This is a genomic window from Micromonospora sp. NPDC049060 (assembly GCF_040649055.1).
GTDB lineage: Bacteria > Actinomycetota > Actinomycetes > Mycobacteriales > Micromonosporaceae > Micromonospora > Micromonospora reichwaldensis.
In genome coordinates this window covers 1-57165 of the sequence record NZ_JBEZEV010000003.1, presented here as the reverse complement: position 1 = coordinate 57165, position 57165 = coordinate 1, and the positions used below count along the sequence as shown (strand labels likewise).

General features: G+C 73.0%; 49 protein-coding genes, 1 tRNA gene and 3 pseudogenes (1 of these 53 only partly in view). 27 read left to right on the top strand and 26 right to left on the bottom strand.

Features of this window, described 5'->3' with window-relative positions:
- The 7 genes from AB0B83_RS02145 to AB0B83_RS02115 form a co-directional block, all read left to right on the top strand.
- On the top strand, positions 1–35 hold the end of the coding sequence (locus tag AB0B83_RS02145) for a hypothetical protein (RefSeq protein WP_007455302.1). It extends 124 nt beyond the left edge of the window; the window shows 35 of its 159 coding nt (coding positions 125–159); its start codon lies off the left edge, out of view; its stop codon occupies positions 33–35.
- Positions 36–41: 6 nt separating this feature from the next.
- Positions 42–917 (top strand): PH domain-containing protein, encoded by an 876-nt coding sequence (locus tag AB0B83_RS02140; RefSeq protein WP_132231592.1) that lies wholly within the window; start codon positions 42–44, stop codon positions 915–917.
- A 105-nt stretch (positions 918–1022) separates the two neighbouring features.
- Entirely contained in the window at positions 1023–2132 is a 1110-nt protein-coding gene (locus tag AB0B83_RS02135; RefSeq protein WP_357576588.1) for a SigE family RNA polymerase sigma factor, read from the top strand.
- 56 nt (positions 2133–2188) lie between these two features.
- On the top strand, positions 2189–3406 hold the full coding sequence (locus AB0B83_RS02130; RefSeq protein WP_357576587.1) for a hypothetical protein: 1218 nt from the start codon (positions 2189–2191) through the stop codon (positions 3404–3406).
- Positions 3407–3454: 48 nt separating this feature from the next.
- Positions 3455–4321, top strand: coding sequence for a PHP domain-containing protein (locus tag AB0B83_RS02125; RefSeq protein ID WP_357576586.1), 867 nt, complete (start codon positions 3455–3457; stop codon positions 4319–4321).
- Between the two features lie 40 nt (positions 4322–4361).
- A complete protein-coding gene (locus AB0B83_RS02120) occupies positions 4362–4976 on the top strand; it encodes a MarC family protein (protein ID WP_357576585.1) in 615 nt (204 codons plus the stop codon).
- 42 nt (positions 4977–5018) lie between these two features.
- Positions 5019–5981 carry a PD-(D/E)XK nuclease family protein gene (locus AB0B83_RS02115; RefSeq protein ID WP_357576584.1) on the top strand — a complete coding sequence of 321 codons (963 nt, stop codon included), beginning with the start codon at positions 5019–5021 and terminating at the stop codon, positions 5979–5981.
- A 151-nt stretch (positions 5982–6132) separates the two neighbouring features.
- Here the strand turns inward: AB0B83_RS02115 and AB0B83_RS02110 are convergent, their stop codons facing one another.
- Positions 6133–6990 carry an oxygenase MpaB family protein gene (locus tag AB0B83_RS02110; protein WP_311410669.1) on the bottom strand — a complete coding sequence of 286 codons (858 nt, stop codon included), beginning with the start codon at positions 6988–6990 and terminating at the stop codon, positions 6133–6135.
- A 54-nt stretch (positions 6991–7044) separates the two neighbouring features.
- On the bottom strand, positions 7045–7473 hold the full coding sequence (locus AB0B83_RS02105) for a Fur family transcriptional regulator (RefSeq protein ID WP_311410670.1): 429 nt from the start codon (positions 7471–7473) through the stop codon (positions 7045–7047).
- Between the two features lie 226 nt (positions 7474–7699).
- Here AB0B83_RS02105 and AB0B83_RS02100 point away from each other — a divergent pair, with 226 nt between their 5' ends.
- Complete coding sequence (locus AB0B83_RS02100) at positions 7700–8182, top strand: DUF2231 domain-containing protein (protein ID WP_357576583.1); 483 nt, start codon at positions 7700–7702, stop codon at positions 8180–8182.
- A 55-nt stretch (positions 8183–8237) separates the two neighbouring features.
- Here the strand turns inward: AB0B83_RS02100 and AB0B83_RS02095 are convergent, their stop codons facing one another.
- Entirely contained in the window at positions 8238–8576 is a 339-nt protein-coding gene (locus AB0B83_RS02095) for a hypothetical protein (RefSeq protein WP_357576582.1), read from the bottom strand.
- 104 nt (positions 8577–8680) lie between these two features.
- Here AB0B83_RS02095 and AB0B83_RS02090 point away from each other — a divergent pair, with 104 nt between their 5' ends.
- On the top strand, positions 8681–8866 hold the full coding sequence (locus AB0B83_RS02090; RefSeq protein WP_357576699.1) for a hypothetical protein: 186 nt from the start codon (positions 8681–8683) through the stop codon (positions 8864–8866).
- Positions 8867–9014: 148 nt separating this feature from the next.
- Positions 9015–9260 carry a hypothetical protein gene (locus tag AB0B83_RS02085; protein WP_357576698.1) on the top strand — a complete coding sequence of 82 codons (246 nt, stop codon included), beginning with the start codon at positions 9015–9017 and terminating at the stop codon, positions 9258–9260.
- Positions 9261–9274: 14 nt separating this feature from the next.
- On the opposite strand, the pseudogene AB0B83_RS02080 reads toward AB0B83_RS02085, so the two are convergent.
- Both AB0B83_RS02080 and AB0B83_RS02075 read right to left on the bottom strand, forming a co-directional pair.
- Positions 9275–9481, bottom strand: a pseudogene (locus AB0B83_RS02080) (FmdB family zinc ribbon protein); the annotation flags it as partial.
- The gene (locus AB0B83_RS02075; protein ID WP_357576581.1) at positions 9478–10146 is read right to left on the bottom strand and encodes a 5-formyltetrahydrofolate cyclo-ligase; all 669 of its coding nucleotides are present in this window, start codon (positions 10144–10146) and stop codon (positions 9478–9480) included. The pseudogene AB0B83_RS02080 and the gene AB0B83_RS02075, both read right to left, overlap by 4 nt.
- A gap of 85 nt (positions 10147–10231) precedes the next feature.
- Here AB0B83_RS02075 and AB0B83_RS02070 point away from each other — a divergent pair, with 85 nt between their 5' ends.
- From AB0B83_RS02070 to AB0B83_RS02050, 5 genes are all read left to right on the top strand, one after another.
- Complete coding sequence (locus tag AB0B83_RS02070) at positions 10232–12499, top strand: diguanylate cyclase (protein ID WP_357576580.1); 2268 nt, start codon at positions 10232–10234, stop codon at positions 12497–12499.
- Positions 12500–12508: 9 nt separating this feature from the next.
- On the top strand, positions 12509–13471 hold the full coding sequence (locus AB0B83_RS02065) for a UTP--glucose-1-phosphate uridylyltransferase (protein ID WP_327030423.1): 963 nt from the start codon (positions 12509–12511) through the stop codon (positions 13469–13471).
- Entirely contained in the window at positions 13468–14781 is a 1314-nt protein-coding gene (gene glp / locus AB0B83_RS02060; RefSeq protein ID WP_121396714.1) for a gephyrin-like molybdotransferase Glp, read from the top strand. Before AB0B83_RS02065 ends, glp begins: the two co-directional genes overlap by 4 nt.
- Positions 14782–14941: 160 nt before the next feature.
- A complete protein-coding gene (locus AB0B83_RS02055; RefSeq protein WP_357576579.1) occupies positions 14942–15592 on the top strand; it encodes a GNAT family protein in 651 nt (216 codons plus the stop codon).
- Positions 15593–15770: 178 nt separating this feature from the next.
- The gene (locus tag AB0B83_RS02050) at positions 15771–16562 is read left to right on the top strand and encodes a hypothetical protein (RefSeq protein ID WP_357576578.1); all 792 of its coding nucleotides are present in this window, start codon (positions 15771–15773) and stop codon (positions 16560–16562) included.
- A 66-nt stretch (positions 16563–16628) separates the two neighbouring features.
- Here AB0B83_RS02050 and AB0B83_RS02045 read toward each other — a convergent pair whose 3' ends face one another.
- Positions 16629–17372 (bottom strand): class I SAM-dependent methyltransferase, encoded by a 744-nt coding sequence (locus tag AB0B83_RS02045; RefSeq protein ID WP_357576577.1) that lies wholly within the window; start codon positions 17370–17372, stop codon positions 16629–16631.
- Between the two features lie 244 nt (positions 17373–17616).
- Here AB0B83_RS02045 and AB0B83_RS02040 point away from each other — a divergent pair.
- Positions 17617–17690, top strand: a tRNA-Ala gene (locus tag AB0B83_RS02040).
- 70 nt (positions 17691–17760) lie between these two features.
- Here AB0B83_RS02040 and AB0B83_RS02035 read toward each other — a convergent pair.
- The 3 genes from AB0B83_RS02035 to AB0B83_RS02025 all read right to left on the bottom strand — a co-directional run bounded on the left by AB0B83_RS02035 (position 17761) and on the right by AB0B83_RS02025 (position 19918).
- Positions 17761–18726 carry an aminoglycoside phosphotransferase family protein gene (locus tag AB0B83_RS02035; protein ID WP_357576576.1) on the bottom strand — a complete coding sequence of 322 codons (966 nt, stop codon included), beginning with the start codon at positions 18724–18726 and terminating at the stop codon, positions 17761–17763.
- Positions 18727–18847: 121 nt separating this feature from the next.
- A complete protein-coding gene (locus AB0B83_RS02030; protein ID WP_357576575.1) occupies positions 18848–19627 on the bottom strand; it encodes a methyltransferase domain-containing protein in 780 nt (259 codons plus the stop codon).
- 66 nt (positions 19628–19693) lie between these two features.
- On the bottom strand, positions 19694–19918 hold the full coding sequence (locus AB0B83_RS02025; RefSeq protein ID WP_357576574.1) for a hypothetical protein: 225 nt from the start codon (positions 19916–19918) through the stop codon (positions 19694–19696).
- A 246-nt stretch (positions 19919–20164) separates the two neighbouring features.
- On the opposite strand from AB0B83_RS02025, the gene AB0B83_RS02020 reads away from it, so the two are divergent.
- Positions 20165–20965, top strand: a complete 801-nt coding sequence (locus AB0B83_RS02020) for an aminoglycoside phosphotransferase family protein (RefSeq protein WP_357576691.1) — start codon at positions 20165–20167, stop codon at positions 20963–20965.
- A 144-nt stretch (positions 20966–21109) separates the two neighbouring features.
- Here the strand turns inward: AB0B83_RS02020 and AB0B83_RS02015 are convergent, their stop codons facing one another.
- Positions 21110–23587 carry a M14 family metallopeptidase gene (locus tag AB0B83_RS02015; RefSeq protein WP_357576573.1) on the bottom strand — a complete coding sequence of 826 codons (2478 nt, stop codon included), beginning with the start codon at positions 23585–23587 and terminating at the stop codon, positions 21110–21112.
- 451 nt (positions 23588–24038) lie between these two features.
- Positions 24039–25070 (bottom strand): saccharopine dehydrogenase NADP-binding domain-containing protein, encoded by a 1032-nt coding sequence (locus AB0B83_RS02010; RefSeq protein WP_357576572.1) that lies wholly within the window; start codon positions 25068–25070, stop codon positions 24039–24041.
- A gap of 105 nt (positions 25071–25175) precedes the next feature.
- Between AB0B83_RS02010 and AB0B83_RS02005 the strand changes: the two genes are divergently transcribed.
- Both AB0B83_RS02005 and AB0B83_RS02000 read left to right on the top strand, forming a co-directional pair.
- Positions 25176–26129 carry a helix-turn-helix domain-containing protein gene (locus tag AB0B83_RS02005; protein WP_357576571.1) on the top strand — a complete coding sequence of 318 codons (954 nt, stop codon included), beginning with the start codon at positions 25176–25178 and terminating at the stop codon, positions 26127–26129.
- Positions 26130–26254: 125 nt separating this feature from the next.
- Positions 26255–26719 carry a hypothetical protein gene (locus AB0B83_RS02000; protein ID WP_357576570.1) on the top strand — a complete coding sequence of 155 codons (465 nt, stop codon included), beginning with the start codon at positions 26255–26257 and terminating at the stop codon, positions 26717–26719.
- A 45-nt stretch (positions 26720–26764) separates the two neighbouring features.
- On the opposite strand, the gene AB0B83_RS01995 is transcribed toward AB0B83_RS02000, so the two are convergent.
- Positions 26765–28123 carry a glycosyltransferase gene (locus tag AB0B83_RS01995; RefSeq protein ID WP_357576569.1) on the bottom strand — a complete coding sequence of 453 codons (1359 nt, stop codon included), beginning with the start codon at positions 28121–28123 and terminating at the stop codon, positions 26765–26767.
- Between the two features lie 333 nt (positions 28124–28456).
- Here AB0B83_RS01995 and AB0B83_RS01990 point away from each other — a divergent pair, with 333 nt between their 5' ends.
- Positions 28457–29146 (top strand): hypothetical protein, encoded by a 690-nt coding sequence (locus AB0B83_RS01990; protein ID WP_357576568.1) that lies wholly within the window; start codon positions 28457–28459, stop codon positions 29144–29146.
- Positions 29147–29235: 89 nt separating this feature from the next.
- Here the strand turns inward: AB0B83_RS01990 and AB0B83_RS01985 are convergent, their stop codons facing one another.
- Both AB0B83_RS01985 and AB0B83_RS01980 read right to left on the bottom strand, forming a co-directional pair.
- Positions 29236–30285, bottom strand: a complete 1050-nt coding sequence (locus AB0B83_RS01985; RefSeq protein WP_357576567.1) for a hypothetical protein — start codon at positions 30283–30285, stop codon at positions 29236–29238.
- Positions 30286–30493: 208 nt separating this feature from the next.
- Positions 30494–31150 carry a 4'-phosphopantetheinyl transferase superfamily protein gene (locus AB0B83_RS01980; protein WP_357576566.1) on the bottom strand — a complete coding sequence of 219 codons (657 nt, stop codon included), beginning with the start codon at positions 31148–31150 and terminating at the stop codon, positions 30494–30496.
- A 235-nt stretch (positions 31151–31385) separates the two neighbouring features.
- On the opposite strand from AB0B83_RS01980, the gene AB0B83_RS01975 reads away from it, so the two are divergent.
- Positions 31386–31655, top strand: coding sequence for a hypothetical protein (locus tag AB0B83_RS01975; RefSeq protein ID WP_357576565.1), 270 nt, complete (start codon positions 31386–31388; stop codon positions 31653–31655).
- A 17-nt stretch (positions 31656–31672) separates the two neighbouring features.
- Here the strand turns inward: AB0B83_RS01975 and AB0B83_RS01970 are convergent, their stop codons facing one another.
- The 7 genes from AB0B83_RS01970 to AB0B83_RS01940 all read right to left on the bottom strand — a co-directional run bounded on the left by AB0B83_RS01970 (position 31673) and on the right by AB0B83_RS01940 (position 43107).
- On the bottom strand, positions 31673–32488 hold the full coding sequence (locus tag AB0B83_RS01970) for a BPL-N domain-containing protein (RefSeq protein ID WP_357576564.1): 816 nt from the start codon (positions 32486–32488) through the stop codon (positions 31673–31675).
- Between the two features lie 16 nt (positions 32489–32504).
- Entirely contained in the window at positions 32505–33848 is a 1344-nt protein-coding gene (locus AB0B83_RS01965) for a heparan-alpha-glucosaminide N-acetyltransferase domain-containing protein (protein WP_357576563.1), read from the bottom strand.
- Positions 33845–34534: a BPL-N domain-containing protein gene (locus AB0B83_RS01960; protein WP_357576562.1), complete on the bottom strand. Its 690-nt coding sequence runs from the start codon at positions 34532–34534 to the stop codon at positions 33845–33847. Before AB0B83_RS01960 ends, AB0B83_RS01965 begins: the two co-directional genes overlap by 4 nt.
- A complete protein-coding gene (locus AB0B83_RS01955) occupies positions 34534–35343 on the bottom strand; it encodes an arginine deiminase-related protein (RefSeq protein ID WP_357576561.1) in 810 nt (269 codons plus the stop codon). The genes AB0B83_RS01960 and AB0B83_RS01955 overlap by 1 nt, the downstream gene beginning before the upstream one ends.
- An 81-nt stretch (positions 35344–35424) precedes the next feature.
- Positions 35425–39447 carry a Pls/PosA family non-ribosomal peptide synthetase gene (locus AB0B83_RS01950; RefSeq protein ID WP_357576560.1) on the bottom strand — a complete coding sequence of 1341 codons (4023 nt, stop codon included), beginning with the start codon at positions 39445–39447 and terminating at the stop codon, positions 35425–35427.
- An 835-nt stretch (positions 39448–40282) separates the two neighbouring features.
- Entirely contained in the window at positions 40283–40936 is a 654-nt protein-coding gene (locus tag AB0B83_RS01945; RefSeq protein WP_357576559.1) for an HNH endonuclease family protein, read from the bottom strand.
- A gap of 455 nt (positions 40937–41391) precedes the next feature.
- Positions 41392–43107, bottom strand: coding sequence for a phospholipid carrier-dependent glycosyltransferase (locus tag AB0B83_RS01940; RefSeq protein WP_357576558.1), 1716 nt, complete (start codon positions 43105–43107; stop codon positions 41392–41394).
- Positions 43108–43191: 84 nt separating this feature from the next.
- Here AB0B83_RS01940 and rsmI point away from each other — a divergent pair, with 84 nt between their 5' ends.
- A complete protein-coding gene (gene rsmI, locus AB0B83_RS01935) occupies positions 43192–44040 on the top strand; it encodes a 16S rRNA (cytidine(1402)-2'-O)-methyltransferase (protein ID WP_151453474.1) in 849 nt (282 codons plus the stop codon).
- A 250-nt stretch (positions 44041–44290) separates the two neighbouring features.
- On the opposite strand, the gene AB0B83_RS01930 is transcribed toward rsmI, so the two are convergent.
- Positions 44291–45328 carry a hypothetical protein gene (locus AB0B83_RS01930; RefSeq protein WP_357576557.1) on the bottom strand — a complete coding sequence of 346 codons (1038 nt, stop codon included), beginning with the start codon at positions 45326–45328 and terminating at the stop codon, positions 44291–44293.
- Between the two features lie 149 nt (positions 45329–45477).
- Between AB0B83_RS01930 and metG the strand changes: the two are divergent.
- Positions 45478–47274 (top strand): annotated as a pseudogene (gene metG / locus AB0B83_RS01925) (methionine--tRNA ligase); the annotation flags it as partial.
- 184 nt (positions 47275–47458) lie between these two features.
- On the opposite strand, the pseudogene AB0B83_RS01920 reads toward metG, so the two are convergent.
- The 4 genes and pseudogenes from AB0B83_RS01920 to AB0B83_RS01905 form a co-directional block, all read right to left on the bottom strand.
- Positions 47459–48610, bottom strand: a pseudogene (locus tag AB0B83_RS01920) (AMP-binding protein); the annotation flags it as partial.
- A 9-nt stretch (positions 48611–48619) separates the two neighbouring features.
- Positions 48620–50920, bottom strand: a complete 2301-nt coding sequence (locus tag AB0B83_RS01915; protein WP_357576556.1) for a pyridoxal-phosphate dependent enzyme — start codon at positions 50918–50920, stop codon at positions 48620–48622.
- Positions 50921–51012: 92 nt separating this feature from the next.
- Positions 51013–52437 (bottom strand): lyase family protein, encoded by a 1425-nt coding sequence (locus AB0B83_RS01910; RefSeq protein WP_357576555.1) that lies wholly within the window; start codon positions 52435–52437, stop codon positions 51013–51015.
- A 1002-nt stretch (positions 52438–53439) separates the two neighbouring features.
- Positions 53440–54045 carry a YdeI/OmpD-associated family protein gene (locus tag AB0B83_RS01905; protein ID WP_357576554.1) on the bottom strand — a complete coding sequence of 202 codons (606 nt, stop codon included), beginning with the start codon at positions 54043–54045 and terminating at the stop codon, positions 53440–53442.
- A gap of 1067 nt (positions 54046–55112) precedes the next feature.
- Between AB0B83_RS01905 and AB0B83_RS01900 the strand changes: the two genes are divergently transcribed.
- The 4 genes from AB0B83_RS01900 (at position 55113) to AB0B83_RS01885 (ending at position 57112) form a co-directional block, all read left to right on the top strand.
- On the top strand, positions 55113–55577 hold the full coding sequence (locus AB0B83_RS01900; RefSeq protein WP_357576553.1) for a DUF1801 domain-containing protein: 465 nt from the start codon (positions 55113–55115) through the stop codon (positions 55575–55577).
- A gap of 177 nt (positions 55578–55754) precedes the next feature.
- Positions 55755–56432 carry a hypothetical protein gene (locus AB0B83_RS01895; RefSeq protein ID WP_357576552.1) on the top strand — a complete coding sequence of 226 codons (678 nt, stop codon included), beginning with the start codon at positions 55755–55757 and terminating at the stop codon, positions 56430–56432.
- A 2-nt stretch (positions 56433–56434) separates the two neighbouring features.
- Complete coding sequence (locus tag AB0B83_RS01890) at positions 56435–56929, top strand: hypothetical protein (RefSeq protein ID WP_357576551.1); 495 nt, start codon at positions 56435–56437, stop codon at positions 56927–56929.
- Between the two features lie 12 nt (positions 56930–56941).
- Positions 56942–57112 (top strand): hypothetical protein, encoded by a 171-nt coding sequence (locus AB0B83_RS01885; protein WP_357576550.1) that lies wholly within the window; start codon positions 56942–56944, stop codon positions 57110–57112.
- The last annotated feature ends 53 nt before the right edge of the window (positions 57113–57165 follow it).

Here is a 57165-nt window from a genome sequence, read left to right as displayed (position 1 = left end):
GGTTCGGCGACTTCTTCACCAGCCTCGTCGCCTAGCCGCCGATGGGAAACCCCTCCGGTCCACCCTTCGATCCCGACGATCCCGATCGGGAGCGCCGGGAGCGGGACACGGAGCCGATCCCCCGGATCGGCCCCGACGACGGGCCGGGCTACGGCACCGGTCCGGGCCTCTCCGACGGTCCCTCCCTCTCGGACGACGCCGGCTTCGGCGACGGCCCGGCGTACGCCGGGGAGGGGCGGTCCGGTCGGGCCTGGGTCCGTGACCCGGAGGCCGGCTACCAGCCACCGCAGATCTCCGAGGACGAGCTGGCCGGTCTGCGGGCCGACGCCGCCGGCATGGCGCCCCGCCGGGTGCTGCCGTTGGAGGACGAGCCCAGCTCGCTGGTGGCGCGCTACCTCTTCCCGACCGAGCGCTACCGGGGCGAGTGGAAGCGGCACTGGATCCACCTCTCCACCCCGCTGCTGGTCGGCATCGCCGCCACCTTCGTGCTGGGCTACCTCTCCGGCTTCCTCGCCGGGCAGGACGTGGGCGCGCTCACCACGATCGCGGTGCTGCTCTGGTTCGCCGTGATGGGGTGGGTGGCCTGGAAGGTCGCCGACTGGTGGTACGACCGCTTCATCCTGACCAACAAGCGGGTGATGGTGGTCAACGGCATCATCACCCGGCGGGTCGCGATGATGCCCCTGGTCCGGGTCACCGACATGAAGTACGAGCAGAGCCCGACCGGCAGGGCGCTCAACTACGGCACCTTCGTGCTGGAGTCCGCCGGTCAGGAGCAGGCGCTGCGTGAGATCAAGAACCTGCCCAACCCGAACGAGCTCTACCTGCGTGTCGTCGAGGAGATGTACGAGCCGCAGGCGGTCGAGGCACGGCTGGGCAAGGAGGCCGACGAGGCCAAGGCCGACGACGGGGCGTGAAACTTTTCGTCCGAACATCGGAGGAACTGCGCACCGTTCGCCGTCGACCCGACCACCCCGGGCATGGCAACCTGCCAGGACAACGGGGCGCGGAGGTGGCCGGTGGTGAGCAGGGATCCCCTGGAGGAGGAGTTCCGCGACTTCGTCGCGGCCCGCTCCGGCGCCCTGCTGCGCACCGCCTACCTGCTCAGCGGCGACTGGGCCACCGCCGAGGACCTGTTGCAGACCGCGTTGACCAAGACGTACCTGGCCTGGAAGCGGCTCGGCGGGATCGAGGCGATCGAGCCGTACGCCCGCCGTGTCATGATCAATACTTCGACCAGTTGGTGGCGGCGTCGCTGGCACGGTGAACGCCCCACCGAGGTGCTGCCGGAGCGGGCCGGGATCGACGAGATCGAGCAGCAGCTCGACCGGGACCTGCTCTGGCGTCACCTGAGCGCGCTGCCCAGCCGGCAGCGGGCGGTGCTCGTGCTGCGCTTCTACGAGGACATGTCCGAGGCGCAGACCGCCGCGCTGCTCGGCATCTCGCCGGGCACGGTCAAGAGCCAGACGTCGCGCGCCCTGGGCACCCTGCGCCGCCGGATGGGCGCCGAGGCCGTCCTCGACCTGCCGGCGGCCGGGGCCGACCCGACCCCGGCCCTGCCACGGGCCGACGGCACCGACCGCCTCACCCCCGCCCGCGACGGCGCCGACCGTCCCGCTCCCGCGCAGGGCGGCAACGACCGTCCCGCTCCGGTCCGCGGCGGCGCGCTGGCCCGCCCGTCGACGGCCTACGGGGCGCCGACGATGGTGGTGGGCGAGGACGCGGCGGCCGTGGTCGCGGCGACGAACGCCCCGTCGCCGCTCGTCGCGCCGGCCACGGCGGGGAGGCCGGACGGCACCACCACCGCCGCCCCGAGTCGGTCGGGAGGCGTCACCGCCGCGGGCCGGCCGGGAGGCGTCACCGCCCCGGGCCGGTCGGGAGGCGTCACCGCCGCCCCGGGCGGCGCCGCGACCGGACTTCCGGCGCAGCCGGCCGCCGTTGCTCCGGCGTCGGACGCCGGGCGTGCCACGTCGGCCGCCGAGCTGACCGACGAGTCGGTGGGCGATCCGGTGCCGGTCGCCTCGGGGGCGCGGGCCGGGGCCGGGGCGGTGTCGCGTACCGCCCGTGACGAGCAGCGCGGCCGGCAGGCCGCCCTCCCGGTCGTACCGGCCGGCTCCGGAGAGCACCGGTGAGCCGTCCCGTCGGTCGTGGTGACAACCGGACCGAAGGCCCGACGCGTCCATTCGCCGTGACCGAGGACGAGCTGGCGCAGGCGCTACGGGAGACGTTCGCCCGCCGGGTGTCCGTCGCGCGTCCGCTCGTCGCCGATCCGGCGGGACTGGCGATCCGGCGGGCCGACCGGTCCCGGCGCCGGCGGACGTTGACCGGGATCGCCCTCGCGGCGGTGGCCACCGTGACGGTCAGCGCCGGAATGGCCCAGCTCGGGCAGCAGCCCGGGCGACCCACCCATCCGACCGTGGTGCTCGGTGACCCGTACGCCTCGCCGTTGCCGGACCCGACCCCGCGGCTGTCGGCCGCCCCGCGGACCGACCTGGGGCGGGGCGAGGTGGACCTCATCCTCAACGACGTGCTGGTCACCGCCGGTGGGCAGCGGCTCGCCCTGCCCGACGTCGGCACGGCCGCCGAGCGTGCCCAGCGGCTCCCCGACCGGGCCGGCTGGGCGGTGGTGGGCGCGACGACGGCGGCCGGCCGGTCGCTGTGGATCGTGCTGTCGGACGGCAAGGCACACCTGCTCCTGGCCGGGGCGCGGGACATCGTCCTCAGCCCCGACGGGCGGCAGGTCGCCTGGCGGGAGGGGACGGATCTGGTCGTCGCGGGGATCGTCGGCACCCAGGTCGTGGCCGCCGCCCGCACCCCGGCGTCGCCCGACGCGGTGCCGGTCGCCTTCGCCGGGGACACGGTCCTGGTCCGCCTCGCCCCCGACCGGCCCGGTCACGCCCTGTGGCGCCCGGCGGCGGGTCCGCCGCGCGGCGCGGGAGACGCGGGCCTGCACGTCTACGGCACCCGCCCCGACGGGCTGGCGGTCGCGCTGGTGTCCGCCGGCACCCCCCGCCGGCCCTGTGTCGCACTGCTCGACCCGGCCCGGAACCTCGCACCGGTACGGACCGGATGCGGGCCGACGCTGACCGGCGACGCGGCCGGCGGGGTGTCCGCCGACGGGCGGTGGCTTCTGGTCAACGGGAAGGCGGGCCGGCAGGACCGCGCGCTGCTGGTCGACCTGGACCAGCTCGCCGCCGCACCGGCGACCCGCCCGGCCGGTCCGCCCGTGGCCGGGCCGGTGGCGTGGACGCCGCAGGGGACGGCCCACTATCCGGCCGCCGACGGCGCCCTGGTGCGCGTCGAGGTGAGCCGCGTGCTCGACGGCGAGATGGCCGTGTCCGTGCCCGTGACCGGCCTGGCCGCCGGAGAACGCGCGGTGCCGGTGGGCGGCGACCGCCGTCCCTGACCGCGCCCGCGCGCCCGGGGCGGGCCGCCGGCCGGTAGCGTCGGGCCGATGAGCGCGGCACCGCGGATCGACCTGCACACCCACTCCACCGCCAGCGACGGCACGCTCAGCCCGGCCGAGCTGGTGCGGGCGGCGGCGGAGTCGGGGCTGGACGTCGTGGCGATCACCGACCACGACACCACGGCCGGCTGGGCGCCGGCCCTGGCGGCGCTGCCGGCCGGGCTCAGCCTGGTCCGGGGCGCGGAGCTCTCCTGCCGGTGGTACGGCGAGGAGCCGGCGCTGCCGCTGCACCTGCTGGCGTACCTCTTCGATCCGGACGCCCCGGAACTCGTCGCGGAGCTGGCCCGGGTGCGGGCCGCCCGCGAGGAGCGGGGCGAGCGGATCGTGGCGCTGCTGCGTGCCGACGGGATCGACGTGAGCTGGCCGGAGATCCTGACCGGCGCGGGCGGCGGGACCGTGGGCCGGCCGCACATCGCGCAGGCGCTGATCCGGGCCGGCCTGGTGGCCACCACCACGGAGGCGTTCGGGCCGGACTGGCTGGGCGAGCGCTACCGGCTGCCCAAGGAGGACATCGACGTCTTCCGCGCGGTCCGGCTCGTGCGCGCGGCGGGCGGCGTGCCGGTCTTCGCCCACCCCCGGGCCACCCGGCGGGGGCGGATCGCGCCGGACGAGCTGATCGCCGACCTGGCCGCGATCGGGCTGGCGGGGCTGGAGGTCGACCACGAGGACCACTCCCCGGCCGAGCGGGCGCACGTGCGGGCCCTGGCCGGCGAGCTGGGCCTGCTGGTGACCGGCTCGTCGGACTTCCACGGCACCCACAAGACCGTCCGGCTCGGGGCGTTCACCACCGACCCCGGGGCGTACGAGCGGATCGTCGCCGAGGCGGGCGGAGTGACCGAGGTCGCTTCCGGCTGATCCGCGTTTCCGCCTCCGGCGGCGCGGCTACGTTGATCACGTGGATGCCAAGCTGTTCGGCGAGGTCTTCGTGACCCTGCTGGTGATCGTCGACCCGCCGGGCATGATGCCCATCTTCCTGGCGCTGACCGGCCCCCTGACGGCGCGGGACCGTAACCGCGCCGCCTGGCAGGCCGTCGCCCTGGCGCTGGGCGTGATCGTGATCTTCGCGGTGGCGGGGCAGACGCTCCTCGACTACCTGCACGTGGACCTGCCGGCGTTGCAGGCCGCCGGTGGCCTGCTGCTCATCCTGGTGGCGCTGGAGCTGCTCACCGGCAAGGCCGACGACCCGAGCCAGCAGGTCACCTCGAACATCGCCCTGGTGCCGCTGGGTACGCCGCTGCTGGCCGGCCCCGGTGCCATCGTGGCCACCATGCTCTTCGTCCAGCAGGCCGACGGCGGGGCGGACGTCACGGCCATCGCCGCCGCGATCGTGGCCGTGATGGCCACCGTCTGGGTCGTGCTGCGGTTCTCCGGCGGGATCGTCAAGATCCTGCGACCCGGCGGGATCGAGGTGCTGACCCGGATCGCCGGCCTGCTGCTGGCCGCGATCGCGGTGCAGCTCATCGCGGACGCGGTGGCCGCGTTCGTGACCCAGTACGCCAACATGACCTGACCGGCGGCCGGTTCTGTCGGGGGTGGATGGCAGGATCGCGGTGTGCGACGAGCCTCTTCAGCCGGACGGTCCTCCACCAGCGGCGGCCGGGCGCCCCGGCCGCGCGACGACCAGCCCGAGCAGCTCGGCTTCGAGGGCATGCCGGAGCGGCTCTTCGTCTGCACCCCGAGCAAGCTCGGCGCCTATGCCGACTGCCCCCGCCGCTACCGCTACTCCTACGTCGACCGTCCGGCCCCGCAGAAGGGCCCGCCGTGGGCGCACAACTCCCTCGGCGCGAGCGTGCACAACGCCCTCAAGAACTGGTATGCCCTGAGCCCCGAGCGGCGTCGGCCGGAGGCACTCGCCTCGTTGCTCAAGGGCACCTGGGTGCGTGAGGGCTACCGTGACGACGAGCAGGAGCGGGCCGCCTACCGGCGGGCCCTGGGCTGGCTGGAGTCCTACGTCGAGACCCTGGAGCCCGGTGCCGACCCGCTCGGCGTGGAGCGGGTGGTGGCGGTCAAGACCGCGGTGCTCGCCTTCAACGGCCGGGCCGACCGGATCGACTCCCGCCCCGGGCCCGACGGCCCGGAGCTGGTGATCGTCGACTACAAGACGGGTCGCACCGGGCTGGACGCCGACGACGCGCGCGGCTCGCAGGCGCTGGCGCTCTACGCGTACGCCGCCGAGCGGGTGTTCCGCCGGCCGTGCCGCCGGGTGGAGCTGCACCACCTGCCGACCGGCACGGTGGCCGCGCACGAGCACACCGTGGAGTCGCTGGCCCGGCAGCTCACCCGGGCGGAGGAGACCGCCCGCGACATCATGGCCGCCGAGCGGGCGGTCGCCGACGGCGAGGACCCCGACGAGGCGTTCCCGACCACGCCGGGCCCGCGCTGCGGCTGGTGCGACTACCGGCGCACCTGCCCGGTGGGGGCGCAGGCGCCGGGCAAGGAGCCGTGGGCGGCCGTCGAGCGCGCCGCCGACCCGGTGGTCGCGCCCGCGGCCGACCCGGCGCCCGGCAAGGACTGACCACCCCGCAGGCCCCGGGCCAGGACCGACCGCCCCGCAGGCCTTCGGGCCAGGACTGCCACCCCCGCAGGCACGGTCACCCTGCTGCCGGCGACACGGTGCCGGCCCGGGTCGCACAGGGCGCTTACCGGGCAGCCGGTCCGGCCGTGGGTCAGGCCGGCGTGCCGGCGAGCCGGGCGGCGCGTTCCTTGGCGGCCTGCTGCAACGGCCCCTCCCGCCACCGGCGGGGCAACGTGGCGAGGGTCAGCCGCAGCGCCCGGACGCTCAGGTCGGCGGAGAGCGCGGTCGTGGGCAGGCCCAGCCCGCCGTACATCCGCCGGGCCCAGGCCGGCAGCAGCGCGAGCGCCGTGCCGGCGATGCCGAAGTACGCCCAGCGGGGCGGCCCGAGGTTGAGCCCGATCCGGGCGGGCAGGCTGAGCTTCCACGGGATCGGCGGCGCGGTGAGGAAGAGCGCCGTCTCCGCCGCCTCGCGGGTCATCCGCAGCTCTGGGCGGATCCGCCGGTAGTAGTCGGCCACCTCGGCGGCGGTGCCCGGCACCGTTGCCGGGTCCAGGCCGACCAGGGCGGCGGAGCGCCGCTGCTCGGTGTAGTAGCCGTCGATCTCGTCGGCGGTCAGCGGCAGCCCGGCCCGGCGGGCCGTGTCGAGGAACGATTCGACCTCGGTGACGTGCACCCAGCGCAGCAGCTCGGGATCGTCGACCCGGAACTCCTCCCCGGTGAACAGGTCGGTGGCCCGCAGGCGGGCGTGCCGGCGGCGTACCCGGAGCCCGGCGGCCTCCGCCTCGGCGGTGGTGCCGTAGATGGTGGTGCCCACGTAGGTGGCGGTACGCACCAGGCGGCCCCAGGCGTCGGAGCGGTAGTTGCTGTTCTGGGCGACCCCGGCCATGGCCCGGGGATGCAACGACTGAAGGTAGAGCGAACGCAGGCCGGCGACGATCAGGATCGGCTCCTCGTGCACCTTCCACGTGACCGAACCCGGACCGAAGAGGCCGAGGTCATCGGAGTCCACCGACCAAGGGTGCCACGCGGTGCCGCCGCGCGCCGCGTGGAGAGCGGTCGGCCGTCAGTCGTCGGCGGAGCGGCGGGCCTGGCAGGTGGGGCAGAGGCCCCAGAACGTCACTTCCGCCTCGTCGACCTCGAACCCGTGGGCGATGTCCGGGTCGAGGCAGGGCGCGCTGCCGACCGCGCAGTCGATGTCGGCGATCTCGCCGCAGCCCCGGCAGACGACGTGGTGGTGGTTGTCGCCGGCACGGGCCTCGTAGCGGGCGGGGCTGCCGGCCGGCTCGATGCGGCGGGACAGCCCGGCGCGCGACAGCGCGCCCAGCACGTCGTAGACCGCCTGGGTGGAGACCGAGTCGATGCGCTGGCGCACCTGGCGGGTGATCTCGTCGACCTCGAGGTGGCCGCCGGCGGCCAGCACGTCGAGCACGGCGAGACGCGGCCGGGTGACCCGCAGGCCCCTCGACCGGAGCAGTTCCTCGCCACCGGGCATGTGCCAATGACAGCACGCGGGTCGGGGACCGACAACCGGCCTCCGGCGCAGGGTGGCGCCGGCCACAACCCGGGTCGCCCCGAGCCGGCCGCCACGTCGGCGGGCTCCTCGCCGGGAACGGTGAACCGGACCGGCTCCGGGCGCGTGTTCCCGGTCGAGATCGACTGGGCGGGTCGACCGGCGCACCGTACGCTGGCCCCGCGACCGCGTACCGCCGGAGGTGTGGATGTTCAAGGAGATCCTGGGTCTGCCGGCCCACGTGCTGGTGGTGCACGCGGTCGTCGTGCTCGTGCCGCTGCTGGCCCTGCTCTCCGCCGCGTACGTGGCGTTGCCCCGGTTCCGGGCGCGGCTGGACTGGGCGGTGGCGATCCTCGCCGTGGTGGCGCCCGTGTCGGCCTTCGTCGCGGTCGAGTCGGGGGAGGAGTTGACCGACGCGTTCCTCGCCCGGGGCATGCAGGGCCCGATCGTGGAGCAGATCTTCGCCCACTCCCGCTACGGCGACATCCTGTTCCGCTGGGTGCTGCCGCTGGCCGTGGCGTCGCTGCTGCTGCTGTTAGTGACGAGCGGGCACCGGCGGGTGCCGAAGCTGCCGTCCTGGGTGACCCCGGTGCTCTCGGTCGTGGTGGTGGCGCTCGGCGTCGTCAGCCTCGTCTACGTCTACCTGACCGGGCACTCCGGGGCCGAGACCGTCTGGGGCAACACCCTCTGACGTCCCGCCGGCCGCGTCGGGCCGCCGGGCGGCGCGGGCCGCGACCGGGCCGAGGTCAGAACACGAGCCGGGTGCAGAGCACGCAGACGAGGACCACCAGCACCACGGCGGCCACCGTGCCCACGCCGTACGTGAGTCGTTGCGCCCGCTGCTCCGCCGCGTCGAGTTCCGCCATGTCCTGCGCCGGCAGTCGCCGGGGCGGTGGCGGTCGCAGGTGCACCGGTGGGCGCCACCCGGCCGGTGGCGGGGTGGTCGCGGGCGGGCCCGCGTAGCCGCTCCCACGCGCCGGGGGCGGCGTGGCCGGCCCCGGCGGCGTGCCCGTGGGCCGCTCGGGCGAGCCGTCGGGCCGTCGCCAGTAGTCGTCCGGGGCGCCGCCGGAGGTGGGGGTCGTCACGCCGTCCGACGCTACCAACGCCCCGGCCCGGTGGCCGGCCGGACGCGGCGGCCCGGCGTTCGTCGGCGCTCCCGCCGGTGGTGGCTGCGCTAGTCTTGCCGCTCGTGAGCATCACCGACGATCCGGGCATGCCGGCGGTACGCGGCGACGACGACCGCGCCGTCGACCTCAGCGACGACTTCGTGGTGCTGCCCGAGCAGACCGCCGACGACACCGACCGGGGCTGGGGCGAGCGCTCGGGCGGCAACGACGACTGGCTGCTCGCGGAGCGCCCCCCGCACTGGGACTGAGCGGGTCACCGCCGGGCTGTGGACGACCGCGCCGGGCTGTGGACAACCCCCGTCGGGCTGTGGACAACCTCCGCCGGGCTGTGGACGAGCGCAGCCGGCCCGGGAACCGGGCCCCCGGTTCGAGGGCCGGCTCCCGGGCCGGTGCGGCGTGGGTCAGGAGGAGCTGGCGCTGCTGGCGGCCGGGGCCTTGCCCCCGCCGCCGGTGGAGCCGCCCGAGCCCGACGACGGGGACGAGCCCGACGACGAGGACGAGGAACCGGCGGACGAGCCCGACGACGAGGACCCGCCGGACGAGCCGGAGTCACCGCCGGAGGACGAGTCGGACTTCGCCGGCTTGGCGGCGGCGCCGCTCTTCGCGCTGTCCGAGCCGGACGAGCGCGAGTCCGTGCGGTAGAAGCCCGATCCCTTGAACACGATGCCGACGGAGTTGAAGACCTTCCGCAGCCGCCCCTCACACGCCGGGCACTCGGTCAGCGGTGCGTCGGAGAAGGACTGCACCGCCTCGAGCTGGTGACCGCACGCGGTGCAGGCGTACTGGTACGTGGGCACGTTCTCCTCCGGATCTGGCCACGGCCGGTTGGCACTCGACGTATTCGAGTGCCAATGGTGCGTCATCGCCCCCGGATTCGTCCAGCGGAAGTGTGGGGCGCGACACCCGCCACGCCCCCCGGGGCGGCGTCCAGCGTACGCAGGCCGTCGGCGGGCGTGACGACCGCGCGTACCGGGCGGTCGTGCGGCTCGGCGGGAAGCGCCTCCACCAGCTCGCCGTCGTGCAGCGGGACCACGGTCAGGGCGGTCGCCGGCACCCGGGCCAGCGCCCGGTCGTACGAGCCGCCGCCCCGGCCCAGCCGCAGCCCCCGGCGGTCCACCGCCAGCGCGGGCAGCACCACCAGTTGCGCGTCGGCGACTGCGGCCCGGCCCAGCCGCGGCCCGGCCGGCTCGCGCATCCCCCGCCCGGCGGCCACCAGCCCGGCCGGCCCGCTCCAGGCCGCCCAGTCCAGGTCGAGGTCGTCGCGGAGCACCGGCAGCAGCAGCTCCCCGCCCGGCGGCAGCGCCGCGTGCAGCACCGCCGGCAGGTCGGGCCCGCCCGGCTCGGAGCCGACCGGCACGTACGCCGTCATCCGCAGCGGACGCAGCCGGCGTACGAGAGCCACCAGCTCGGCCTGCACGCGCCCGGCGGCGTCGGCCCGGTGCGGCGCGGTCAGCGCCCGGCGGCGGGCGAGCACGGCGGCGCGCACATCCCGCTTCGCCTCTTGCGCTCCATCAGAAAAATCGGGCACGCAACACTCCTGACGCAACGTTTGTCGCCTGGTGGCTCTGTGTCAGCATCGCAAGCAACGGCGGCGTAACTTCCGGGGGGACCGAGTGACGCTACGCGGGCGGTTGACCACAGCCTTCCTGGCGGTGGCGCTCGGCCCGGTGGTGCTCGGGGTGATGTTCGTCGGGGCGACCGTGGCGGCGGTCGACTCGAGCCGCTCCACCGAGCGGCTCGCGGTGGCCGCCGCGACCGTGCGCACCTCCGTCGACGCCCTCTGCCAGCAGTTGCGGGCCGCCGCCGACGCGGTCGCCCTGGCCGGCGACCGGCCGGCCGCCGCGAGCCAGGTGGTCCGCCGTGGCCTGGCCGCCGCCGTGCGGGTCGCCGACGTCACCGGCCGGGTCACCTACGCCAGCCCCGGCGGCCCCGCGGGGCCCTGGCGGGACTGCGCCGAACCGCCGTCCGCCGGGCCGGTGCGGGCGCTCGCGGCCCGGGCCGACCTGCGCGACCGGGCCGGCGGGCCGCTCGGCACGGTCACCGCCGCGCAGCCGGTCGACCCGGCCTTCGTGGCGCGCCTCGCGGCCGTGACGGGGGTGGCGGTCACCCTGATCGACGACGGCGCGGCACCCGTCCGGCTCGCCCACAGCACCGAGTCGACCGGCGTACGCGACGCCGTGCTCGCCGCCGCCGACACGCTGCACGGCGAGCGCGTCACCGAGACCCCCGACGGCCGGTACGTCCGCCTGGTCGGCCCGTCCTCCGGGCAGCCCCTGCCGCTGGTGCTCTCGGTCCCCAGCGAACGACCACGCGGCCTGTACGTCGCGCTGGGCTCGGCGGTGCTGGTGGCGACCCTGCTGGCCGTGGTGGCCGCCTGGCGGCTGGCCCGGGTCACGACCCGCCCGCTGGTCGAGCTGGCGGGCGCGGTGGACCGGGTGGCGCGCGGCGACCTGACCGCCCGGGTGCCCGTGCGCAGCCGGGACGAGATCGGCCGGCTGGCCGGCGCGTTCAACCGGATGACCCGTGAGACGGCCACCTACGTGGCGGCGCTGACCAGCAGCCGCGACCAGCTGCGCGGGCACCTCGCGGTGCTGGGGGACACCCTGGCCAGCACCCACGACCTGCAACGCATCCTGCGGGTGATCCTGCACAGCGCGATCGCGGCGACCGGCGCCCGGGCCGGGGCGGTGCTGCTCGTCGACGACGGCGGGGTGCTCGTCGCGCAGTGCACCGAGGGGCTGGACGGGCCCGACCCGGCGGACGAACCCTCGGGGCCGTTGCGGGTGCCGCTGGGCAGCGGTGTGGTGGGCGCCGTCGCGGCGACCGGGGAGCCGCGCCGGGGGCGGGTGGAGCCCTCCGTCGCGCCGCCGGGGGAGCCGCACTGCCGGACGTACATCGCGGTGCCGTTCGCGGCCCCCGGCACGACGGGCCCGCCCGACGGCACCGCCCGCGACGGACCCGCGCCGCGCCCCGGGGCGGAGCCGGCCGCCCCCGCCGGGGCGCTCGGTGTGCTGGCCCTCTACGACCGGCTCGGCGCGGACGAGTTCGACGACGACGACCTCGTCACCCTGCGCACCTTCGCCGGCCACGCCGCCGTGGCGGTCGACAACGTCCGGGTGCACGAGGAGGCGCAGCGGCTCTCGCTGACCGACCCGCTCACCGGGCTGTGGAACTACCGCTACCTGAAGGAGTCGATCCGCCGGGAGGTCGAGCGGGCGAGCCGGTTCGGCCGGATGCTCAGCGTCCTCGCCCTCGACCTGGACCGGTTCAAGGACGTCAACGACACGTACGGGCACGCGGCCGGGGACGCCGTGCTGGCCGAGTTCGCCCGCCGGGTGCGCGGCGAGATCCGCGAGGTCGACCTCGCCTTCCGGCAGGGCGGCGAGGAGTTCGTGCTGCTGCTGCCGGAGACCGACGCCCGGGGCGCGGCGATCGTCGCGGAGCGGCTCGGCGCGGCGGTCCGGGACGCCCCGATCGCCGCCGACGGGCACGGCGGGGCGGCCGTGGCCATCGGCGTCACCGTCTCCGTCGGCATCGCCGTGCACCCCGACCACGGCAGCACCGGCCAGCAGGTGCTGGACGCCGCCGACGACGCCCTCTACGCCGCCAAGGCGGCCGGCCGGGACACCTGGCGCATCGCCGAGGAGCGGGCCGGACCGCCGGCGCGGGAGATCCCCGTCCCGGCCACGGCGGCCACCCCCGAGGACGGTCTGCCGCGCGCCGGCGCTCCCCGCCAGCCGGTGCGGGCCCACCCCGAACCGGCCGATCCGGCCGACGCTGCCCCGGGGAGCGCTCCGGGCGCGCCCGACCCGGTGCGGCCGGGTCCCTGCGGCGGCGCGTCTTCCGGTCCTCACCCTCCACGACAGAGCCGTGGCCGATAGTCTCGCGACATGTCGGAGCACTCAGCGAACCCCTCATCGGCGACCGCCGCAACCGGTCGCTCCCGCGCGGTCAAGGCCGTCATCCCGGCCGCCGGTCTGGCCACCCGGTTCCTGCCGGCCACGAAGGCGGTGCCCAAGGAGCTGCTCCCGGTGGTCGACCGGCCGGTGCTGCAGTACATCGTCGAGGAGGCCACCCAGGCCGGCATCGGCGACGTCCTGCTGATCACCGGGCGGGGCAAGACGTCGATGGTGGACCACTTCGACCGCCGCCCCGACCTGGAGGCGCGGCTGGAGGCGAAGGGCGACGCCGAGCGGCTGGCCGCCGTGCGCGGCCCCAGCGAGCTGGCCGAGATCTACACCTGCCGGCAGCCCGAGCAGCTCGGCCTGGGCCACGCTGTCGGCTACGCCGAGTCGCACGTCGGCGACCAGCCCTTCGCGGTGCTGCTGGGCGACGAGTTCGTCAAGCCGGCCGAGCCGCTGCTGCCGGCCATGCTGGAGCTCCAGGCGCGCACCGGCGGCGTGGTGCTGGCCTTCTTCGAGGTCGACCCGGCCGAGACGAAGCGCTACGGCATCGCCTCGGTGGAGCCGGCCGAGGCGGAGCTGACCGACATCGGCGAGGTCGTCCGGGTCACCGGCATGGTGGAGAAGCCCAAGCCGGAGGACGCGCCCAGCAACCTCGCGGTGCTGGGCCGCTACGTGCTGCCGAGCAGCATCTTCGACGCCATCCGGCGGACGGAGCCGGGCAGCGGCGGGGAGATCCAGCTGACCGACGCCATGGAGCTGCTGCGCAGCGAGGGCACCCCGGTGCACGCGATCGTCTACCGGGGCACCCGCTACGACACCGGCATGCCGCTGGGCTACCTCCAGACCGTGGTGCAGATCGCCGCCGAGCGCGACGACCTCGGCGCCGAGTTCCGCAAGTGGCTGGCCGAGTTCGTCAACTCCGACGCGTCGGGCGTGACTGGTACATGACAGCGTCGGCCGACGCCGAGGCGGCCGCGAACGAGTTGACGCCGCTCGCCGACTACCTGGGCAGCGTGCTGCGCAGGTTACGCGCGCTGCCTCCGCTCGACCTCGACCTCACCCAGGCGCACGGCAACGTCCTCGCCGAGGACGTCGTCGCGCCGCACTCCTTCCCGGCCTTCGACCAGTCGGCCGTGGACGGGTACGCGGCCCGCTGGGAGGACATCTCCGGAGGCGGTCGGGGCGTGGGCTACGTCCCGACCCAGTCCGGCGGGCCGGGCGGGCGCAACGTCCGGCTCAACGTCGTCGGCGACCTCGGCGCGGCGAGTTGGCGGCCGGTCCGGCTCACCCCGGGCGCCTGCTTCTCCGTCGCCGCCGGGGCGCCGCTGCCGCTCGCCGCGGACGTGGTCGTTCCGGTCGAGTGGACCGACCAGGGCATGGCCGCCGTGGAGATCTTCCGCGTGCCCAAACGGGGGTACGGGGTGCGCCGGGCCGGCGAGGAACTGCCCGCCGGCACCCTGCTGGCCCGGGCCGGCACCTACGTGTCGCCGGCGCTGGTGGCGGTCTTCGCCGCCACCGGCATCGGGCACGTCGTGGTCCGGCCCAGCCCCCGCGTGGTGATCGTGGCCACCGGCGACGAGCTTGTCGACGTGGGCCGGGGCAGCCAGCCCGGCCAGACGGTCGACGCCAACTCGCACGCGCTGACCGCCGCCGCGGCCGAGGTGGGCGCCCTGGCGTACCGGGTGGGCATCTGCGACGACGATCCGGAAGGGCTGCGCGGGCTGCTGGAGGACCAGACGCTGCGCGCCGACCTGATCATCACCACGGGTGGGACCGGCACCGGGCCGGGCGACATGGTGCGGCGGATCCTCTCCCGGCGGGAGGGCAGCCGGGCCGGCCCGGTCACCTTCACCGAGGTCGCGCTCTACCCCGGCACCTCGCTCGGTTTCGGCACGGTCGGCGCCGAGGAGGTGCCGGTGGTCTGCCTGCCCGGCGACACGGGCTCCGCCCTGATCGGCTTCGAGGTGCTGGCCCGCCCGGCGATCAACCTGCTGGCCGGGGCGGAACCGGTGTTCCGGCCCAGCGTCCGCGCACACCTGCTGGAGACGATCTCGTCCCCGGTGGGGCTGCGCGAGTTCCGCCCCGCGCACGTCGCCGAGCGGCGCGGCGGCGGCTACACGGTGCAGCCGCTCAACGGTGGCCCGTACACCCTCTCGGGGCTGGCCGAGGCGAACGGGCTGATGGTGCTCGGCGAGCGGGTGACCACCGCGGCGGCCGGGTCCACGGTGGACGTCCTCCTGCTGGACCGGCGCCGGTGAGCGCGAGGAGTGAGCTTGCGAGCCCCGCAGTCGCGAACGGAAGGTCGGCCGGTGAGCGCGAGGAGTGAGCTTGCGAGCCCCGCAGTCGCGAACGGAAGGTCGGCCCGGTGAGCGCCGTCCGGGCTTCGGTTTCGTCGGTCGTGAGCGGAAGGTCTGTTCCGTGAGTCTGTTCGGGGTCGGGCGGGCGCCGGGGTGGCCGGCGGTGCTGGCCGACGGGCCGGTGCTGCTGCGGCCCTACCGGCGTTCGGACGCCGCCGCCTGGTCCGAGGTGCGCCGCGCCAATCGGGAGTGGCTCGCGCCGTGGGAGTCGTCCGTGCCGGGGAGCTGGCACGAGCTGAACTCGCCGGCCGCGTTCCGCTGGGTGTACCGCGACCAGCGCCGGTCGGCGCGCACCGGCGAGGGGATGCCGTTCGCCGTCTGCCTGCGCGAGGGCGGCCGGGACCGGCTGGTCGGCCACCTCAACGTGGGCAGCATCGTGCGGCGGGCGTTCTGCTCGGCGTACGTGGGCTACTGGGTGGACTCCCGGGTGGCCGGTCGCGGCGTCATCCCCACCGCGCTGGCACTCGCGGTCGACCACGCGTTCGGCGTGGGTGGGCTGCACCGGGTCGAGGTGAACATCCGCCCCGAGAACCGGCCGTCCCGGCGGGTGGTGGAGAAGCTGGGTTTCCGCGAGGAGTCGTACCACGTGCGCTACATGCACATCGACGGTGCGTGGCGGGACCATATCGGCTACGCGATGACCAGCGAGGAGGTCGCCGCCGAGGGTGGGCTGCTGGCCCGCTGGCACCGGCTCCGCGCCACCACGGGGTGAGCCGTCCCACGCACGGGATCGGCGCGGCGTGTCAGCATCCGCGTCCACGGCCCGTAACCTCAAGTAACTGCAAGCTGTGGCAAGCGCTGCTCCACCCGTACGATCCGCGCACCCGACCACCATCGGTGGAAGATCCTGCGGCCGGGCGGCGGTTGCTCCGAATTCGGTGACGGGAGGGGTGAGGGTGCCGACCTCGGTGCTCCTCGCCGTCCTCGCCGCCGCCGGTCTGCTCGCCCTCGCCCCGGCGCTGGTTCGCCGGTACGACGCCACCGAGCGGCTGGTGGCGGAGCGGGCGCAGTCGACGGCGCGGGTGCTCCAGCGCCGCCGGCGGCGCCGCACTGTGCCGGGGCACCGTCCGGTGCACCCGCCCCGCAGCCTCGTCATCACCCTCAGTGAGGACGCGAATGCGGGCGGGCTCTCCGCGCCGGTCTCCGCGCCCCCCGCGACGCGCCGGTCGAAGCGGCTGCGCGCCGTGCCGCCGGCCCCCCGCAAGGGCCGCCGCCGGCCGCCGCCCCGCCGACAGCACACCCCCGCCGTCTACCGGCGCCGCCGGGTGCTCGCCGCGCTGCTGCTGCTGAACTTCGTCGAGCTCATCGGCGTGATCGTGGTCAGCCCCGGCTTCTGGATCAGTTTCGGGGTCACCGCCGCGCTGCTGGTCGCGTACGTCGTACACCTGCGGCGGCTGGCGCTGGCGGATCGCCGGCGGCGGCGGGCGCAGGCCCGCGAGGCGGCGTGGCTGGCCGCCCGGCAGGCCGAGGTGCGGCGGGAGCAGGCCCGCCGGGCGGCGGCCCGCCGCGAGGCGCAGCGTCGCCTGGCGGCCCAGCGCGAGGTGGTACGCCGTGCCGCGATGGGCCTGGACCGCCCGGCGGACCTGCCGGCGGCGGCCAACGGCGGCTCGGTTTCCTACCGCCGCTCGGGTGGCCTGCGCGGTCGCCCCTACCAGTCCGGCCGCGGCTCCCACTCGGCCTGACCGGCCAGGTCTCTTTCTCGCCTGATGCGCCGGTCGTGGCCGGCGGTCGGTCCGGCCCGCCGCGCGTCAGCTCGTGGCCGGCAGGCGGTAGACGGACACGTGCGACCGCGAGTCGGCGGTGAACTCGGCGCCGGACCAGTCCGCGTGCCGGCTCTCCAGCTCGAACCCGGCCAGCTGACCCATGAGGTCCAGCTCCGCCGGCCAGATGTAGCGGTGCGGCGACCGGAACAGCCGGGCGTGCGTGCTCTCGTCGAACCGGAAGTGGTGCGACACGACCTGCTGGCGCAGCACGTCGTAGGTGTCGAGGCCGATGTACCCCGGCTCGGACGACCAGACGGTCGCCTCCAGGCCCGGTGGGAGCTTGCGCAGCTCCGGCACCCACAACTCGATCACGAACCGGCCGCCCGGGGCGAGGTGGCGGGCGGCGTTGCGGAAGCAGGCCACCTGCTCGGACTGGGTGAGCAGGTTCGAGATCGTGTTGTAGACGAGGTAGACCAGCGAGAACTCGCCCGGTGCGGTGGCGGTCGCCATGTCACCGATCACCACCGGAACGGTCGCCTCGTCCACCTTCGTCCGCAGCCGCTCCACCATCGGGCGGGACAGCTCGATGCCGCTGACCGGCACCCCGCGCGCGGCGAGCGGGACGGCCACCCGGCCGGTGCCGACGGCGAATTCGAGCGCCGCCCCGCCGCCGGCCAGCTCGGCCAGCCGGTCCACGGTCGGCCCCAGCACCTCGGGGGCGAACATGCCGGTGCCCGGGGTGTCGTAGCGGCGGGCGGTGTCGTCGTCCCAGACGTCTTCCTGTCGCATGCGCCCCACGCTTCCCACCACCGCCCGCGATGTCCACCGACTTTCGCGCCGATCGGCCCCCTCCGCCGCCTGCGTGGGGTCCTGCTTCGAGATCTTGGTGGCTGGCGGCCCTCGGAGGGGCCGTTTCGTGCCAAGATCTCGGCGCGCGGGGGGTGGATTCGCGGCGGGGGCGGTGAACCTGTTAGCCTTGGCGCCGGCCCGCCCGGTGAAAGCCGGGTGGGACCGATGCCGGTCCGCCGGCGGAGGGGTTGTGGCGCAGTCCGGTAGCGCACCTCGTTCGCATCGAGGGGGTCAGGGGTTCGAATCCCCTCAACTCCACCCAGCTCAAGGCCGTTTCCGCCCGTCGGAAACGGCCTTTTTCGATCTTGTACGGCAGCGGAGCGCAGCATCAGGGCGCGTAGCCGGGGTCGGCGACGGTCTCGGCGATACGGGTGAGCCAGTGCAGGTCGTTGGCGCGAGATTCCGGGCTGGCCTCGGGGCTGAGGATGCTACGTAGAAATTCGGCGACGTCGTCGAGGTGCCGCTCGCTGCGGTAGTAGCTCAGCAGGGTCTGGTCCGGTTCCAGCGGCCCGTAGCCGCGGCGGAAGAGTTCGGCGCGGTGTGCGTCGATCGGGTGGTCGCCGAAGTCCTGGCTGTAGACGAACATCAGGTCCCGCTCGCGCGGCGCGAGGATCGGCGCGTCCCAGTCCACGACGTGCAGTGGACCGTCGTCGTCAGCGATCAGGTTGCCGGGGTGGATGTCGGCGTGGCAGATGACGTGTCGAGCGTGCGTCACGCGGGAAGCCAGCTCGTCGACCGTCTCCGCCAACCGGTGCAGCGCGGCGCCGTACCGGGCCCAGAACGCGCCGAGGGCCTCGCTCGTCGCAGCCTGCCCGCCGAGGGTTCGCAGCCGCTCGCCAGCGTCCGACCGGTAGGTCTCGACCGGCAGGACGGCGGCGAGGTCTGCGCTCGGCGTGACGGCGTGCAGGCGCCCCAGGAACTCGCCGTACTCGCTCCACTGGCGGTCGGTGAGGCCGCGCCGCCACCGGCTGCCGCCGTCGTGGAACGGGTAGAGCAGCAGCTGGTACTCCCCGAACCGGTGACAGGCTCCGCCGTCCGGCAGGTCGATGGGTGCCACGACCTGCCGGACGCCCTGCGTCCTGAGGAACCCGGGCAGCAGGACGGCCGCCCGGGTGAACGTGCCGCGGCGCAGCTTGAGGAAGTATCGCTCGCCGTCGGACGCGTCCACCCGGTACGCCCATGCGTGCCCGTCGAGCCCGACCGGCATGAACATGAGGTCGACGATGGTGACGGCCCAGGCGGCGGCCACCTCAGCCGCCAGGAGCCGTTCGTCGACGCCAGGCTTGTCGATCATCGCCGGAGCGTCGCAGTTGGCAGTCCGGCCGGCAAGTGACTTGCCACCTGCGGGCGCCCGGGCCCCTGGCTGCCCCGCGAGTCGGGGCAGCCAGGCCACGGCGCCTGTCAGCCGCCCGCCGTCACGGCTTCACCGCCCGGGTGGCGAAGTAGCCGGGCAGCCATCCGGCGGTGGCGTCGGAGTGGTGCGGCGCCTCCTCGAAGCCGACGATGACGAAGCCGGCGGCGAGCTGACCGCCGATCTGCGCGGTCATCGTGTGGCTGTACTCCAGCGGTGCGTCCGCGCCCCACAGGCGTTCGCGTTCCGCCGCCGGGACGTGGGTCAGGTCGCTGTACGGCAGCCGGTGGCGCACCACCAGTTCGCCGCGCTGGTCCAGCGCCTCGTTGTCGAAGAGGAAGACGTCCGGGTTGAGGAAGCCGGACAGCAGCGTCCCGCCCGGTCGCAGCACCCGGAAGCACTCTCGCCACACCGGCGCGAGCTCGGGCACGAACAGGTTCGACACGGGGTGGAAGACCAGGTCGAACGAGGAGTCCGGGAACGCCGACAGGTCGCGCATGTCACCGAGGACGGTACGCAGCTCCAGGCCGTCCCGCCGGGCGACCGACTCGTCCTGTTCGAGCTGACGGGGCGAGTTGTCGAAGACGGTGACCCGGGCCCCCGCAGCGGCCAGCGTCGGACCCTGCTGCCCGCCGCCCGAGGCCAGACACAGGATGTCCGTGCCCGCGAGGTCGGCGGGGAACCAGGAGCGGTCGACGGGCTGGTAGCCGATCAGGACGACCGACCAGTCGCCGGCACGCGCCCTGGCGGTCGTCTCGCTCGATACGGGGCGTGACCACTCGTTGCCCTGCTCGACCTGCCGGTCCCAGGCGGTGCGGTTGTGTGCTACCGGGTCAAGAGGCATTGCCTCACGTTACAGAGCTGGACTGACCAGGCTGGGCGCGCTATGCCGCGCCACCGGTGTTCAGGATCAACTGCCGGAGAACCTTGAGGGTGCGGCGTAGTCCGCGTCGTCGATGCCCTTGTGGATGCGGGCCCGGATTGCCGGCGCGTGCTGTTTGAGGCTGACTCGGGCGTCTTCTCCGGCCGCGGTGATCCACAGTCTTTCTTCGTCGTCGCGGGTCAGCCACCCGCGCTCCAGCAGAGCCTTCGCCTCGACGTCCAGATCGTCTTCGGCCCTGAGATACGAGCTCATCGCCCGTCGGAGATCAGGAAGTGTCATCCCGCCGCCGTCGGGCAGGAGGTCGTTCCTGGAGAGGTTCCGCAGTAGCCAGAGAGCCTGGCGTGAGCGTGGACGACACCCCGGCACGCGCCCGGAAGCGCCGATGACAGAGTGGTACTCGTGGGCAGTGCGACCGAGCGCGAGATTCGCTGGGTTGAGTCGGCTTGGCAGCGTCGGATCACCAGGGTGCGGCGTCTCACGGGTGGTTGCACGTCCACCATGCTTGGCCTGACCGGACACGACGGCGAACAGGCTGTACTCCGACTGATGACGAAGGAGCCGTGGCGCCGACACGCTGCCGGGCTGCTTTCCAGGGAGGCGGCTGTCCAGCACCAACTGCAACGGTCATCGATCCCAGCGCCTCGAAGTGTCGCCCTCGATCTGTCCGGGGACTCCGCCGGGGCACCGGCACACCTCATGTCCTGGCTGCCCGGGCGTCTGTGCCTGACCTCTGCCGCGGACGGCATCCTGGAGGCGATGGCGCAGGTCCTCGTCAGCATCCACCAATTCGCGCCCGGCCGGGACAGGCCACGGCAGTACCAGTCCTGGGCGGCGCCGGACAAACGAGTCGTGCCGCCGTGGGCGCAGCGGCGACAGCTCTGGCATCAGGCGTTCGAGTTGCTGGACCAACCCGTACCGGCCTATGCCGGTACGTTCCTGCACCGAGATTTTCATCTGGGGAATCTGCTGTGGTCGCAGGGGCGCGTCAGCGGCGTCGTGGACTGGGTCGAGACATCGTGGGGACCGGCGACCCTGGACGTGGCACATGCCGCGACCTACCTGGCGATGTTGCACGGCGTTGAGGCTGGAGCCAGATTCACGGACGTGTACCGTCGCCGGGCTGATGACCGTCACGACGAGGACGAGTGCCGGTACTGGAACGTCATGGACATTGTCGGCTACCTGCCGGACCCGGTGAAAGTCGTCCAGCCATGGCGCGACTCTGGACTAGGCATCAGTGACGACCTCGCTCGCAGCCGACTCGAGCAGCGGCTTGAGCACGTTCTGCGAGCTCACTGACGACCTGACTGGCTCCCGCTCGGTGCCGCAACCGCCCACCCACCTTGGCTGCGACGCTGACACGCCCGGACTCACCATGGAAATGATCATTGCCTCGTCGGTGCGGCCTCCCGCACCGACGAGGCAACGCCTTGACGCCGCTACCTACTTGACGATCGTGACCGTCGCCGAGCGGTAGTTCCTGCCGTTCTTCTCCGGGTCGTAGCCCTTCTCGACGTTGCCGGAGGCGTCGACCGAGAACCAGCGGAACGTGGTGGTCCCGGTGACGCGGAAGACCTGCCCCGGCTCACGGAACTCGGTGGCCTGGTAGCGCGGCGATTCGAGGGTGGGCCGGCTGCCGTCCGTCGTGTAGTAGATGGTGGCCGGCTCGCTCGTCTCGAAGCGCACGTCGACGGACCCGGTGTACCTGCCGCCGCCAGGGACGAGCTCGGACGTCGGCTTCTTCTTGTCCTTGCCCCACTCCGCCGCGATCCGGAACATCTCCATGATCCCGTTGGCGTACTCCATCGTCTCGGAGTGGCCGCTGACAAGCGCCGGATTGCCCTCCCACGCCGGCTGGAACGAGCCGCCCTGCCAGTTGCCGGTGGCCGGGTTGTAGATCGAGCCGCCGACCTCCCAGCCGAAGGAGTAGATCCCGTAGGTGTGGTACATGTCCTCACGGACGTTGCCGGCGGAGGAGTACAGGACGTCCGACGAGCCGCCGACGTTCTCCGGCGTGACGACGGTCTCCCGGTACGCCTTGACCTGCGACAAGATCCTGCCGGCCGACTGCCAGTAGAACGCCTCGTCGCCCAGCGGCGGCCGCGGCGTGGTGACCCGGCCGTCCGCGATGTAGGCGCCGGGCTGCCAGAACAGCTGACCGCCGTTGGAGTGCACCGACATCATGAACTTGATGTTCTTGTACTTCTCGACCAGCCAGACGATGTTCTTCGACTCGGGCTCGGACAGCTTCTCCGGCCCCTGGTAGGTGCCGCTGGTGCAGACCGTCGACCCACCGGCGTAGCCGTCGTGGCCCGAGCCGACCCGGTAGTTCCGGTTCAGGTCGACGCCCCACGAGTTGCGGCGGTCCGGGTCGGCGTTCGCGTCCTCGCAGTGGTTCGTCAGGTTCTTACGCTGCGAGGCGTAGTTGTAGAAGCTGTAGTTCGCGCCGTCGGGGTTGTTCGACAGGACGAGGAAGATGTCCGTCTCCTGGACGATCTTCTTCGTCTCCTGGTCGGTCCTGTAGTTGTGCACCAGACGCTCGGCCGTCTCCAGCGTCGTCGTCGCCGGCACCCACTCGCGGGCGTGGTCCTGGGCCTGGATCAGGACACCGGGGTTGCGGCCGTCGCGGTGCTTGCCGATCCGCAGGACCGGGATGGTGGCCTCGCCGCGGGGCACCTCGCCCTCCGGCGCGCCGACGCGCTTCTGGTCGAGGAAGTCGCTCAGCGCGACCGGGGCGGACGTCGGCACGACGAGCCCGGTGCCGGCGTTGCTGCGGTACGGGTGAGCCCGGTCGATCAGGCCCTGGGACTGGGTCTCCAGTGCCGCCGCCACCTGCGCGGCGGTGCTGGCGAGCGCGCCGTTGGCGTCCTTCGCGAGGAGGACGCGGACCGCCTTGCCCGACACGTCGACGCCGAGCGGGAGGCTCGCCCCCGGCCGCTCCACGAATTCGACGGTGACGTCGTTGCCGCCCTCGTGGCCCCACGCCGCCGAACTGACGACGACCGCCGCCTGCCCGGTACCGCCGATCGTGGCCTGCGCCTTGCGCTGGTAGCCGTTCGTCTTGTGCGGCAGGTAGACGATCTCGGCGATGTCCGGGTACTGCCGGGCGATCTCCTCGGCGCGGCTGAAGAGCTGCTGCGGATGCTTGTAGCCGTCGATGAAGTCCGACTTGTAGCCCGGGTTGTCCGTCAGCGGCGGCGGAGCGCCCTCGAGCCAGTTGGAGACCTTGCCGGTGGTGACGCCGCCGGTCGAGCTGGTGACCTTGATCTGGTCAGGACGCGCGTCGAGCTTGAACAGGTTCCGGTGGAACATGTACTGCCCGGAGTCGACGAAGCGGCTCATCGTCCGGGCGGAGCCGAACGGCGTACCGACGCCCGAGTCGTTCTCGAGCTGCATCAGGACGATGGGGTTGGTCTGTCCACCTTCGGTGGTCCGTGCCTCGACGTAGAGGAAGCCCTGGCCCTTCGTGGTGAACCAGTCGGCGCGGACGACGCGTACCGTCGCGTCGTTCGCCTCGGTCACCTGCGCCGGCTGGGCGGCCCGTGCCCCGGCGGCCCGGAAGCCGCCGTCGGCCACGTCGCTCCAGGTGAAGCGCTCGTTTTCGCCGAGGATCTTGACGCCCATCGCCTTGAGCTCGGCGACCTGCCCGGCGTCCACGTGCGCCTCGCCCTCGATGCCGTCCGGCACGCGCGTGAGGCCGTGCTCGACGTCGTAGCCGGCGGCTACCACCTTGTCGAGCATGTCGGAGCCGGTCAGCTTGATGCGTACGTGGTTCGACGCGTGATCCGCGTGGTGGGCTCCTTCGGAGCCCGGGGCGGTGGGCTTCGTGGGGTCCGCGCCCGCAGGCGCGGTCGCGACGAAAGTGGTTGCCACCAGGGCGGACATCGCGAAGAACACGATGCGTGGCTGTCTACCTCGCATGCTCCCCTCCTTCTGTCTGTGGCCGTCAGTGATGTCGCGGCCGGCCCGAGCGCGGGTCGGACCGCATCGGTCCATCCAAAAATGGTCATGCTGCGCCCGCCCACGACGAGCCCGGCTTCGACGGATCGCGTCGGAGGACCGTGCCGGGTGCGAGCGGGCCGGGTGCGTCGGATGCAGTGCGTCGTGTGTCCGCCCACGGCGATCCAGGCCTCGGCGGATCGCGTCGAGGACCGTGCGGAGCATGGGCGGAACTGAGGCGGCGGAGGCGTCTTTCACGTCGACGACGTGGCTTGACCTGGATCTTTGCATCGCCTGAGCCGTTTGATCAACCCTCTGATGCGACGGGCAGAGGGAACCTTGAGGATTCGGTGTGCCGGCCAGCGCCGCAGGTGGCGAACGTGACCGGCGACCACCACGACGGTGGCGCCATCGAGGGCGACCGGACGAAGGCCTACGGGCGCAGGTCGACCGAGACGTGCCCGGACAGGGCACGGAGGAAGTCGGGCGCGTCGAAGATCGCGCCGGCGGAGGCGACGCCTACGGTCCTGGTCCGTCCGGTGAGGACACGGTCGACGGCCTCCACGGCGAGAGGCGCACTGACGGCGTAGATGTCCTGGCCGCTCGCCACGGCACGCCGTCGCACGCTGCCGGAGCGCACGACGGCGTCGACGACGAAGGTCTGCGCGGACCGTCCGCTGTCGTCGACCGCGGTCGGTGCCGGTGTCGCCGGGGCCGCCAGTTCACCGGCCGCCTCGACCGTCATGTAGGTGCAGACCTCGGGGATGGCCAGGTGGCTGGGGACGGTGACGATGTCGGCCATGCTGAACTCGCCGATCACGGCCCGGGTTCCCATCGGCTCGGGGAAGGGCCACCGCGCGGCTGGCGGGGCGTCGTCGCGGTACTCCAGTCGTCCCCGGCTGAAGCGGACGCGCCGGCCGTCCCTGCGCTGCCTGGAGACCGTGCCGGCGGCGCGGGTCCCGGGCGTGGGATGCCAACCGCTCAACCCGTACGCGATGTGGGCCTCGTCGGCCGTCGTCCAGTCGCCCATCGCCGCGGTGACCAGCAGGTCGCCGAGGCCGCCGAAGAAGGCCATCGCGGGGACCACCACGATTCCCGCGGCACGGGCGCGATCGGCGAAGTGCGTGAAGGTGTCGAGATTGGCCTCGATCTCGGCCGCCACGTCCACGTACGGGATCCCGGCGCGCAGCGCCGCCTCGATCACTCCAGCGGCGGTCACGGCGAAGGGCCCGGCGCAGTTGACCACCGCGGCCGCGCCGGCCAGCGCGCGGTCGAGCGAGGCCGGGTCGTCGACCGGGGCCGGCCGGATGTCGAGACCCGGACAGGACGCCGCGAGCGCCCGCAGCTTGTCCGCGTCACGTCCACAGAGCAGCGGTACGAACCCGCGAGCACGCAACTCCGCCACCACGAAGCGTCCGGTGTGCCCGTACGCGCCGAAGACCGCCACCGTTCGACCCGATCCCATCAGCTCTCCCAGTATTCGTGCCTGATTGATCAACTCCGCTCATCCTGGTGGCGGTGGGTCGGCGGCGCGAGTGTCTGGAACGACACCTCCCGTACAGTTTCGGACATGGCTACCGTCGCGCTGGCCGTCACCGACGGGATGCTGCACTTCGAGCTGTCCCTGGCGTACGAGGTCTTCGGCGCCGACCTGACCGGCGTGGTCGACCCCTGGTACGGCGTCACCGTCTGCGGATCGGGCGCGGTGCGGGTCGGCCGGTTCCGGCTGGAGCCCGACTGCGGGCTCGACCAGCTCGTGCACGCCGACACGGTGATCGTTCCCGGGTGGGTCGACGTCGACGTGGACCCACCCGCCGACCTCGTCGACGCGGTGCGCGCGGCCCACGAGGCGGGCGCGCGGGTGGCCTCCCTGTGCACGGGCGCGTTCGTGCTCGCCGCCGCCGGCCTGCTGGACGGCCGACGGGCGACCACGCACTGGGCGCACACCGATGCCCTGGCGGCTCGCCATCCCCGGGTGCAGGTCGATCCGGACGTGCTCTACGTGGACAACGGCAGCGTGCTCACCTCCGCCGGCAAGGCCGCCGCGATGGACCTGTGCCTGCATCTGGTCCGCCTCGACCACGGCTCGGCGGTCGCCAACACGCTCGCCCGCCGCCTGGTCGTACCCCCGCACCGGGCCGGTGGCCAGGCCCAGTACGTCACCGCCCCGGTGCCCGACCAGGACGACCATCCGCTCGCCGAGCTGTTCTCCTGGGCGATCGAACGGCTCGACCACGCGTTGACCGTGGAGGACCTGGCCCGCCGGGCGAACATGAGCTCGCGCAACCTGGGCCGCCACTTCCGGTCGGTGGCCGGCACCACCCCGCTGCAATGGCTGCTGACCCAGCGGATCCGGCACGCCCAGGAGCTGCTGGAGACCACCGGCGACAGCATCGACGCCATCGCGGCGGCCACCGGCATGGGCACCGCCGCGACGCTGCGCCGGCACTTCAACCGCACCGTCGGCGTGCCCCCGGACACCTACCGCCGCACCTTCCGCAGCACCCGGTCCGGCGCGCGATGACGAGACCGGATCCGTCTGACCGATCCGGTACGGCGGCGGGCAGAGCGTGTGTTGCGCGGCTTTGCGGCGTACGGCGGCGAGCAGGGTCGAACGTAAGTCGCAGGTGGATCGTATGGTCCATCGCCATGAGCTACGACCTGATCTTCGTCCCTCGCACCGACGACCAGTCCTGGGATGACGCGTTGGACGCCGCAGAGGAAGCCGACAGCGACGAGCTTCCAAGCGGGGGCGCCTGGGCCCGACTCTTGGCGGCCGCGCGGCAGGTGCTCGGTGAGGTCTCCGTGTTCGAGGGTGCCCACAACTACGAGTTGACCCACGAGGAGACGGGCATCCAGGTCAACTACTACGCACAGGGGGCAGAGATCACGGTTCCCTACTGGCACCGAGGCGAAGCCGCCCGAGTCGTTGTCGAGGCCATCCACCAACTCGGCGAAGTCGTTCAGATGGTCACTGGCCTACCCGGCTACGACCCCCAGCTGGAGTTGCCGTTGTCGGAAGCTGTCGCGCAGCCGGAGCTTGCGGTCAGGGTCCTTGGCGGAGTCGCGGCGTCCCTCGAACAGCGAGGGACACCAACTCCAGCAGCTGGCTGAGTGGCCAACGGCTCCCACAAGTGGCGCCAATGTCCCTTGCCGACGTCACACGCGTGCCGGGCTCCTCCGCGCGGTGGCAGGCAGGGGCCGCAGGGTGAGCACCTCGCCGAGCCCGTCGACGTGGGTCAGCCTGGTGGCGAACGCGGCGCTCAGGGTGCGGCGCAGGTAGTCCAGCACCGCCGGCCCCGGGGTGAGCGGCGCCGATCCGGTGTCGCCCGTGCCGACCAGGTGCACCTCGCGGGCGAGCCGTCCGGAGGTGTTGACGAACCGGCAGAGGTCGTCCCACCGCAGGTACCGCCAGAAGTCGACGCTGACCACCGCGTCGAGGCTGGCCGGTGCGATGGGCGGGTCCACGCCGACCAGGTGGTAGTTCGTCGGGCCCGGCGGGGCGGCGTAGTCGAAGGTCAGCGCCCCGGTCGGCAGGTCGACCTGATCGCTGCCGGTGCCCACCCACAGCACGCGGGGGCCGGGCAGGCGGTCGGCGAGCCTGTCGAACGCCGGCCCGATCCGGCACGTCGAGCGTCGCGCGCAGTCGGTGGCCGCGGAGCGGTAGTACACGATGCGCTCCAGCGAGTCGTACACGTCCAGCAGTCCGTAGAACTCCCATTCGATGACGTGGTACTGCCCGGTCAGGAGGCTCCGGTTGGCCGCGAAGTCGGACCAGTTGCGGTCGGTGTTGCGGTGGTGCGGGAGGTGGAAGGCGCGGGCCTCGTCGTCGAAGGCGAAGTTCAGTTCGGTCACGCCGAGGTGCCGGTGCACCCGGTAGAACAGCTCGATGTCCTCCAGGCCCCAGCGCAGCCCGGAGCGTTCGTCGAACCCGCCGGCCCGGTCGAAGAGGTCACGGGCGAGCGAGATGTTGTGGGTGTAGGCGAGCGCCCAGCCCGCCCGGAGCCACTCCGGCCCCGGGGGCTGACCGTGCGGGAAGCGCAGGTCGCCGGCGCGGTCCGCGCGGCGGCGGGGGACGTCGGTCATCTCCCCGCCGTCGAGGGCGGCCTCGACGTGCTCCAGGCTCAGCTCGTCGCGCCGGCCCATCAGCACGGCGGGCCGGCCGGCGACCGCGTGGTGGGCCAGGTGGCGCTCCAGCAACTGCGGGGAGGCGTACGAGTCGGCGTCGAGGAACAACAGCAGCGGCGCCCGGGTGTGCCGGACGGCCTCGTTGCGGGCTGCGGAGCGTCCCCGCCGTCTGGGGAACTCCAGCAGGCGGAGGTCGAGACCGGTGGCGGCCTCGACGGCGTCGGCGTAACCGGCGGGGGAGCCGCCGTCGCGGATGATCACCACCTCGAAGCGCTCGGGGCTCACCGTCTGTCGCGTCAAAGCCCGCAGCGTCAGCGCCAGGCACTGCGCGTCCTGATAGGTGGGTATGACCACGCTCAGCTCGACCGCGTCGTTCGTCCGTGCCGTCATTCGACTTCCCCGTCGTGGTGGTGGTGCGTGATTTCCATTGACGCGCCTCGCGCGGGAGCGCGGCCCGGTCGGGTTACGCGTAGTGGTTCACGCTCCGGCCAGGACCGTCGTCGTCGACGGTGCCGGTGGGAGCTAAACAGCGCGCCAAATGAGGATCAATCGATTCGTCGATGTCTGGGGTGGGATCAGTGGATCGACAGGGGTCCCGACGACACCGGGTGACGAACGCGAGGCGCGGCGTCGAGGAAACCGCGCGACCCGGCCGGTAGCCGGATCCGCAGCCGCCACCGTCCGGGACCGGCGCGCGTGCGGCCGGTCACCACGCTGCGGCCCGTGGAGCGGATGGCGGGTGTGTTCTGGACGGGTGGCTGCGCGGCAGTCGTCGTCCTGCTCGTGGCGGGCGTCGTCGCGCTGGTCGTGGCGTCCCACCGGCGGGAGCGGGAGCGGCGGGAGCACTGGCGACAGTGGGCCGCCCGGTACGGCTGGACCTTCGACGAGCGGCCCCAGATCACCTGGACCGACCGGGTGCCGGGCCGCAACCGCCGGGGCGTGCGGTTCGCGCTGACCGGGACGCTGCACGGCCGACCCGCCTGCGTGGCCGAGTACGCGTACACCGAGACGCACAGCTCGACCGGCGCGGACGGCAACCAGACGACCACCACGCACACCCACACGTACGTCGTCTGCTCGGTGTGGCTGCGGCGGTCGTTCCCGGCGCTCGCGGTCGGACCGCGCCACGCGTTCTCGAAGCTGGGCCGCGCGCTGTTCGGCAGCGACACCTACGCCACCGGGCACGAGGAGTTCGACCGGCAGTGGCGGGTGGCCGCGGCGGCCCCGGGGCAGCAGGCGCTGGTCGGGCCGACCCTGATCGCCGCGCACCTGGCGGGAGCGGTGCCGGGCTGGAGCGTGCGGGGGGCGGAGCTGGTCACCTACCGGCGCGGCCGGCTGGAGGACGCCGCCCTGGTGCCGTCGCTGGTGACCCCGCTGATCACGGTCGCCGACCTGCTGGAGCAGGGCCGCTGACGAGCGCCGGCCTACCCGACGGGACGGCCGGCGGTAAGAGCGCGGGAGGCCGGCCCCCAGGGGTCCGGCCTCCCGTCACGAGCTGTGGATCACGGCCGCCAGGAGCCGGTGGTCTGGAACCTGTGCTGGTACTCCAGCGCGCCGTTCTTGTCGGCCACGTTGAACACCACCGTGCCCGCGCGTTTGCTGCCCTCGGGCAGGTTGTTGCCGGAGCCCAGGGTGTCGCCGCAGCCGGAGAGCGCGCTCGCCAGGCCGTTGGCGGTGGTGCCGTTGGCGGCCACCCAGTTGAAGTAGAACGGGTTGATGGAGCTCTTGCCCTTGGTCACCGTCGCGGTGACGTGGGCGATCAGGTACATGCCCTTGTCGGGGGGCGGGGCGTACGACCGGCAGCCCTTGGTCTCCGTGGTGAACCGGGTGACCGTGATCTCCATGGTCCCGTCGTCGTCGGAGACCACAAGGGTGGCGCCGGGCTTCATGTTGAAGGTCTCGCCCTCCCTGGCCGACGGGGACGGGCCGTCCGGCTGCAGCGTGATTCGCGGGGCGGCCCTATCCAGATCGTTCGCCGCCTTGTTGGCGCCGGCGACGAGCGCGACGACACCGCCGACGCAGCAGAGCAGGGCCAGCACGACCACCACGGCCACGACGATCAGGACGGTCTTGTTCTTCTTCGGCGGCGCGACCGGATGCGGCGGGCCGAGGGGGTAACCGGGCGCGCCGCCCGGGTAGCCGGGCCCACCGGGCGCGTAGCCGGGCCCACCGGGCGGCGGGTAGCCGGGCCCGGCGGGCGGATACCCGGGCGTGCCGGACACCGGCGGGTACGGCGTGCCCGAGGTCGGCTGGTGCGGGGCGGCCCACGGCTCGCCCGGCATCCCGGACACCGGCGGCTGCGGCACCCCGGACACCGGCGGCTGCGGCACCCCCGAGACCGGGGGCTGCGCCCACGGCTCGCCGGGCGCGCCCGAGACCGGGGGCTGCGGTGCGCCGGAGACCGGCGGCTGCGGCGCGGCCCACGGGTCGCCGGCCGGCTGCTGCGGCGGCACGGGCGGGAGCGGGGCCCACGGGTCGCCCGTGGCCTGCGGGGCGCCGGAGGTCGGCTGCTGCGGCGGGTGGCCGCCCTGGTCGGCGGGGAACTGCGGCATCGGTGCCGGCGGGTACGGCTGCGGCTGCTGCTCCGGGCTCGGTTGGTTCGGATCCTGCGGCCCGTAAGGGGGCGGGGGGTGACTCACCGTACTCCTAGGCACCTGACGACGACGGCAAACGCGGCTGACGCTACCGTGCGCGGACAACGGACCATCTTCGCGTCTCCGGCAGCGCCGCGCCGTCCCCTGTTCGGATTCCGTGCCCGGGTCAACCGGGCAGCAGCACGGCGGCGGTGCGGACCAGCGCGTCGTCGACCGCGAACCGGCCGGTGACCAGCGCGGGCGGACGGGCGAGCGGAGTCGCGTCGAGTCGCGCCGGGGCGATCCGGGCGGTGAAGGTGCCGGCGTCCGGATCCAACTCCACCAGCGCGTCGTGGAAGTCCAGCCACGTGCCGACGACCGGGTGCCACACCTTGTAGATCGTCTCCTTGGCGCTGAACAGCACCGCCGGCCAGGAGGTGCCCACCGGCAGGCGGGCGCACCGCTCCTGCTCCTCGGGCAGGCAGATCAGCCGGCGTACGCCCGCGTTGAGCTCCCTGTGTCCCTCGGCGTCGATGCCGACCGACCGGATCTCGCCGGAGCGGGCCGCGACGGCCGCGCAGTAGCCAGCAGTGTGGGTGATGGCGCCGACCACACCGGCCGGCCAGACCGGCGCCCGGTCCGCGGCCGTCGGCACCGCCACCGGGGGCACGCCCAGCGCGGTCATCGCCCGCCGGGCGCAGACCCGCCCGGCCGTGAAGTCGCGGCGGCGGCTGTCCACCGCGCGTTCGCTCAGGCAGGCCCGCTCGGCCGGCAGCAGCTCGCCGACCCAGTCCGCCGGCCCGGCCACGGCCACCGCCACGGACGGCGGCAGCAGGTCACGCATCGCCGCCTGCCGACAGGTACGACCGCACGCGCGCCCGTTCGGCGTCGAGCCCGTCGGCCGGCACCTGATCCACGGTCAGCGTCGTGGGGGCCATGGTTGGTCAAGGTACCGCAATGGCGTAACACCGGAGCGTCCCGTGGCGCTGACAGGGCGTCATCTCGGAAACGACAGTGATCCGGTGCCGTCCGATGCCGGCCGCGTTCGCCGCATCGCAGCGAGCCGAAGAAGGAGTGCGATGACCGCTGGTTCGGAGCCCTCGCCGTCCCCTGTGGACGCCCACGTCCCATCGACGCCCGGCTGGACCTGCGGCACCTGCGGCGCCGACTGGCCGTGCGAGACCAAACGCTCCCGGCTGCTGGAGGAGTACCAGTTCGACCGGCCGATGCTCAGCGTGTACCTGGGTTCCTGCCTGGCCGCCGCCACGCAGGACCTGCCGCCCGTGCCCGGGACGTCCCTGCAGGACCGGTTCATCGGCTGGCTGTCCCGGGAGCCGAGGCGTAGGTGACGGGACGCGCCGGCGGGTCACCGGGCGGGCCGGCCCGCCCCGTCCACCGTGCTCGCGATCAGGTCGTGGCCCAGGTCGAAGCGGATGCCGTCCGGGTTGGTCAGCTCCGCCTCGGCGTACCACGACCGGTCGGCTTCCGGGTGCGGTCCCACGAGCCCCACCCGCCCGGCACCGAAGGCGGTGACGACGGCGGCGGGGGCGCCGCTGTCGTAGGTGGCGAGAACGACGCCCGGCGCCCCCGGGCGCAGCTCGATCGTCGGCCCGTCCTGGAAGAACATGTGCCGGGGACTGCCGCGCCACCGGACGGGGACCACCGTGTCGTCGACGCTGTCGACGCTCGCCCCGGCGGTGCTGATGTACCGGTCGACCTTCCCGTCGATCAGTCCGAAGCCGGGTCGGGCGGCGGCGAGGTACGCCCCCAGGCAGACGCCGAGGTAGTGACCGCCGCCGTGGACGAAGTCGCGGATCTCCTCGGCGTGGTCGCGCAGCCGTCGCCAGGCCGGGCCGACGTCCCCGCCGCCGGGCTGGGCGTAGACGGCCGTCTCCGCCAGGGTGCCCCGCGAGATCTGCCGCCGCTCGTCCGGACCGCAGTACTCGGTGCGGAACCCGCCCGGTGCGGCGCGGAGCAGAGCGGCCACCGCCTCGGCGCAGCCCGAACAGGCCGCCGGCCCCCGGTAGACGAGCGCCAGCGGCCGGTCGCTGTCGGAGACGACCGCCGAGACACCCCACCCCAGCGCGGCCAGGGCGCCGGCGGCACCGGCGCCGACCAGGAGGCGCCGCCGGCTGATCCGCCGCGGCTGACCGGGCGGCAGGCCCCACGTGGTCCGTCCCATGTCGTACGCCTGCGGGTCAGTGGGGTCGCGGAGCGGTCGTCTGCCGAGGTGATCGTCGTCGCGTCGCCTCTGGTGGGTACATCGACATGCCGGCTCGGCGCAGCACGCCGTCGCGTCGGGTGACCAGCCGGCGGGCGCCGGTGGAGAGCAGCGCCAGCGGCCCTTCCAGCGGCCCACGGCCGGCGGTGGCCCACCACGCGGTGCCGAACAGCACCATGGCCAGGACCTGCACGACGTACCCGGTCATGGGCGTGAAGGAGTCGAGTTCGGAGTTCATGAACACGATGTGCGCGGTGTAGAGCGTCAGGGTCATGCTGCCGGCCGCGGCCAGGGGCACCAGCGGCACGGAGATCACCCGCCGCGCGACGGGCCCTGCGACGTGGAAGGCGAGCAGCATGCCGGCGAGTAGGGCGATCGCGCTCCCGATCGTGCCGAGCAGGTCGAGCGGGGTGCCGGTGTGCGGCGCGTCGACCGCGAGCCACCACCACGTCGAGGTGGGCGTGCTGCCGTCCCCGCCGTACACGAGGAGTTCCGTCGTCTCGGCCGCGGTCAGCCCGCTCCGGGGCTGCGTGGCCCAGATCCGCATGGAGCCCTCGTACCGGTACAGCAGGATCCACGACGCCACCGGCGCCGCGGCGGCGAACAGGACCCCGGTGTAGAGCAGCCCGACGACCACCGCCAACCGGTTCAGGGCCAACCGCCCGACCACCAGCCCGACGCAGAGGTACGCCAGCCACGTCACCGCCGGGAACTCGCCCGTCATCGTCAGCTCGCTGAGCAGCGCGCCGGGATCGTCGACGAGCTGCGCGAACGCCGGGTTGTCGAAGGTCGGCTCCGGCAACCCCGGCAGCAGGAACTGGCGGAGCACGGGCGCGCCGGCGGCCACGACGACGGCGGTGGACGCCACCAGCCAGGTCGGCAGGAACACCAGCGGGATCGCCAGCACGAACATCACCGCGTAGTAGGGCAGGATCACCGACGCCAGGGACGCGTCGGTGTAGCCCAGTGCCAACCCGATCGCGCCGATGACCAGGGCCCGGACGCCGAGCGCCGCCACGGGCCCCCCGCCAGCGGTCAGGGGAACCCGGCGCCGACCGGTCATGAACGCGATACCGACGCCGGCCAGCACCGCGAACAGGGCAGCCGCCCGGCCGCCGAAGATCGTGAACGACCAGGTCGGTCGGCCCGCGGAGTCGGACTGGTACAACGAGTGGACGGCGACCATTCCGAGCAGCGCGACCCCACGCGCGGCGTCCACACCGAGCAGGCGGAGGCGCCGGGCCGGCGGCCCGGTCGTCGCGGGCGGGGCGTCGGCGGCCCGGGCCGACACGGCGCGGCTGAGGTGAGCGGTCTGTGTCATGGCCTCATCACGCTGTCCACCAGGTCGCAGCCGAGATCCGTGCCGAGCCGGTCGGCGATCGGCAACCCGGCGTCGACGTACCAGTCGTCGGTGGCTTCGGGGTGGGGGCCGACGACTCCGACCCGGCCCGCGCCGAAGGCGGTCGTCATCGCGGCGATGGTGCCGTTCGGGTAGGTCGCGAGGATCTCGGCCCGGGCCTGCGGGCGCAGCCAGAAGTACGGGCCGTCCTGGAAGAAGAGCGTCCGTCGGCGGCCCCGCCAGGAGACCCGGACGGCGGTGTTCCTCTCCGAGTCGACCGTGGCCGCGGGCGAGGCGATGTACTGGTCGGTGTCCCCGGGCAGCAGGCCGAAGCCGGGGGTCGCCCCCGCGAGGTAGCCGCCGAGGCAGATCCCGAGGTAGTTCCCGCCGGAGTGGACGAACTGCCTGATGTCGTCGCGGTGGCGCTTCAGGTGGCGGTAGCCGCGTTTGAGGGTGCCGCCGCCGGGCTGGGCGTAGAGCGTCGCCCCGGCCAGGGCCCGACGGGTCAGCGGCAGGTTCTCGTCCGGGCCGACGTACCGGACGTCGAAGCCCCAACGGCTGGACTTGAGCAGCGCCGCCACCGCCTCGGGGCACCCGGGCAGCGTCGCCGGCCCCCGGTAGACCAGCGCCACCGGTGGCTCCGGCAGCCCGGCGTTCCACCTCGCCATCACGACCTCGCCGGCAGGGGGTTGTCGAGGGTCAGCGCGGTGCAGCGGACCCCGCCCCCGCCCTTGGCGAGTTCGGTCGTGTCGAGTTCGACGACCCGCAGGCCACGTTCCCGCAGCGCGGCCGCCAGCCGGGGCGCCCCCCTGGTCATGGTCACGGTGGTGCCGTCACTGATCAGGTTCAGGGCGAAGCGCGCCGCCTCCTCGACACCGACCTCGATCAGGTCCATGCCCAGGCCACGCAGCCGCCGGCGGCTCGGCCCGTCGAGGGCCTCCGGGCAGTAGGCGAGCGTCCGCCCCGGCTCGACGACCCCGACCGCCAGGTCGAGGTCGTACCACCGGTGGCTCACCGTCCGCAGCGGCACCACCTCGTAGTCGAGTTCCCGCGCGAGCACGGCGTGCATCCGCCGGTCGGTCCGCTGGCCGTGGCCGGCGAGCAGGAGGTCGCCGCAGGCCAGGGCGTCGCCCTGACCGCTGAACGGGTACGGCGCCTCCAGCACCTCGAAGTCGTGGTCGATCAGCCACTCCTGGAAGTACGGCAGCTCCGCCTTGCGCTCGGGTGGCGGTGCCCCCAGCACCGCCCGGCGGCCCCGCACGAGTGCGGCGTTCGCGGTGAAGACCATGTCCGGGCACTCCGGCGCCGACGCCACGTACTCGATGTGGCGCCCCGCCGCCCGGTGCGCGGCGACGATGCGCTCGTGCTCGAGGATCGCGACCGCGTGATCGGGCTGCACCTCGGTGTGCATGTACGGGTTGATCTCGTAGTCGACGCGGAAGTGGACCGCGTCGGAGACCAGCAGTGTCTTGTTCATCGAGCGTCTTCCCTCTCGGTGGGTGGATGTCGGACGGATCGGGCCGCGGTGCCGGGCGGGCCACGGCCGGACGGCGCGGCATCAGGCCGCCCGTCGTCTGGTGGTGGCCCGGGCGAGCACTCCCTGGGCGGGGAGCCCGCGCCACCGGGTGCCGGGGACCAGGTGCTCGCCCTTCATCAGCAGCGAGAGCGGGCCCAGGCTGACGTCGTCGCCGACGACGGCGTCGTAGAGCACGATGGCGCGGGTGCCGATCGTGGCGCCGGCGCCCACCGTGACGACGGACATCTTCATCACCCGGTCCTCGAACAGGTGGGTCTGCAACGACACCTCCGTGCCGACGGTCGCGTCGTCGCCGATGTCGACCAGGTCGAACTCGGTGAGGTAGGTCGTGCCGATCCAGGTGCGCCTGCCGACGCGGACCCCGAACCAGCGCAGCACGGGCGGCAGGAACGGCGTGCCGATCAGGAGCCCGACGCCGGCGGGGACCGCCGCGGCCTCGTACAGGCCGGTGACGAACTCGGTGCGCCGGACGAAGCCGCTCCACAGCGGTTCCACCCGGGGCCGGTAGGCGCCGACGACGTTGCGTTTCGTCGCCGCGCAGAACGCGATCACCGCGACGCTCGACGCCATCGCGACGAAGGGCGACACCAGCGCCGGCACGAGCAGGTCCCGGCCGTTGGCGAGTTGGGACAGCGCCAGCAGGTAGAGGTAGAAGCTGGCGCCGAGCACCGACGCGGGCAGGGTGACGCGGAAGAACTCGACGAACAGCCGGCGGGCCACCACGACGCGTGGCGGGCGGTACGTCACCTCCTCGGAGAAGGAGCCGCTGCTCTGCCGGACCGGCAGGTGCATCGCCGGTGAGCCCAACCAGGACGTGCCCTCCGGCACACCCGCGTCGGGTGGCAGCGTGCCGACGCCGATCAGTGATCCGTCGCCCAGCACCGAGCCGGCCGGTACGAACGCGGCGTTCCCGACGAAGGCCCGGCTGCCGACCGTGGTGGGCAGCAGCGCCATCCGGCCGTTGGCGTACGTCGCGGCGCCGAGGCTGGCCATGTCGGCGACGAAGCTCTCCGAGCCCAGGGTGAGCAGGTCCGGGTCCAGGTGCGCGGCGGTGGAGACCTCGGCGCCGGGGCCGACCCGGGCACCGAGCAGGCGCAGCCAGGGCCCGGTGTAGAGGGTCGCGTAGAGCGAGTTGGTGAACATGAGGCTGGACTCGAGCAGCTTGTCGGCGATCCACTTGCGTACGCCGAGCATCGAGCGGACGTGGTGGTGGGCACCGACCGGCACCCGCGGCAGCACGAGACGCTTGCCGGCGGCGACCAGCGCGCAGACGGTGAGCACGTAGACGACACCGGCCGGGATGGTCGCGACCAGGCCGGCGAGCAGGCCCCGGGTCAGCAGCACCCACCACACCAGCGCCACGCTGGGCAGGACCATCGCGATCGCCCCGATCTCCAGCCCGATCAGGCCGGCCAGCGCGGCGGCGATGTGGTGCGGACGCCAGCCACGTCGCAGCGGCTGGTGGCTGAGCAGGGATTCCACGGTGGGGGCGAGCCGGGGGGTCGGAGCCGGCGGTGAGCCCGCCCACCGTGCCCCGGGTGGCACCGCCTCGCCGTTGACGAGGACGGACTGCTCGCCGAGGCCGGCGTGGGCCCCGATCGAGGCGCCGGGTTCGAGGACCGCGTTCGCGCCGACGAAGGCTCCCGCCCCGATCGTGACCGACCCGACGACGACCCAGCCGTCCTCCGCCCGCCACGGCCGCAGCGACACGCCGTACCCGATCGCGGCGTCCCGCCCGACGGAGAGCAGGCTCGGCAGGCTGATCGCGCTCGTCGAGATCGTGGTCCGGCGGCCGATCCGGGCACCGAGCAGCCGCAGGTAGGTCGCCATCAGCGGGGAACCGCTGAGCACGGGCAGCGGCCCGACCGCCAACAGCGTGTTCAACGCCCAGAGCCGGACGTAGGTGAGCCCCCACAGGCGGTACCGGCCGGGCCGGATGCCCGCCGCCAAGGGCCGGGCCAGCAGCACCGGCAGCACCCAGCGCACGCCGAGGTAACTGAGCAGGATCGCGACCATCAGCTCCGCCAGGACGCGGGCCGACACGAAACCGTCGTTGCGGGTGTAGACGTAGGAGACGGGGAGCGTGACCGCCAGCAGCAGCAGGTACATCACCGCCACCTGGCCGGACCCGGCCAGCGCGATCCGCCGGCTGCCGTGCCGCAGCGGCGCGGGGCGGGGCGGTGCGGTGTGCGCGCCGGTCCGGGGCGCGACGCGGAGGCGGGCGGCCATGCCCCGCACGGTCGGGTGGGCGTACAGGTCCCGGACCGCCGGGCTCACGCCGACCTGGCGGGCGCGCAGCAGCGACACCACCCGTGCCGCGAGCAGCGAGTGCCCCCCGAGGTCGGCGAAGAAGTCCGCCTCGACCGAGAGCGTCTCGGCCTCGATGCCGAACGCCTCCGCCCACGCCGCGCGTACCTGCTCCTCCAACGGGCCCTCGGCGGCCACCAGCGGGCCGGTGGGGAGGGCGAGCCGGCGACTCGGCGTGGGCAGCCGTCTCCGGTCGACCTTTCCGCTGGGCATGGTCGGCAGCGCGGTCACGACATCCAGGAAGGCGGGCACCATGTATCCGGGCAGCCGGGTCTGGAGGGTCTGGCACAGCCGGCCGGCCAGTTCCCCGTACCCGCCCTCGTCGCCGTCGTGCGTGACGAGGTAGGCGGCCAGCTCGTGGGGGGCGTCCGGGCCGTCGGCGACCGGGACCAGCGCGGCCACGGCCTCGGCCACGTCCGGATCCTCCAGCAGTACGCTCTCGATCTCACCGAGGTCCACCCGATGTCCACGGATCTTGACCTCGGAGTCCGCCCGGCCCAGGTACTCGATCTCGCCCTGCGCGGTGATCCGGCCGAGGTCCCCGGTGCGGTACAGCCGACTCCCGGACGGCGCCAGCGCGTGTTCGATGAACCGGTCGGCGGTCAGCTCCGGGCGCCCCACGTACCCGCGCGCCACCCCTGGGCCACCGATGCAGATCTCACCCACCTCGCCGTCGGCGACCGGCTGCTGCCGCTCGTCCAGCAGCACCACGGAGTAGGTCGGCAGGGGGCGCCCGATGGTGACCGGGTTTTCCGGGAGCAGCTCCCCCCAGGTCGCGGTGACCGTGGCCTCGGTCGGCCCGTAGGTGTTCAGGATCCGTCGGCCGGGCCGGCTCCACCGCTCGACCAGTTGCCCCGGGCAGGCCTCGCCGCCGACGAGCAGGTTGCGGATGCGGGGCAGGTCGCGCGGAATGGTGGCCAGCAGGGTGGGCACGCAGTAGAGGACGGTGACGCGTGCCTCGTCCAGGAAGTCCGCCAGCTCGGCGCCGAGGCGGCGGGAGTCGTTCGGGCCGGCCACCAGCGTGGCGCCGACCGACCACGTCGGCCAGATCTCCTCGATCGCGAAGTCGAAGGCGATCGTCATGCCCTGGTAGACCCGGTCCGTCGCGCGCACGTCGTACACGCCGGGCACCACGTCGAGGAAGTTGCAGATGCTCGACTGCGCGACCTCGACGCCCTTGGGCCGACCGCTCGACCCGGAGGTGTAGATCACGTAGGCGCTCGGGTCCCGAGTGCCGTCGTCGTCGAGTTCCGGCCGGTCGTCCGGTGCGGCGGCGAGTTCGGCGGCGCACCCGTCGAGGACGAGTGCGGGCCGGCCGCCCACCCGGTCGGCGAGCGCGGAGGACGTCAACGTCAGGTCGACGGCGGAATCCTCGGCGATGTAGGCGACCCGGTCGGGCGGGGACTCGGGGTCGATCGGCACGAAGGCGGCGCCGGCCTTCCCCACGCCCAGCAACGCCACGTACGTCTCGACGGAACGTCGCAGCAGGATGGCCACCCGCGAGCCGTCACCGACACCGAGCGCGCGCAGGCGGTGGGCCAGCCGGTTGGCCCGCTCGTCCAACTCTCGGTAGGTCAACCGGGTGCTGCCGCACTCGACGGCGACGGCCGACGGGTTCCGGTCGCAGGCGGACTCGAACACGTGGTGCAGACGCCGCCCGCGCGCGACCTCGCCGCGGCCCCCTGACCCCGGCGCGGGATCGACGACGAGCGAGCCGACCACGACGTGCGTCGCCACGTCCGGAAGATGCTCCGGTCGCGGGGGCGACGTGGGCGTACCGGTGAGACCTACCTGCTTCACGGAACCGCGAACCTCCTGCTCGAACACGAATCAGCAACCGGCGCCGGCTGGGGAGCCCCGCCGCGGGCCGCTGCGATCACCCGCCTCCGTGACAGGTGAGTTCCGCAGAGGACGGACGCGGGACCCGAACGATGGGCAGCGGGATGTGCCGCGATGCCCGCAAGGCAGCACGGAGTGGCACAGGGGTGTGGTCGGTGTCGCCCGAACGGCTGGCCGTCGCTGTGGTCAGCCAGCCCTACCGCTCAGGAAATGGCGGGGCTGATCGGTCGAGGATGGGGCGGGAGCCCCTCCGACGGGTTCGCGTCGGCAGCGCTGGTCCTGACAGGACAGCGGCCCTGGCGATCGGGAGGCGCGTCAGAAGGCCTGTTGCGGTGGGGGATCCGCTGCGGCGGGCCGGGCGATGCCGGCGTCCGGTGCTCTCGCCGGCGTTCGGGGCGGGAGGGGCGACGGTGGTTCCCTTGGGGACGGACTGCGTCCCACCGTCGTGAATGTAGGCGATCACTCGCACGAGAGTAGGGAGGCGATAAGAGTTTTATGTCTGGTTATGCCATGTTGCGCGACGCGGAGATTCCAGAAGGTGAACGTCTGGATGAACGTGCCGCGCGGCGACGGAGATGACGAACGGCGCAGCCGGTCGAATATGGGCGGTTCAGTACACAAAGCACCTAGGTAGCCGGCGCGCGTCCGCGATCTCGCACTCCCTCTCCTGGCGAAGCCGACACAGGTCGCAAGCCATGGGCGGAGAGTGCAAGATCGCGGGGGCGCGGGAGGGTCAGTACGCGTGCGTCACCGTGATCGTGATGTTCGTGCAGGAGTTCGCCCGGCTGGTCAGCGCGCTCTTCTCGGCGCTGTCGACGCTCAACCGCCACCGGGTCTTCACCGCCACCCACTCGCCGACGTACCGGCACTTCTCGTTGGTGGGCTGCCAGGTGGCCGGGTCCTGGTCGCCCTTGGCCTGGTTGACGTTGTCGGTCACCGCGACCAGCGACCTGACGTCGCCGAGGTCGTTGGCGAACGCCTGCCGCCGCGACGTGGTCCAGTTCCGGGCCCCCGAGTCCCACGCCTCGGCGAGCGGAACCATGTGGTCGATGTCCAGGTCGGACGGGTTGGTCCAGTAGGCGGCGTCGTAGTAGGAGCGCCAGCGCCCGCCGGTCAGTTGGCAGCCGGAGCCCACCGTGGGGCGGGTGGTGGCCTCGGCGATCAGCACCTCGTAGCGGGTGTTGCAGCCGTCGGAGTCCGCGTCGGTCCAGTGCGGGAACAGGTCCCGGTTGTAGCCGGTGCGTACCTCGGTGGCCACCGGCAGGTCGGCGACGAGGGTGCGCAGCGGCACCGAGACGGTGGCCGCGTGGGCGGGGGCGGACAGGCCGAGGGTGGCGGCGGTGACGGTGGCCAGCAGGCCGCCGGTCCAGCGGAGGGTACGGGTCATCGTGAACTCCGTCCGATCGATCGGGATGGCTGACAGTGCAACCGGCCCGGGTGCCGACGGGCCGGACCCAGGGTTACTGGAGAACCAAATCGATCGATACGTTACGGGAAGTCTCCCATCGATGGGAATCCCGATCGCTGCGAAATCTGGCAGACCCCGCTCCCGCTGGCGGTGCGATCCGTACCGTTTGCGCAAGATGACGGACCGTTAGGTGCCGGATGTAAACCATCCGTGCGGTGTCGCGTTGGTCGGAAATCTGACCGAAGTCGACCCGTTGTGCCAGTGGTAGGTGGTGGTTAAGCTCTTGATGCGCGCCCCAATCGCCCGCTTCCCCCGTGGCAGGCGATCGGGGCGCGCATCTACGTCGAACGGGCCCGCACGCCACCGCGTGCGGGCCCGTTCCTTGTGCACCCGCCGCGCCGCCCGGGGCGCGCGGCGGGTGCCCTGCCGTCCCGTCAGATCCAGCGGCCGTCCAGCCACATCCGCGCCGACCACTCGGCGTACGGCAGCACCTTCCCGACGAAGATCGGATGGAAGTACGCGAAGCAGAGCGCGACCAGCAGGACGTACGCCCCGGCGATCACCCCGCCGACCAGCCTGCGGTCCCGAAGCTCGTCCGACTCGACGCGCGCGGCGGCGGGGCCGCCGTCTCCCGGCTGCGCGGCGACGGCGCCCGGTGGACCGGCCGGCGTGACGATCGCGCCGAGCACGTAGACCACCGCCAGCACCAGGAACGGCAGGACCGGCGCGGTGTAGAAGGAGAACATCGTCCGGCCGTCGAGGGCGAACCAGAACCAGGGCAGCAGGCCGGCCGCCACGACGAGCAGGATCGCCCCCGCCCGCCAGTCCCGCCGGGCCAGGCCCAGCCAGGCCAGCGCCGCCAGCGCGGGCAGGAACGACCACCAGAGCAGGGGCGTGCCGAGCAGCAGGACCTCGGAGGCGCAGCTCGGCGCCCCGCAGGGCCCGTTGCCGACCCAGTAGAAGGCGACCGGCCGGCCGAGCAGCAGCCACTGCCACGGCCACGACTGGTACTTGTGTGGGTCGTCGAGGCCGGCGTGGAAGCCGTACGCGGCCTTGTGGTACTCGATCAGGTTGTTCAACGCGCCGAACACCGGTGTGTCGCTCAGCGGGGCGTTCGGGTAGCGCTCGGCCAGCCGGTAGTAGCCCTCGTCGCCGAGCAGCCAGCCGGACCAGGTGCCGACGTAGGTGAGCACCATCAGCACCCCGGCCAGCACCAGCCACGGCACCTCGTCGAGGAGGGTGTCCCGCCACGGCCGGCGTACGCCGGCGGAGCGGCGGACCCCGACCTCCCAGAGGATCACCAGCAGCGCGAAGACGGGCAGGAAGTAGAGCGCGCTCCACTTGACCGCGCAGGCGCAGCCGAACAGGACCCCGGCGGCGAGCCGCCACCACGGCCAGTTCCGCCAGCCGCCCGCCGGCCGCCCGGCCCGCCCCGGCTGGCCCGGGTCCAGGCCGGCCTCCAGCGCCCGGGCCCACCGGCGCCGCCGGGCGTCCCGGTCGAGCACCAGGGCGCCGAACGTGGCCAGCACGAAGAACAGCAGGAAGATGTCGAGCAGCGCGGTGCGGGAGAGCACCAGGTGGAAGCCGTCCAGCGCGAGCAGCAGGCCGGCGGCGCAGCCCAGCGCGGTCGAGCGGAACATCCGCCGGCCGATGCGGACCAGCAGCAGCACCGACAGGGTGCCGATGACCGCCGCCGAGACCCGCCAGCCGAACTCCGGGGCGGTCGTCATCAGGTGCCCCGGCACGGAGATGCCGTGCTCGGCGTCGGCGTAGCCGAAGGCCCACTCGCCGAACCCGATCAGCCACTTGCCCAGCGGCGGGTGGACCACGTACGACGCGCCGCCGTCCTTGTAGTTCCACTCGACGCCCTTGTCGATGAGCCCCCAGCCCTCTCGGGCGTAGTAGGTCTCGTCGAAGATCTTGCCCGGCGGGTGGCTCAGGCCGACGAAGCGCAGGATCGCCGCGATGGCGACGATCACGCCGGTGGCGAGCCAGGAACGCCCGTCCAGCCGGGCCTCGACGGTGGCCAACCGCCGCCGGACCACGCCGGGGATCCCGCCGGAAGCCGGGGACCTGCCCTCCGGCGGACCGCCGTCCGTGAGGTCCTGCCCCGCCTGGTCCGCGCTCTGTGCTGTCGACGCACTCGTCACCCGGCGATCGTAGGCTGCGAAGGTGCCCGGTGGCGCCCGTCGTCCCCGATACCGGTAAAGCCGTCGATGAAGGAGTTGCATCTCGTGGGTGAAAAGTCCGAAACCGGGCGCCTGGTCCTGCTCGGCGCGCCGCTCGGCAACCCCGCCGACGCCTCCGCCCGGTTCCGCGAGGTGCTCGCCGCCGCGGACGTGGTGGCCGCCGAGGACACCCGCCGGCTGACCCGGCTGGCCCGGGACCTCGACGTCACCGTCGGCGGCCGCATCGTCTCCTACTTCGAGGGCAACGAGGAGCGGCGCACCCCCGAGCTGGTCGACGTGCTGACCGCCGGCTACCTGGTCGCCCTGGTCACCGACGGCGGCATGCCGAGCGTCTCCGACCCGGGCTACCGGCTGGTCAGGGCCGCCCTCGACGCCGGCGTGCCGGTCACCGCCGCGCCGGGCCCGAGCGCGGTCACCACCGCCCTGGCACTGTCCGGCCTGCCCTGCGACCGGTTCTGCTTCGAGGGCTTCCTGCCGCGCACCGGCGGCGCCCGCCGGTCCCGCCTGCGGGCGCTGGCCGCCGAGGAGCGGACGCTTGTCTTCTTCGAGGCGCCGCACCGGATCGCCGCCGCGCTCGCCGACCTGGCCGCCGCGTTCGGCGCCGACCGGCCCGCCGCGCTCTGCCGCGAGCTGACCAAGACGTACGAGGAGATCGTCCGCCGCCCGCTCGGCGAGCTGGCCGACTGGGCGGCCGAGGGGGAGCCGCGCGGCGAGATCACCCTCGTCGTGGCCGGCGCGCCCGAGTCGGCCCCGGAGCGGCCCGACGACGACACGCTGCGCGCCGCCGTCGCCGCCCGCGAGGCCGCCGGGCTGTCCCGCCGGGACGCGATCACCGAGGTCGCCACGGAGTACGCCCTGCGCCGCCGCGACGTCTATGCCGTCGTGCACGCCTGACCCGGGTCGTGCCCGCCTGACACCCGAATGGAATCTCCACCCGGCCCGACTGGGATCCGACGCGGCCCGACCGAATCCCGACCGGCCCGACCGAATCCCGACCCGGCCCGACTGGGACCCGACGCGGCCCGACCGAATCCCGACCGGGCCGACCGGGATTCCGACCCGGCGCGACCGGGATCCCGGCCAGGCCTGGCCGGGCACCTCGGCGGCGGCCCGGCCGTCGGGTGCCCGGCAGCACCCGACGGGTTCACCAGGCGGCGACGAGGAAGCCGAGGGTGATCGCCAGTGGGCCGGCCGCGGCGCCCGTCACCGCCCAGCGGCGCAGCCGGGGGTCGGCGATCCGGGCGGACCCGGTCCACCGGACGATCCCCGCGCCGCAGCCCAGCACCACCAGCAGGCCGAGCAGCCAGCGCAGGTGCCCGGCCGCGCCGGTGTCCGCGTACGCGGTGCCGCCGTCCGGGCCGGTCATCCGGGCCGGCAGGATCGTGCCGGTCGCGGTGCGCTCCGCGGCCACCCCGCTCACCCGCACGCCGTACGCGGTCCACGTCTCGTCGGCGGGGGCGAAGTTGCCCCGGCAGCGTTGCGCGAGGCCGCCCCCGGTGCAGTCGGCGATCACCACCGTGCCCCGGGTGGCGTGCCCCACCGCCAGCCAGAACGGGCCCGCGCTGACCCAGGCGAAGAACGCCGCCACCAGGCTCAGCGCCAGCAGGGCGGCCAGCCCCGGCAGCGGATCGGGCGGACGCGGGGTGCGCCGGGCCCGCCGCCGCGCGGCATCCTCCCGGGCCGACCGCTCCCGCTCGTGCGGCGGTTCGTCCCGGATCGGGGTGCCGTCCCAGTGCACCAGCTCGATCGGCGGCCAGTACGCCCCGTCGGCACCGTCCCTGCCGTCCGGCGTACGCCCGCCGTCGTCCGACGCAGGCCCACCGCCCTCGCCGTCCGGCGTACGCCCGCCGTCGTCCCGGTCCGGCGGGTCGCCGGCGGACGGACGCCCCCGGCGGGGCCAGCGGTTCGGCTGCCGGACGGGGACCCGGCGCGGCACGGCGTCGACCGGCGCCCCGGTCGTGGGCTCCACCTCGACGGCGGGCGCGGCGGACGGCGGGGCCGCCACGGGTCCGGCGGCCTCGACGGGCGACTCCGGCGGCGACTCCGGCGGCGCGGCGGCCTGGACCGCCCGGGGGTGCGGCGCGCGGGTGCCGCGCGGCGCCCTCCCCGCGTCGCCGTCCGTCGGGCCCGAGGGACGGTCGTCACGATCCCGGGCCGCTCGTCTGCCAGTCACGGCGTTCATTGCACCCCGCGACCAGGGCGTCCGCCGGCAGCTCAGGCCGCGTGTCGGCGACAAATCGGGCGAACATCGGACCCGGTCCCGCCGGGCCACCGGGCCGGGGGCCCTATTGGTTCGCGGTCACCGCGAGCGGGTCACTAGGCTTGCTGGTCATGAGTCACGTTCTCGCGGCGGTCGCCTGGCCGTACGCCAACGGCCCGCGCCACATCGGCCACGTCTCCGGCTTCGGCGTTCCCTCCGACGTCTTCAGCCGGTACATGCGGATGGCCGGGCACGACGTGCTCATGGTGTCGGGCACCGACGAGCACGGCACCCCCATCCAGGTGCAGGCGGACGCCGACGGGGTCACCCCGCGCGAGCTGGCCGACCGCTACAACCGGGTGATCGTGGAGGACCTGCACGGCCTCGGTCTCTCCTACGACCTGTTCACCCGCACCACCACCCGCAACCACTACGCGGTGGTGCAGGAGCTGTTCGAGGGGATGTACCGCAACGGCTACATCGTCCCGAAGACCACGATGGGGGCGATCTCCCCGTCCACCGGCCGGACGCTGCCCGACCGCTACATCGAGGGCACCTGCCCGATCTGTGGCTACGACAGCGCGCGCGGCGACCAGTGCGACAACTGCGGCAACCAGCTCGACCCGATCGACCTGGTCGACCCGAAGTCGCGGATCAACGGGGAGACCCCGAAGTTCGTCGAGACCGAGCACTTCTTCCTCGACCTGCCCGCCCTGGCCGACGTGCTGCGGCAGTGGCTCGACACCCGCGAGGGCTGGCGGCCCAACGTGCTGCGCTTCTCGAAGAACCTGCTCGACGACCTCCAGCCCCGGGCCATCACCCGCGACCTGGAGTGGGGCGTGCCGATCCCGCTCGACGGCTGGCGTGAGCGCCCCGACAAGCGCATCTACGTCTGGTTCGACGCGGTGATCGGCTACCTCTCCGCCTCGATCGAGTGGGCCCGCCGCTCCGGCGACCCCGAGGCGTGGCGCCGGTGGTGGTCCACCGACGGGGAGGGGAAGGACGCCCGCGCCTACTACTTCATGGGCAAGGACAACATCGTCTTCCACTCGGTGATCTGGCCGGCGCTGCTCTCCGGCTACTCGGGCGAGGGCAGCCGGGACGGCGCGCCGGGCGAACTGGGCCGGCTCAACCTGCCCACCGAGGTGGTCTCCAGCGAATACCTGACCATGGAGGGGAAGAAGTTCTCCTCCTCCCGCCGGGTCGTCATCTACGTCCGGGACTTCCTGGAGCGCTACGACGCCGACGCGCTGCGCTACTTCATCGCCGCCGCCGGCCCGGAGAGCAACGACACCGACTTCACCTGGGCCGAGTTCCTGCGCCGCAACAACGACGAGCTGGTCGCCGGCTGGGGCAACCTGGTCAACCGGTCCGTCTCGATGGCGGCGAAGAACTTCGGCGCGATCCCGCCCGTCGACCCCGCCGGCCTCACCGAGGCCGACGAGGCGCTGCTCGCGGTCGCCCGGGCCGGCTTCGCGACGGTCGGCGACCTGATCGCCCGGCACCGCCAGAAGCAGGCCATCGGCGAGGCGATGAGGGTGGTCGCCGAGGCCAACCGGTACCTCTCCGAGCAGGCGCCGTGGAAGCTCAAGGGCGAGGACGACAAGCCGCGGATGGGCACCATCCTGCACGTCGCCCTCCAGGTGGTCAGCGACGCCAACACGCTGCTCACCCCGTTCCTGCCGCACAGCACGCAGCAGGTGCACGAGTTGCTCGGCGGCACCGGCGTGCACGCCCCGATGCCGGTCATCGAGGAGGTCGAGGACCTCGACGGCGGGCCCGCGTACCCGGTGCTGACCGGCGACTACACGGTCGGCGCGCGTTGGGAGTCCGTACCGCTGGAGGCTGGCCGGCCGCTGGCCGCGCCGAAGCCGGTCTTCCGCAAGCTCGACCCGTCGATCGTCGACGAGGAACTCGCCCGCCTGGCCGACTCTGGCGCCCCGCGACGTAGAGCTCGCCGTCGTACATCGCGCCGAGGTCCCCGGTACGCAGGAAGGTCCCCTGCCGGCCGCCGACGGTGGCGGCGAACGTCGCGGCGGAGTCGGACCTGCCCCAGTACCCGGCGGCCACCCCGCCGGAGCTCACGCAGATCTCGCCGACCTCGCCCGCCGCGCAGGGTGCGCCGTCCGCGCGGCGCACGGCGACCGTCGTACCCGGTGGCGGGGTGCCGCAGGAGACCAGCGTGACCGGCTCCGTCCCCGCTGCTCCGGTCGCCCCGGTCAACCGGCCCGTCTCGAGGGCGTGCCGGTCGAAGGTGCCGGTGCGGTAACCGGTCGACGCCTCGGGGCCGCTGACGAAGAGCGTCGCCTCCGCCAGGCCGTAGCACGGATAGAACGCCCGGCGGTCGAACCCGAGCGGCGCGTACGCGGCGGAGAACGCGTCCATCGTCCGCCTGTCCACCGGCTCCGCGCCGTTGAACGCGACCCGCCACGAGCTGAGGTCGATCCCGTCGAGCAGCCCGGCGTCGAAGCGGTCCGCCAGGAGCTGATAGGCGAAGTTGGGTCCACCGGAGAGGGTCGCCCTGAACCGGGACACCTCCGTTGGCCACCGCAGCGGATTGCGGACGAACGCGAACGTGTCGAGCAGGACCGCCGGTACGCCCATGAACAGCGGCAGCAACGTGGTGCCGATGAGACCCATGTCGTGGTACATCGGCAGCCAACTGAGCACCACGTCGTCGGCGTCGATCCCGAAGCCGGCCGCGATGGCCCGGTGGTTGTCGGTGAGGTTGCCGTGCCCGACCATGACCCCCTTGGGATCGCCCGTCGATCCGGAGGTGTACTGGAGGAAGGCGAGGTCGTCCGGCGCCGGCCGGTGGGGGCCCACCGGAGCGGCCTGCGCCCGCACCGCCTCGATCGGGTGCACCGCCGGTCCGCCCGGCTCGGCCGCCAGCCCCGACAGCGCTCCGACCAGCTTCGCGGTGGTCAGCGCGTGGGTGGCTCCGCAGTCGCGCACGACGGTGGTGACGCGGTCGAGGCGCGCGTGGGGGCCCGGCGGGTAGAGCGGCACCGCGACCACGTTGGCGTAGAGGCAGCCGAGGAAGGCCGTGACGTAGTCGAGGCCGGGTGGGAAGAGCAGCAGCGCCCGGTCGCCCGGTTCGGCAATCGACCGCAGGTGGCCGGCCACGGTACGAGCGCCCTCGTCAACCTGCCCGTACGTGGTGGTGGTCGTCGTCCCGGCACTGTCGACGAAGGTCAGCGCGGGGTCGTCCGCCCGGGTGTCCGCCCAGGCCGACAGGGCCGCGATGAGCGAGGTGTGCGTCATGGTCGTCCCTCAGTGGGCCGGGGCCAGGGACGCTTCGTCGCTGACGGCGTCCGGGCTGTCCTCGTCGACCAGCAGCTGGACCTGGTCCACGGCGGCACGGATCCGGCGGACGACCTCCGCTCTGCTGGAGCCCGTGGCGATGACGTGCCCCAGGCGGTCGTAGCCGTTGCGCGGTGGTCGCACGGACGTGCCGGGGGACGCCGTCACGGTCACCTGTTCGACGCCGTCGAGGTGCTCGATCTCCGCCCCGGCCGCGGTACCCCGGAGCGTCCCGGGCCGGGGAGCCACCAGGAACTCGATCGCGGCGTACCCGTGGGTGGTCGAGGAGAGCCGGGTCGGTCCCCCGACGGCCGCTGCCAGCTGCGCGGCGAGCAGGTCGGAGCCGGTGGCGAGGCGGTAGAGCTCGGGGATCATCCCGCCGGCCGGGCGGGGATTGATCTCGATGATGGCCGGGCCGGACGGCGTGAGGCGTACCTCGGTGTGGGTCGCCCCGTGTGACATCCCGACCGTGGCGAGCGCCCGCAGGACGGCATCCACCACCTCGGTCGCCTGATCCGCCGGCAGGTCCGCGGGAAAGACGTGACCGAGCTCCGCGAAGTACGGCCCACCGGTCACCCGCTTCTCGGTGATCCCGAGACAGCGGTTCCCGGTGCTCTCGCCGAACACCTCGACGCTGAACTCGGCACCCCGCACGTACTCCTCGACCAGCGCGCAGCGGGCGGTCGGCATGCCCCGGACGTTGACGCGCATCGCCAGGACCGCCGCCACGTGCGCGGTCGCCTCCTCGACGGTGGCGCAGAGCAGCACGGCGTTCGAGCCGGAGTCGTCCGCGGGCTTGACCACGCACGGCAGTCCGACCTCGCGCACCGCGGCAGCGGCCCGCGCCGGGTCCGTCACCGCGACGAAGCGGGGTTGTCGGATCCCGCTGTCCCGCAGCGCCTCCCGCAGCAGGGCCTTGTTCCGACAGGCGGCCACGGCTGCCGGCGGGTTGCCCGGCAGTCCCAGCCAGTCGGCCAGCTCGGCGGCGAGCACGGTGTAGAAGTCGCTGGTCGTCGTCACCCCGGCGAGCTGTTCACGACGGAACCTGCCCTGGATGAGCGAGCGCAGGGCCGGCAGCTCGTGCGTCTCGCAGACGAGGACCTCGCAGTCGGTGTCGGCGAGCCCCGGGTAGCGGTCGGGACGGTCGGTGAGCAGCACCGGACGCAGCCCCATCCGTCGTGCGACGCTCAGGGCGAGCACGCCGGTCCCGCTCGTGTTCGCCTCCAGGAACAACAGGTACCGCTCGCCGTCCGTACGCGGGACGTCGTCCGTCCGCGACCAGCTCACGGCGACCTCGCCGGGGCTGATCGGACGCGGCCGGTCCGCCGCGTCCATCTCGTCCAGGCGGTCGGCGGCCCATCCGTCGTCGTAGACGGTCTGCGCGTACCGGTCGCCGCGATCGGGGAAGATGCCGACGATCCGGGTCCCCGGCTCCGCCCGGCGAGCCACGTCCTTCAACACCTGGTAGACCGAGCCCGACGTGTTGCCGCCGAAGATCTGCTGCTCGCGGGCCAGGTCACGGGTGGCGCCGAACGCCTCCCGGTCGTTGAGCCAGTGCACCTCGTCGATCTGGCGACGGTCCAGGTTGGCGGGCTCGAGGCTGTTGCCGAGGCCGCCCTGCAACCTGTTGGGCACGTCCGGCTGACCGAACAGCACGCTGCCCACGCAGTCCACCCCCACCACTCGCAGCTCGGGCAGCGCGCGTCGCAGCGCCCGGGCCGAGCCGCACAGCGAACCACCGGTGCCGACCGCCCCGACCAGGACGTCGAAGGAGGTGAGGTCCCCCAGCAGCTCCCCGGCCAGGGACCGGTACGCACCCGGGTTGTCCGGATTCCGGTACTGCTCGGGAAAGAACGCACCCGGCAGGGCTTCGAGGAGCTCGTGCAGCCGTTCGAGGCGGGCACCCTGCCAGCCCTGGCTGGACATCTGGTCGACGACGTGCACCTGGCAGCCCAGGGCGCGCAGCTTGGCGAGGGTCACGGGGTCGATCCGGGGGTCGGTGACGACGTGCACCGGATGGCCCAGGGCGGTGCCGACGAGGGCGACTCCCAGCGCCATCGTGCCGGAGGAACTCTCGACGATCGGCGCGCCCGGTCGGAGCACGCCCAGCCGTCTGGCCTCGAGGATCACGTGGCGGGCGACCCGGTCCTTCATCGCGAAGAGGTTCTGGAGTTCGAGTTTGGCGTACACCTCGACGCGCGGATCGACGTCCATCGTCAGTCTGATCAACGGCGTGTGCCCGATGGCGTCGACGACGTTCTGGAAGATCACGCGCCGGCCCCCGATCGTCCGTGGGTGCCGACGTCGCTCGCGCCCACCCGGGCTGCTCCGCTAAAGATCGTCATTCTTCCCCGATTCGACGCTCATCGACGCCCGAGCAGTGCCCGAGCGGAACCTCGCCGTTCACGACGGTCGTCCCACTGCTGCCGGAGGAGCCGGAACTCGTCCGCCTGGCTGGCGAGCAGGTCGGCCAACTCCTGCGGGTTGACCGAGCCCGTCGACCGCTTTCCACGAATTGCCTTCTCGATGTCGAAGGCGTCGGCGAGCACGCGTGCGGCGTCGGAGACCTGGTATCCGTGCCGGCCGGCGACCTCGACCAACAGCCCGGGGTCTCCGGGATGGGGCGGGATGTCGGAGGAGATGGCGGCGGCGATGTACTGCCCGACGACGATCTGGGCGTCGCGCCAGGGGATCCCGTCGTTGAGGGTCAGGTCGTTCGCCAGTGCGAACGCGCCCAGATACTCCCGCCGGCAGGCTTCCCGCATCCGGTCGGACCGGAAACGCAGGTTGTCGACGACGGTCGAGAAGAGCCGCAGGGCCGTCCGCGTGGTGGAGACGGACACATGGAGGTTCGCGGTCGCCTCCTTGGACACCTCCACCATGTTGGAATAGGGCGTCGAGCGTTGGGCGAGGACGATGTCCACACCGAAGGCGCCGAGATGCGCCAGCTTTCCGCGGATCCGCTCCAGGATCGGGAAGTTCTTCTTCTGCGGCATCGCCGCCGAGATGCCGGAGAGCTCGTCAGGCAGGTCGATGAAGGCGTACTCGTTGCTGCCCCAGGTCATGAGATCGGTGACGAAGCGGCTCAGTTCGGCACCCAGAATGGAGAATTCCGCCATCATCTCCAAGGCCAGCGACCGGGACGCCACGGCGGTCAGGGCGTGCGGAACCGGTCCCGCGAAGCCGAGCAGGTGCGCCATGCGGTGACGGTCCCAGGGCAACTGCTGGCCGGCCATCGAGCCCGCGCCGAGCGGTGAGAGGTCGTTGCCGTCGTAGGTGGCGAGCCAGCGGCGCAGGTTGTGCAGGATCTGCTGGGAGAGGGCGGCCAGGTAGAAGCCGGGAGTGATCACCTGGGCCGCCTGGAGGTGGGTGTATCCCGGCATCAGCAGGTCGGTCGTGCCGTTGGCGAGTCGATGGACAGCCTCACCGAGGCCCAACAGGTCCTCCGCCGCCCCACCCAACCACTCGCGTGCCGCGAGAGCGTGTGCGGTCGCCTGAGAGTCGTTACGACTGCGGTCGACGTGCCAGGCCGGGACCGGCTCGGTCAACTGCCCATGCACCCACTGCTCGATGGCCATCGACGTGTCGGACATGTTGGTGGCGGGGTCGGCGCTGAGCGTGGATTCGTCGATCCTGCCAAGTCTGTCCGCGATGTCGCGCCGTTGCTCGCCGGTGATGACCCCCATCCGCTCGTACTCGAGCAGGAGAACCACTTCCACAGCGAGATAGTGAGGAAGCAGATGGGTCATGTCGAACTCGAACTGGGGTCGGAGGATTTCGTCGTGCACCTGACGGGACGGACCGCTGGACAACCGTCCTGACATCAGGGCGGAGCCCTCGGGAACGAGTTGCAACTGAAGACCCCCGTTACGGAGTTGCACGGCCGGACTGCAACCCGAATCCGCACCCTGGGGGCGCGTGACATCGCCTGCGGATCGGACCGCCTCGATGAAGGACAGTCACCTGAGGTGGGTGCGAAGATTCACAAGGAAGGCGCGATCGGCGGCGCTGGACGAATTCGACGCTTGCCGTCAGCAGACATGGAACCAACTCCCCCGTGGAGCGACTACGACATCGTGCAGGCAACGGAGCGTGAATCGGCAGTTCGCGCCAATACGCGGTCTTCGATGGGGCGAGATTAGCCGCGTGCCTCATGCCTCGCAAGGGACTGCATTTCGCGCGCTATGTCTGGTACAGGTCGCATTTGTTCTTCCCAGCACCCGGCTCCGAAGCACCCGCCCGGACACCCTGACGATGGTGGGAGCTTTTCCCTCGTCCGGGGCCACCCACGGCCATCGATACTGCTGGCAGGCTCACGGCCAGGACGAACGAGTGCCATTGGCGCGTGGAAGCTCGTAGCGTGTCAGGGAATGTGGTCGACCTCGCCCCCTCGTCAGCCGACGCGGGACAGCTCCTGCCTGCACGTGTCCCCTTCAAGCGGAACTCCAGGCTCCGTCGATGACGCTGACTGCAAGCAGCCCCGCGACTACCGAGCGTGCGGGCGGTCGCGCATTCCGACCTCCCGGACGGCGAGGACTTCCCCGCCACTGCCCCTGCCGGCGTCGCGGCTCATCGCGACCTGGGGCTGGCGCAATCCGGTCAGAGGGTGACACATGCGTAGCTGGTGGTGCTGGCGTTCATCCTGCTGTTCGTCACGGGTGTCCGGCGTCGCGGAGCGGGCCCATCCCACCCGCCGCCGCGACCAGGTCGCCGGCTGACCGCCACGTGGAGTCAGCCCATCCCAGCACCGTTCCCGGCCAGATCAGGGTCCATGATCATGACAAGGCCGATCACGGCGAGTGCGGCGGCTTGGCCTTCTGCGGGTAGATCGTCTCGTGACGGGCCAGCATGGCAACGAACTCGCTGATCTTCCGCTCGCGGGTCTGCGCCCGTTTGACCGCATTGACGCGGTGGATGAGAGCGAACCGGTTGGTCTTGGTGAGTACGTCGAACATGGCCTGGGCGGCAGGGTTGGCAGCGATGGCGGCGAGGAGGTCCTCCGGCACCTCGGCTTCCGACGGCGGGGCGTAGGCGGCCGCCCACCGCCCGTCCGCCTTCGCGGCTTCCACCGCGGCCCGGCCGGAGGGCAGCATCCGCCCCTGCTCCTCCAGCCGCGCCACGTGGGCGACGTTGCGTTGCGACCAGGAGCTGCGGGGCCTGCGCGAGGTGAACCGGATCCAGGAGGTCTCCTGATCCCGCTTACGGGCCTGCCCGTCGATCCAGCCGAAACACAGGGCCTCGTCGACCGCCTGCTGCCAGGTCAGCGTCGTGACCGTGCCGCCCTTCCTGGTCAGGGCGAGCCATACACCGGGCGACGTGGCATGGTTGGCCGACAACCACGCGCGCAGCGACTCGGCGTCCACGACGATCAACTCATCCAGTTCGGCGCTCACCATGACGGCAGGCTATCGCTGCACTGTGACTGCGGCCTCAGCCTGTGGGACGGCCCTGCTCGTCGGGCTGAAGGCGCGTATGCCGCCGGCGGCAGCCGCGTACGAGGACACGTCGTGGATTCGCTCGGCGGCAGATCAGTGCCCGCCGGAGTCATCGGCGAGGGATCCTGGTCGGTCGTCGAGGTCGCGGTGCCAGATCCGTTGCCAGTGGTCCTCCGCCGGGGAGTCACGCCAGCGCGCGGCGGGGCCGTCCGGGTGGACGCCACAGGTCGGGCATGCGCGGCCCGGGCGGCGCCGCTCGTTGCCGCATGCGAGGCAGTGTGTGTCGGAGCTGACTCCGGCAGCGTAGCGATCGAGGACCGCCTGGACGACCGTGGCGAGAGGTGCCGTCGGGTGGTGCTGAGGGTCAGGGCAGTAGGCGATCCGGTGCCAGCCCCACGAGTTCCAGGGTGGCGGCGTCCGTGGTGTCCGCCTGCCAGCCGCTTTCTCTCGACGCCGCTGGACGGCGTACTCCTGCGCACGTGGCAGGACCACGTCGCGAGCCCGCTGCAGTTCTTCGGCGGCACGCACGAGTGCGCCGAGGTCATCGGTGAGCCTGCGTGGGATACGTGCGGAGACGATCAGGTGGTGCCAGGTGGCGCGGAATCCGTATGGGGCACAGTGCAGCGTGCACTCGCGCAACGCGTAGAGCCGACGCTGTGGCGAAAGGGTGCTGTCGTGGACGCGGCACGCCTGCGCAGGAAAGCTGGTCACGGAGCCAATGGTGGCCCTGCCCGGCGAGCCACACGAGCACGTTTCGGCGTCCGGACGGACCACGACGCAGGACCAGGCAACACCCGTCGCCGGGTACTCGCATCACGACGCCATCTCTGCGGCAGATCCGCGCACCTCGACCTCGATGCACCGGTTCTGCGAGCCTGCGATCAGCTCTGCGCACACCTGTCCTCATGCTGCCGGAGAGCCTGCGAAGAAGAGCTGATGTGAGTGGTCAGGAATCGAGAAGTGATGTCGAACGCACCGCCGTTAGCGTGGACGGCACACGAGCCACACGGCGACGAGGAGAAACGACCATGACGAAGAAGGACGCTGCCGCAGGAGGGTTTTCCACGCAGGAGCGGGCCGCGATGAAGGAGCGTGCGGCGGAGTTGAGAGCTGGGGCCAGACGCACGAAGGGCGCGGAAAAGGCCGCCGCCGAAGAAGCGGAGCTGCTCGCGAAGATCGCGCGGATGCCCGACGGAGACCGGGAGATGGCGGAGCGTGTGCACGCGATCGTCACGACCGTCGCGCCGGATCTCGCCCCCAAGCTGTACTACGGCCAGCCCGGGTATGCCAGGGACGGGAAGGTCGTGGTCTTCTTCCGCAGCGGGCAGATGGACAAGGAGCGTTACTCGACGTTCGGCGTGAGCACGCAGGCGGCCCTCGACGAGGAGGGCGGGTTCTGGCCGACCTCGTACGCGCTCACCGAACCGACGGAGCAGGCGTGGGAGCAGCTCGGCGACATCGTACGGCGCGCAGCGGGAACGCAGCAGTCGTGAGCGGTCCGGCCCACGGTCGGACGATCTGACGTCCGGCGAGCCGCGCCCACGCTGCGCGGCATCGAGCAACGCTCTCCGGGCCATCGCGTCGAGGTCGATCTTCGTCCCGGTCTCGGCGTGCAGGAGGTCGGTCGACGATCTGCGGCCTGTCGGGGGCGCGCGATACCGTGCCGCCTCGTGAACGCCTTGCTACGACGGTTCGTGGAACTCATCGAAGCCGACCTGGCAGCCGCCGGCTTCATCCGCCGTGGGCCGGTCTTCCGGTACTTCGACCCCGAGGGCAACGGCATCGCCCTCGGCATCCAGCGCACCACCGCGCTGAGGGGAGAGATCGAGTTCTTCATCAACGTCGGGGTGCTGCTCGCCCCGCACCTGCGGTACTACTTCGGCGAGAACGATCCGCGCCGTGACGCCATGCCGCACCACAGCGTCTGGGACCACCGCCTGGTGGCGACCGACGACACCGCGGAGTTGCCCGACCACACGTTCTCGCTGTTGACGGAAGCCGACGTGGAACGCGCCGCCACCATCGTGCGGACCTGGCTGGCGGGGAACCTGCCCCGCATGAAGAGCTGGCTGGGCGACTTCGACGCGATGCTCGCCGCCATCGAGGAGGACCGCGAACGATCCGCCCGGGCCCGCGCCGAGCAGCTCGCCTGCGGGCGGTGGAAGGCCGGCCGCTGGTCGGACGGAAGTTGGAGTGACCGCGTCATCCGCGCCTACGCGCACGCTCAGCGCGGCGACGTGGACGCGGTCACGGCCGAGACCGCGGGCTGGCGCGACCAAGGCCCCGACTCGCTGGCCGCCGACGCCCTGGCACTCGCCAGCCAGCGCCTCACCGAACGGCAGGGATGATCGTGGGCTACTCCGGTCTTGTCATCATCGCCCGCACCGGCGACACGCGGCTCGACGAACTGGCGTGCGTCGACGACCTGTTCGTGGCCGTGACCGACAACGTCCGCGCCGGCGGCTGGCGGATCGGGTTACTCGGCCCGGTTGACGACGCCTCGCCCGACGACCTGGTCAACGACCTCGCGCGGGAAACGACGGCACCGGCCATCGCGCTGTCGGTCTTCGACAGCGACTGCGCCTTTGCCACGGCAGCCGACCCGTCCGGCGAGGCCGTCGAGTTCTACCTCAACGAGGAGGTCGTCCGGGCCCTCGTCGACGACGACAGGTTCGAGCCGCTCAACAGCCAGGCCGCCGCCGGACTGCTGCGCTGGGCCGGGAAGGCGGGCCTCGTCGCCAGCCCTGATCGACTCGCGAGCGCACTCGAGGAGCGCCCGGGTCCGTTCGGGGACGGAATCGTCGAACTCACCGAGGCCCTCGGCATCGCGGGGCCTCCCGGCTAGAGGTCGCGGGCCGTGCGGATCGCGGCAGATGCGCACGGCGTACGGGGCGCGGCAAGAGTCGCGTTCGCACCCGTCCGTACCGTCCGGGTCGACGACGAGATCGCCGACGCTGAACGGACCTGGGTGGCGACGCACGACAACGCTGCCGTCTTCCTGCGCCGCGTGGCTCCCGGGCCGCCGTGACGCGTCAGGCCAGATCAGCCGATGCCGTCGACCGCGGCCCTGAGTGCGTTGAT

Excerpts from the sequence above, each read along its gene's own strand:
- AB0B83_RS02140 (WP_132231592.1), top strand. The coding sequence starts at position 42 with ATGGGAAACCCCTCCGGTCCACCCTTCGATCCCGACGATCCCGATCGG.
- AB0B83_RS02125 (WP_357576586.1), top strand. The coding sequence starts at position 3,455 with ATGAGCGCGGCACCGCGGATCGACCTGCACACCCACTCCACCGCCAGC.
- AB0B83_RS02105 (WP_311410670.1), bottom strand. The coding sequence starts at position 7,473 with ATGCCCGGTGGCGAGGAACTGCTCCGGTCGAGGGGCCTGCGGGTCACC.
- AB0B83_RS02100 (WP_357576583.1), top strand. The coding sequence starts at position 7,700 with ATGTTCAAGGAGATCCTGGGTCTGCCGGCCCACGTGCTGGTGGTGCAC.
- AB0B83_RS02065 (WP_327030423.1), top strand. The coding sequence starts at position 12,509 with ATGTCGGAGCACTCAGCGAACCCCTCATCGGCGACCGCCGCAACCGGT.
- glp (WP_121396714.1), top strand. The coding sequence starts at position 13,468 with ATGACAGCGTCGGCCGACGCCGAGGCGGCCGCGAACGAGTTGACGCCG.
- AB0B83_RS02045 (WP_357576577.1), bottom strand. The coding sequence starts at position 17,372 with ATGCGACAGGAAGACGTCTGGGACGACGACACCGCCCGCCGCTACGAC.
- AB0B83_RS02035 (WP_357576576.1), bottom strand. The coding sequence starts at position 18,726 with ATGATCGACAAGCCTGGCGTCGACGAACGGCTCCTGGCGGCTGAGGTG.
- AB0B83_RS02030 (WP_357576575.1), bottom strand. The coding sequence starts at position 19,627 with ATGCCTCTTGACCCGGTAGCACACAACCGCACCGCCTGGGACCGGCAG.
- AB0B83_RS02025 (WP_357576574.1), bottom strand. The coding sequence starts at position 19,918 with ATGAGCTCGTATCTCAGGGCCGAAGACGATCTGGACGTCGAGGCGAAG.
- AB0B83_RS02020 (WP_357576691.1), top strand. The coding sequence starts at position 20,165 with ATGCTTGGCCTGACCGGACACGACGGCGAACAGGCTGTACTCCGACTG.
- AB0B83_RS02015 (WP_357576573.1), bottom strand. The coding sequence starts at position 23,587 with ATGCGAGGTAGACAGCCACGCATCGTGTTCTTCGCGATGTCCGCCCTG.
- AB0B83_RS02010 (WP_357576572.1), bottom strand. The coding sequence starts at position 25,070 with ATGGGATCGGGTCGAACGGTGGCGGTCTTCGGCGCGTACGGGCACACC.
- AB0B83_RS02005 (WP_357576571.1), top strand. The coding sequence starts at position 25,176 with ATGGCTACCGTCGCGCTGGCCGTCACCGACGGGATGCTGCACTTCGAG.
- AB0B83_RS02000 (WP_357576570.1), top strand. The coding sequence starts at position 26,255 with ATGAGCTACGACCTGATCTTCGTCCCTCGCACCGACGACCAGTCCTGG.
- AB0B83_RS01995 (WP_357576569.1), bottom strand. The coding sequence starts at position 28,123 with ATGACGGCACGGACGAACGACGCGGTCGAGCTGAGCGTGGTCATACCC.
- AB0B83_RS01985 (WP_357576567.1), bottom strand. The coding sequence starts at position 30,285 with ATGCCGCAGTTCCCCGCCGACCAGGGCGGCCACCCGCCGCAGCAGCCG.
- AB0B83_RS01980 (WP_357576566.1), bottom strand. The coding sequence starts at position 31,150 with ATGCGTGACCTGCTGCCGCCGTCCGTGGCGGTGGCCGTGGCCGGGCCG.
- AB0B83_RS01975 (WP_357576565.1), top strand. The coding sequence starts at position 31,386 with ATGACCGCTGGTTCGGAGCCCTCGCCGTCCCCTGTGGACGCCCACGTC.
- AB0B83_RS01970 (WP_357576564.1), bottom strand. The coding sequence starts at position 32,488 with ATGGGACGGACCACGTGGGGCCTGCCGCCCGGTCAGCCGCGGCGGATC.
- AB0B83_RS01965 (WP_357576563.1), bottom strand. The coding sequence starts at position 33,848 with ATGACACAGACCGCTCACCTCAGCCGCGCCGTGTCGGCCCGGGCCGCC.
- AB0B83_RS01960 (WP_357576562.1), bottom strand. The coding sequence starts at position 34,534 with ATGGCGAGGTGGAACGCCGGGCTGCCGGAGCCACCGGTGGCGCTGGTC.
- AB0B83_RS01955 (WP_357576561.1), bottom strand. The coding sequence starts at position 35,343 with ATGAACAAGACACTGCTGGTCTCCGACGCGGTCCACTTCCGCGTCGAC.
- AB0B83_RS01945 (WP_357576559.1), bottom strand. The coding sequence starts at position 40,936 with ATGACCCGTACCCTCCGCTGGACCGGCGGCCTGCTGGCCACCGTCACC.
- AB0B83_RS01930 (WP_357576557.1), bottom strand. The coding sequence starts at position 45,328 with ATGAACGCCGTGACTGGCAGACGAGCGGCCCGGGATCGTGACGACCGT.
- AB0B83_RS01905 (WP_357576554.1), bottom strand. The coding sequence starts at position 54,045 with ATGGTGAGCGCCGAACTGGATGAGTTGATCGTCGTGGACGCCGAGTCG.
- AB0B83_RS01900 (WP_357576553.1), top strand. The coding sequence starts at position 55,113 with ATGACGAAGAAGGACGCTGCCGCAGGAGGGTTTTCCACGCAGGAGCGG.